Consider the following 55,984-nt stretch of genomic DNA (forward strand, 5'->3'; position numbering starts at 1 on the left):
GTGTCGACCGCCGTCACCGGCCTGTCGCCCGAGATCATGGGCCTCGGCCCGGTCGAGGCGATCCCCGCCGCGCTGAAGCACGCCGGCATGGGCATCGACGACATCGACCTGTACGAGATCAACGAGGCCTTCGCGGTCCAGGCCTGGGGCTCGGCCCGCGAGCTCGGCATCCCGATGGACAAGCTCAACGTCAACGGCGGCGCCATCGCGGTCGGCCACCCGTTCGGCATGACCGGCGCGCGCATCACCTCCACGCTGATCAACTCGCTGCAGTGGCACGACAAGCAGTTCGGCGTCGAGTCCATGTGCGTCGGCGGCGGCATGGGCATGGCCATGGTGCTGGAGCGCCTCTCGTGACGGAAGGTCGTTTCGCCGGCAAGGTCGCGATCGTCACGGGCGCGTCGCGGGGCATCGGTCTCGGTGTCGCGCAGCGCCTCGTCGACGACGGCGCGAAGGTGGTCATCACGGCGCGCAAGACCGAGGCCCTCGAGGCTGCGGTGGCCGAGCTCGGCCCGGACAACGCCGCGTACGTGGCGGGTCCGGCCGACGACGCCGCCCACCAGGACGAGACGGTCGCGAAGGCCGTCGAGCACTTCGGCGGGTTGGACTTGCTGGTGAACAACACCGGGATCAACCCGACGTACGGCCCGATGATCGAGATGGACCTGAACGCGGGCCGCAAGATCTTCGAGGTCAACGTGCTGGCCGCGGTGTCGTGGGCGCAGAAGGCCTACAACGCCTCGCTCAAGGACAACGGCGGTGCGATCGTGAACATCGCGTCGGTCGCCGGTCTCAAGCCGGCCCCGATGATCGGCATGTACGGCGCGTCGAAGGCCGCGGTCATCCACATCACGAAGGAGCTCTCGCTCGAGCTGGCTCCCTCGGTGCGCGTGAACGCCGTGGCCCCGGCCGTCGTGAAGACCCGGTTCGCCGGTGCGCTGTACGAGGGACGCGAGGAGGAGGTCGCCTCGGCCTACCCGCTGAAGCGTCTCGGCGAGCCCGAGGACATCGCGGGCGTCACCACCTTCCTGCTCTCGCAGGACGCGGCCTGGATGACCGGCCAGTGCCTCACCGTCGACGGTGGGCTGCTGCTGACCGGCGGCGTCTGACCACTCACTGCGACGAAGGGCCCCGGGACCTCGGTCCCGGGGCCTTCGCCATTCTTCTGCTGAATCGTGCACAGAAGTCCCGTGAGATGACGAACTGGGGGAAAGGTTGTCCCCACATGTGAACAATCCTGTGTGCAACTATCAGTTACAACTTGAGCGGCGCCCCACCAGTCACACCTGCCACGACGCGCCGGCTCGGTGTGATCCAAAACATGAGGAAAACCTCAGTCCAAAGATGAGGAAAGCCTCACGTTTGTGTCACGATGGATGACATGACGACGCTCGACACCTCTGTGTTCCACGCCCCGACCTCCCGCGACCGCCGCACCGACAGCCTGCTCGACGACCTGCGCTCAGGCACGCCGTGGGCCCTGGTCTTCGGCGGACAGGGCGGGGACTGGCTCGGCCCGCTGGCCGACCTCGTCCGCGACTTCGCGCTGGACGCCGACGTCGCCGACCTCGTGCGCCGCTCGGACCGCATGCTGGCGCCCGTGGCCACCGAGCTCGCCCGCGCGGGCGTCGCCTTCGACCCCGTGGCGTGGGTGGACGTGCTCGCCGTCGGCGAGTCCGCCGAGGACGACGACGCCCCGGGCCTGCCTGCCGGTGCCGACGTCACGGCCCCGGCCGCCTCGGTCCCCGGCATCACCCTCGCGCAGCTCGCCGGTCTGCGCGCACTGACGCGCCAGGGTCTCGACGTCGCCGCCCACCCGCCCGTCGCCGTGGCCGGCCACTCGCAGGGCGTCCTGGTCGCCGAGGCGCTCGCCGGCGTCCCGGACGTCGAGGTGCTCGCGCTCGCCCGCCTGGTCGGTGCCGCCGCGCAGGTCGTCGGCCGTCGCCGCGGGCTGCTCGGACAGACGATGCTGGCCGTCTCGGGAGTCGTCCCCGAGCGCGTCGCCGCCATCGTCGAGGGCACCGGCGCCGTCTGCCACATCCGCAACGGGCGCCGCTCCGTGGTGCTGTCCGGTCCGTCCGCGGCCCTCGCCGCCGCCACCGCCCGCCTCGAGCAGGTGGCCGCCGACGAGAAGGACGAGCGTGAGCGCAAGGTCACCGGCGGTGCGCCGTTCGCCCCGGTGATCGAGCCGGTCGAGTCCGCCCTCGCGTTCCACCACCCCGACCTCGCCGAGACGGCCGACCTCGTGGCCGAGTGGGCGGTCCGCATCGGCATCGACGCCGAGCACGCCCGCCACGCGACGCAGCGCGCCATCATCGACCCGGTCGACTGGGTCGTCGACGTCACCGCCGCACTCGACGCCGGAGCCGAGTGGGTCCTCGACCTCGGGCCCGGCGACCTCGCCTCGCGCCTCACCGCCGCCGAGACCCGCTCGCGCGGCGTCGGCCTGGTGGCCCCCACGACGCGTCGTGGCCACCGCGAGCTGACGATCACCGGCGCCCGCCCCGCCGTCCCGGTCGCGTGGTCCACCTTCGCGCCGCGCCTCGTGACGCTGCCCGACGGCTCCACCTCGGTCGAGACCGCGTTCACGCGCGCCACCGGCAAGTCGCCGATCCTGCTCGCGGGCATGACGCCCACCACCGTAGACGCGCCGATCGTGGCCGCCGCGGCCAACGCCGGCTTCTGGTCCGAGCTCGCCGGTGGCGGCCAGGTGACCGAGGAGATCTTCGACGCCCGCATCGCCGAGCTGGACTCGCTGCTCGACGAGGGCGCGACCTACCAGTTCAACTCGCTCTTCCTCGATCCCTACCTGTGGCGCCTGCAGCTGGGCCAGAACCGTCTCGTCCAGCGTGCCCGCGCCGCCGGCGCCCCGATCGACGCCGTCATCGTGACGGCCGGCATCCCCGAGCTCGACGAGGCCGTCGCCCTCGTCGACGAGCTGACCGAGGCCGGCATCGAGCACGTCGTGTTCAAGCCCGGCACGGTGCGCCAGATCCGCGAGGTCCTCGCGATCGCCAAGAAGGTCGACCGCACCGTCATCGTGCAGGTCGAGGGAGGCCGCGCCGGTGGCCACCACTCGTGGGAGGACCTGGACGACCTGATCCTGGCCACCTACGGCGAGCTGCGCGCCCAGTCGAACGTCGTGCTGTGCGTCGGCGGCGGCATCGGCACCTCCGACGCCGCGGCCGCGTGGCTGACCGGCACGTGGGCCCAGCGCCACGGCTTCCCCGACATGCCCGTCGACGGCATCCTCGTCGGCACCGCCGCCATGGCGACGCTCGAGGCCACGACGGCCCCCGAGGTCAAGCAGATGCTCGTCGAGACCCGCGGCACCGGTGCCTGGGTCGGCGCCGGCACCGCCAAGAACGGCATGGCCTCCGGCCGCAGCCAGCTCGGCGCCGACATCCACGAGATCGACAACACCGCGTCGCGCACCGGCCGACTCCTCGACGAGGTCGCCGGCGACGCCGACGCGGTCGCCCGCCGCCGCGACGAGATCGTCGAGGCCCTCGACCGCACCGCCAAGCCGTACTTCGGCGACGTCGCCGCGATGACCTACGCCCGCTGGCTCGGCCGCTTCGTCGAGCTCTCCGGCACCGCCGCCGACGGCTCGGCCCAGTGGCTCGACGTGTCGCTGCGCGACCGGTTCCACGCCCTGGCGCAGCGCGCCGAGGCCCGCCTCGCCGAGCAGGACCGTGGCGAGATCGCGACGCTCTTCGCCGAGCCGACCGACGTCGAGGACGGCCCGGCCGCCCTCGACCGCCTGATCGCGGCGTACCCCGACGCCGCCGCCGTGACCCTGCACCCGGCGGACGAGGCGTTCTTCGTCGAGGTCTGCCGCCGGGCCGGCAAGCCCGTGAACTTCGTGCCGGTCGTCGACGCCGACGTGCGTCGCTGGTGGCGCTCGGACTCCCTGTGGCAGGCGCACGACCCGCGCTACGGCGCCGACGAGGTCTGCATCATCCCCGGCACGGCCAGCGTCGCGGGCATCACGCGCGTCGACGAGCCCGTCGCCGAGCTGCTGCAGCGCTTCGAGGACGCCGCGGTCGACGCCCTGCTCGCCTCGGGCCGCGCCCCGCAGCGCGTGCCGGCGCGTCGCCGTGAGGGCGACAGCCGCCTCGCCGCCCCGCTCGCCGTGGTCCTCGCCGCCCCCGACGTGGTCTGGGCGGGCCGCACCGTCACCAACCCCGTGCACCGCCTCGGTGCCGAGTGGGTGCTGACCGACACCGACTCCGCCGAGCAGGCCGCCACCGGCGCCCGTCTCGTCGCCTCGGGCGACTCCGCCGCCGACCTCACCGTGCCGCTCGGTCACGGCCGCGAGCTGACGCTGCGCATCGAGGTGCCGTCCGGCGCCGCGCGCGGCCACGCCCCGGTGGTCACCACCGACGCCGCCGTGTCCGCCATGGCCCAGATCGTCAGCGGTGCCGTCGCCGGCAGCCTTCCTGAGGTCTCCAACGGCGTCGCGCACCTCGACGTCGACTGGGACCCGGACCTGGCCGCCGACCACGCCGCCGTCAGCGCCGGGCCGCTCGTGCTCGGCCGCCACCGCGTGCCGGACGTGCTCGTCGGACTGGCCTGGCCCGCGGTCTTCGCCGTGATCGGCGACGCCCGGAACGCCGAGGGCGTCCCCGTCGTCGAGGGCATGCTCGACCTGGTCCACCTCGACCACGCGATCACCGCCCAGCCGCTGCCGACCGAGCGCGCCTCGCTCGGGATCCGCGCCGCCCTCAGTGGCGTGGAGGAGTCGCAGTACGGCCGCGTCGTCACCGTCGACGTCACGGTCGGCGACGTCGCCACGATGCGCGAGCGGTTCGCGATCCGCGGCCGCACGGGCGCCGCCTCGCTGGCCGACCCCGCTCGTGCGGGTGACGTCCTGGGCGACGACGAGGTCAAGGACACCCCGCGCCGGACCCGCGCCCGCGTGACCGTGACCGCCCCGTCCGACCTCGGCGCGTTCGCCTCGGTCACCGGCGACCACAACCCGATCCACACCAGCGTCGCCGCCGCCCGCCTGGCCGGGCTCGGCGCGCCCATCGTGCACGGCATGTGGACCTCCGCCGCCGCGCAGCACGCGGTCTCCGACGAGACCGGACGCCGCATCGCCGGCTGGACCACGCGCTTCATGGCCCCGGTCGCTCCGGGTGCCGAGGTGGAGGTCCGCGCCGACCGCGTGGGCCTGTCCCACGGCCGCGAGGTGCTGGACGTCACCGTGCGCGCCGAGGGCGAGATCGTCATGGCCGCCTCGGCCGTGCTGGACGCGCCCCGCACCGCCTACGCCTTCCCCGGCCAGGGCATCCAGAGCCCCGGCATGGGCATGGCCGGCTACCAGCGCTGCCCCGCCGCGCGCGAGGTCTGGGACCGTGCCGACAGGCACACCCGCTCCGCGCTCGGCTTCTCGATCCTGACGGTCGTCCGCGACAACCCGACCGATCTCACCGTCCGCGGCGTCACGCACCACCACCCCGACGGCGTGCTCTACCTGACGCAGTTCACCCAGGTCGCGATGGCCGTGCTGGGTGCCGCCCAGATGGCCGAGCTCCGTGAGGGCGGTGCCTTCGTGGACGGCGCGGTCCTGGCCGGCCACTCCGTCGGCGAGTACAACGCGCTCGCCGCGGTCTCGGGCGTCATCAGCCTCGAGGCCGTCGTCGAGGTCGTGTTCCAGCGCGGCTCGGTCATGCACACGCTCGTGCCCCGTGACGAGAAGGGCCGCAGCGACTACCGCCTAGCGGCGATCCGCCCCTCGCAGATCGGCCTGGCCGACGACGAGGTGAAGGACTACGTCGAGGGCCTCGGGGAGGCTTCGGGCGAGTTCCTGCAGATCGTCAACTACAACATGCGGGGCTCGCAGTACGCGATCGCCGGCACCGTCCGGGGCCTCGAGGTCCTGGAGAAGGACGTGGCCGAGCGCCGCGACCGGTTCGGCGGCAAGGCCGCGTTCATCCTCGTGCCCGGCATCGACGTGCCGTTCCACAGCCGCGTGCTGCACGGTGGCGTACCGGACTTCCGCCACAAGCTGCAGGACCTGCTGCCGCCCACGATCGACCCGTCGATCCTCGAGGGCCGCTACGTCCCCAACCTCGTGCCGAAGCCGTTCAGCCTGGACGAGGACTTCATCCGCGAGGTCGAGGAGTACGTCGGCACCACCGTCCCGCGGTCGGAGGACCCGGGCATGCTGTGCCGCGACCTGCTGATCGAGCTGCTGGCCTGGCAGTTCGCCAGCCCCGTGCGCTGGATCGAGACGCAGGACCTCATGTTCATCCCCGTCGAGGAGGGTGGCCTGGGCGTCGAGCGCTTCGTCGAGGTCGGCGTCGGCTCGGCCCCGACCGTGGCCAACCTGGCGTCCGGCACGCTGAAGCTGCCCGGCTACCCGAGCGTCGAGGTGCTGAACGTCGAGCGCGACGCCGCCGCCGTGTACGGGACCGACGAGGACCCGGCCCCGGTGGAGGACGAGGCCCCCGAGGCGACCGTCGAGGCCAGCGCGCCGCAGCAGGCCGCCGCCCCCGCGGCCGCTCCGGCCGGCGGACCCGCCACGCAGACGGCCGCCGACCTGCCCTTCTCGGCAGCCGATGCCACGAAGGTCCTCATCGCGTGGTGGACGAAGCTGCGCCTGGACCAGCTCGGTGCGGCCGACACGATCGAGTCGCTGACCGACGGCGCGTCCAGCCGCCGCAACCAGCTGCTGATCGACCTCGGCGGCGAGCTGTCGCTGGGCGCGATCGACGGCGCCGCGGAGGCGGACATCGTCACGCTGGGCGGTCAGGTCGACGCCCTCGCGCGCACCTACAAGCCGTTCGGCCCGGTCCTGGCCGAGGCCTTCGGCGACCACCTCAAGAAGGTGCTCGGCCCGACGGGTCGCAAGCAGTCGGCCGTCGCCGAGCGCGTCACGGGTGCGTGGCAGCTCGGCTCGGGCTGGGCCTCGCACGTCCTGGCCGAGCTGGCCATGGTGACCCGCGAGGGCCAGAGCGTCCGCGGCGGCGCGTTCGGCGAGGCGTCGATCGCCTCGGCGGGCGACGTCGACGCGGCCATCGACGCCGCGGTCCAGGCGGTCGCCTCGCGCCACGGCGTGACGGTGCAGATGCCGTCCGCGGGCGGTGGCGACGGCGCCACGATCGACGCGGAGGCGCTCGGCGAGTTCACGGCGGCCATCACCGGCCGCGACGGCGTGCTCGCCTCGGCGGCGCGACTCGTGCTGGAGCACCTCGACCTGGTCGACGTGCCCGCGACGGCCGAGCCCGACGAGCAGGCGGCCGCGGTCGTCGCGCGGGTCGAGGCCGAGCTGGGCACCGACTGGATCAAGGCCACCGAGGGCGTCTTCGACGCCGAGCACGCGGTCGTCCTGGACGACCGCTGGGCGTCGGCACGCGAGGACCTCGCACGCCTGGCGCACGGCGACGAGGTCGTCGGCTCCTTCACCGGGACCGGCGAGGTCGTGGCGAAGCAGGCCGAGCACTGGCTCGCCCGGACCGGCGACGAGCGGTTCGCCCGCATCGCCGGGGAAGCGCGCGACACGTCCGCCGGCACCTTCGCCGGCGAGGTCGCGGTCGTGACCGGTGCGGCCGACGGCTCGATCGCCGGCTCCGTCGTGGGCGAGCTGCTCGCGGGCGGTGCCACGGTCGTGGCCACCACGTCCTCGCTGGCGCCGAAGAAGCTGCGCTTCTTCAAGGACCTGTACCGGCGCAACGCCCGCGCCGGCGCGGTCCTGTGGGTCGTGCCCGCGAACCTGGCGTCGTTCGCCGACGTGGACGCGCTGGTCGAGTGGATCGGGGCCGAGCAGTCCCGCACCGCCGCCGGCGTCACGACGGTGTCGAAGCCCTCGCTGACCCCGACGCTGCTGGTGCCGTTCGCGGCCGGCCGGGTCATGGGCGACGCGACCGAGGCCGGCCCTCGCGCCGAGCTCGAGATGCGCATCCTGCTGTGGTCGGTCGAGCGGCTCGTCGGCGCCCTGTCGTCGTCGGTCACCGACCGCAACCTCGACGCCCGCCTGCACGTGCTGCTGCCGGGCTCGCCCAACCGCGGCATGTTCGGCGGCGACGGCGCGTACGGCGAGGCCAAGGCCGCGCTCGACGCCCTCGTCACCAAGTGGGGCTCGGAGAAGCGCTGGGCCGACAAGGTCACGCTGGCCCACGCCATCATCGGCTGGGTCCGCGGCACGGGCCTCATGGGCGCCAACGACCCGCTCGTCGAGGCCGTCGAGGCCGCCGGCGTGCGCACCTGGTCGCCCGACGAGATGGCCGCCGCGCTGCTCGAGGCCTGCACCCCGCAGGCCCGTCAGCAGGCGACCGAGGGTCCGCTGACCCTCGACCTCACGGGAGGCCTCGGCGAGGCCGACCTCGACATGAAGGCCCTCGGTGATCGAGTAGCACGCGAGCGCAGCGAGCGGCGTATCGAGATCACGGACGAGAACTCGACGATCCCGGCGCTCCCCGCGCCGCCGTCGCGCCTCGACCGCGTCGAGACGCCCGAGTGGGCCGGCGTCACCGCCCGTCCCGAGGACCTCGTGGTCATCGTGGGCGCCGGCGAGCTGGGCCCGTACGGCTCGTCGCGCACGCGCTTCGAGATGGAGGTCGAGGACCGCCTGTCCGCGGCCGGCGTGCTCGAGCTGGCGTGGTCCACCGGGCTGCTCAGCTGGGACGCGACCAACCGCGGCTGGTTCGACACCGAGTCCGGCGAGGTCGTCGCCGAGCACGAGATCGCCGACCGGTACGAGGACGCGGTCCGCGAGCGCATCGGCGTCCGCCGGTACGCCGACGACGGCGACATGGTCGACAACACCGCGCCGCTGCTGGCGTCGGTGTACCTCGACCAGGACCTGACCTTCACGGTCTCGGGGCAGGCGGAGGCGCAGGCGATGCGCGACGCCGACCCCGAGCACACGGTGATCAGCCAGGACGGCGAGGGCGAGTGGACGGTGACCCGCAAGGCGGGCACGCAGGTCCGCGTGCCGCGCAAGATGAAGCTGACCCGCACGGTGGGCGGCCAGATCCCGACGGGCTTCGACCCGACGGTCTGGGGCGTCCCGGCCGAGATGGTCGAGGCGGTCGACCGCGTGGCGCTGTGGAACCTCATCTGCACCGTGGACGCGTTCCTGTCCTCGGGCTTCACCCCGTCCGAGCTGATGCGCTGGACCCACCCGACCCTGGTGGCGAACACGCAGGGCACCGGCATGGGCGGCATGACGTCGATGCACTCGCTGTACATCGACACCCTGCTGGGCGAGGCGAAGCCGAACGACATCCTGCAGGAGGCGCTGCCGAACGTCATCGCCGCGCACGTGGTCCAGTCCTACGTGGGCAGCTACGGCGCGATGGTGCACCCGGTGGCCGCGTGCGCCACGACCGCGGTGTCGGTCGAGGAGGGCGTGGACAAGATCCGCCTCAACAAGGCCGAGTTCGTCGTGGCCGGCGGCTTCGACGACCTCTCGGTGGAGGGCATCGTGGGCTTCGGCGACATGTCGGCCACCGCGGACTCCGCGGCGATGGCCGCCAAGGGCCTCGAGGACCGCTACTTCAGCCGGGCCAACGACCGTCGCTACGGCGGGTTCGTCGAGTCGCAGGGCGGCGGCACGATCCTGCTGGCCCGCGGTGACCTGGCGGCGCGGATGGGCCTGCCGGTGCTCGGTGTCGTGGCCTACGCGGCCTCGTTCGCCGACGGCGTTCACACGTCGATCCCGGCGCCGGGCCTCGGTGCCCTGGCGGCAGGCCGTGGTGGACGCGAGTCGCAGCTGGCCCGCTCCCTCTCGGCCCTCGGCGTGGGCGCGGACGACATCGGCGTGCTGTCCAAGCACGACACGTCGACCGGCGTCAACGAGCGCAACGAGTCCGAGCTGCACGAGCGGCTGGCGGCGGCCCTGGGTCGCAGCGAGGGCAACCCGCTGTACGTCATGAGCCAGAAGGCGCTGACCGGTCACAGCAAGGGCGGCGCGGCCGCCTTCCAGCTGATCGGGCTGTGCCAGGTGCTGGAGGGCGGCGTCCTGCCGCCGAACCGGAGCCTGGACTGCGTCATGGACGACCTGGCCGAGCACGAGCACCTCGTGTGGCTGCGCGAGCCGCTGGCGACCGGGCCGCTCAAGGCGGGCCTGCTGACCAGCCTCGGCTTCGGTCACGTGGCCGGTCTGATCGCCGTGGTGCACTCGCAGGCGTTCGTGGAGTCGCTCCCCGCCGACGAGCGCGACGCGTACCTCGAGGCGGCGGAGCGTCGCCGGATCGACGGTCGCATGCGCCTCGTGGACGCCATGTACGGCGGCGACGCGCTTTACCGGCGTCCGGCCGACCGTCGCCTGGGCGACTCGGGCGTGCGCGAGCGCGAGGCGGCCCTGCTGCTCGACGCGAGCGGCCGCCTGGGCGAGGACGGGGTCTACGCGTGCCGGTGATCGGCACCGGGATCGACCTGGTGGACGTGCCCGGATTCGCCGAGCAGCATCGGCGACCGGGCACCCGCGCCGGCAGTGCCTTCACAGCTGCCGAGCGCCGCGACGCCCGGAGTTCTCCTTCTGGCTCCGGGCGTCGCACCCCCGATCAGGAGATGGCGTCCCTCGCCGCCCGCTGGGCGGTCAAGGAGGCGTTCATCAAGGCCTGGTCGGAGTCGCTGTGGGGGACCCCGCCGCCCCTCGGCGAGCACGTGCACGACCAGATCGAGGTCATCCGCGACGCGTGGGGCCGCCCCCGCATCCGCCTGCACGGTGACGTCGCGAAGCACCTCGAGGACGTCACGGTGCACGTCAGCCTCAGTCACGACGGTCCCGCCGCCATCGCGATGGTGACCCTCTCCGCCTGACCCGAGATCTTCCGCCCTCGGTGACTTGCGCCCTCCGCGAACACGGCTTCCCTCGAGGCGGTGGCGGCGGTTGGCTGGGGCGATGGAGCTCCTCGTCCTCGGCGGCACCGCCTTCCTCGGCCACGAGATCGCCCGGTCGGCGCTCACGCGGGGGCACCGCGTGACGTGTGCCGCGCGCGGGTCGGCCGAGCCGCCCGCCGGGGCCGCCTTCGTGCGGATCGACCGCGACGAGGACGACGGCCTCGCGCCTCTCACGGGCGGGCGGTGGGACGTCGTCATCGACGTCGCGCGGCATCCGGGCCACGTGAGACGCGCCGTGCGCGACCTGACCGCGGATCACCGGGTCTTCGTCTCCAGCGGCAACGCGTACGCCGACTTCTCCTCGCTCGAGCAGGCCGAGGACGCCGCCACCCTGGCGCCGCTCGCGGCCGACGCGATGTCCTCGGACGACGACTACGGCGCCGCCAAGGTGGCCTGCGAGCAGGCGGTGCTGGCCGCCGGGCCGGCCGCCGTGGTGAGGTCCGGGCTCATCGCCGGGCCGGGGGACTGGTCGGGCCGCAGCGGCTACTGGCCCTGGCGTTTCGCGCACCCTTTGGGCCCGGAGGTGGTGGTCCCGGACGACCTCCGTTTCCCGTGCGCCATGGTCGACGTCCGCGACCTCGCGGCCTGGATCGTCGGCCTCGCCGAGCGACGGGTCGAGGGAACGTTCAACGCCACCGGCCCCACGACCGACCTCCAGAGCGTGCTGCAGGTGGCCGCCCGGGTCGCGGCGTCGACGGCGCGACCACGGCCCGTGCCGATCGAGCGCCTGCGTGACTTGGGCGTCGGCGACTGGATGGGTCCGGCCACGCTGCCGCTGTGGATCGACGACCCCGAGTGGCGCGGCTTCGCCACGATGGACACCGGCCGCGCGCGGGCGCAGGGCCTGACGACGCGCCCCCTCGAGGAGACGCTGGCCGACGTCCTGGTCTGGGAGGAGACCCGCACCCAGCCCCGCCGCTGCGGCCTCACCGACGACGAGGAGCGCCGCGTCCTGGCCGCGCTCTGACGCGGCTCAGGTGGCTCCGGCCTCGGCGGCCAGCAGGTAGGTGCCGAGCAGGCGCTTGAGCTCGATGATGGCCTCGTCGTGCTCCTGCAGGTCGCGCACCGAGAAGTTGAGCATCGAGTACGACATGTGCACCAGGACCTCGGCCATGATCTTGCGCCGGTCGCGCGGGGTCCCCGGCGTGAGGGGCGCCAGCACGTGCGCCACCCGGGCGGCCAGCTGCTGCTCGGTGACCTCGGCCGTGGCGCGGGTGATCGGCGTGGACTGCACGGCGTACCAGACGGCGCTGCGGGAGGGATCGTTGATCCACAGCTGGCTCATGTGGTCGACGAGCCGGTCCAGCAGCACGAGCCAGTCGAGCGTGGGCAGCTCGGCGGCCAGCTTGTCGAGCTCGGACTGGATCGCCACGGCGTTCAGCCGGTCCAGCTCGCACACGATGACGTACTTGTTCGCGAAGAACTGGTAGAGGGTGCCGATGGGTAGTCCGGCGCGCTGCGCGACCTCCTCGCACGTGAACGACTCGAAGCCCACGTCGAGGAGCACGTCGCGCGACGCCTGGAGCAGGCTGTCGAACTTGACCTTGCTGCGCTCCTGCGTAGGGCGTCGGCGAGGTTCGAGGATCTGGGCGGCCATCACGCGCGCCAGACTACCCGTGAATTACTTGGAAGTAGCGTGAAGTCCGTGCTGGACGAGGGGATCGATCATGGCGCCGATCCCGTCGAAGCCCGAACCCACCGTCTGACCGGCCGCGTGGCGGAAGTAGATGCCCTCCAGGATGACCGCCAGCTTGAAGTACGCCAGCCCCAGGTGGAAGCCCAGCTCGCTGACGTCACGTCCCGATCGCGCGGCGTAGCGCTCGACGACCTCGTCGGGGGAGAGGTACCCGGGCGCCTGCGGCGCGTCGGTGACCTGACCGCTCGACGGCCCGGCGCTCAGGGCCAGGTGCTGGTACGCCAGCATGACGGCCACGTCGGTGAGCGGGTCGCCGAGCGTGCTCATCTCCCAGTCCAGGACGGTGGTGATGCGGTCGCCGTCCTCGGTGTCGACGAGCACGTTGTCGAGGCGGTAGTCGCCGTGCACGATCGTGCTCTCGCTCGTCGCGGGCACCGAGCTCGTCAGCCGCTCGGCCAGCTCGTCGATGCCCTCGATCTCGCGCGAGCGCGAGGAGTCCAGCTGCTTCTTCCAGCGGGCGACCTGGCGCGTGAGGTAGCCGTCGGGGCGACCGAAGTCGCCCAGGCCGACGGCCTCGTAGTCCACGGCGTGCAGGTCGGCGAGGGTGTCCACGAGGCGCTCGGTGACGGCGCGCGTGCGCTCCGCCCCGATGACCTCGAGGTCCTTGGCGCGCTGGAAGGCGGTGCCCGACATGCGCTCCATGACGTAGAACTTCGCGCCGATGACCGACTCGTCGGTGCACTCGGCGATCATGCGCGGCACGGGGACGGCGGTGCCGGCCAGCGCCGCCATCACGCGGTGCTCACGACCCATGTCGTGGGCGGTGGCCAGCACATGTCCCAGCGGCGGGCGGCGCACGATGACGTCGCGCTCGCCGTTGGTGACGGCGTACGTCAGGTTGGACTTGCCACCGGTGATGAGCGACGCGCTGAGCGCCCCCGGGATCTCCCCGGGGGCCTCAGCGTCGAGCCACGTGCGCAGGGCCTCGAGGTCGAGTCCCTGGACGACGTCAGGAGCGGTCACGTCAGTCCTTCGGTCCGCCGGCGACGTAGATGACCTGGCCGGAGACGAAGCCGGCACCCTCGCTGCACAGGAAGGCGGCGGTGTGCGCGATGTCCTCGGGCTGGCCGACGCGCTGCACGGGGATCTCCTTCGAGGCGTACTCGATGAAGTCGTCGAACGGCACGCCGATGCGCTCGGCCGTCGCGGCGGTCATGTCGGTCTGGATGAAGCCCGGGGCGATCGCGTTGGCGGTGACGCCGTACTTGCCCAGCTCGATCGCGAGGGTCTTGGTGAAGCCCTGCAGACCGGCCTTGGCGGCGGAGTAGTTGGCCTGGCCGCGGTTGCCCAGCGCCGAGGTGCTGGAGAGGTTCACGACGCGGCCGTACTTGGCCTCGGTCATGTGCTTCTGGACGGCCTTGGTCATGAGGAACGAGCCCTTGAGGTGCACGTCCATGACCAGGTCCCAGTCGTCGGTGGTCATCTTGAACAGCAGGTTGTCGCGGATCACGCCGGCGTTGTTGACCAGCACGGTCGGCGCGCCGAGCTCGTCGGCGACCTTCGACACGGCCGCCTCGACGGCGTCGGCGTCGGCGACGTTGGCGCCGACGGCGAGGGCCTGGCCGCCGGCCGCGACGATCTCGTCGACGACGGTCTGGCAGGCGGACTCGTCGAGGTCGAGGACGGCGACCTTGAAGCCGTCGGCGGCGAATCGCTTGGCGATTCCGGCGCCGATGCCACGGGCGGCTCCGGTGATGATGGCGGTACGGGGTTCGGACACGTGCGGTCTCCTTGGGTGTCTAAGCGCTTGCTTAGTCACCGTATCGCACCCGCCTCAGGTGCGAAAGGTCACATCGAAAACACCGTGGATGAATATGAGGGAATCCTCACGTTTCGGCTATAGTCGAGGAATGCCTCATGTTTCTGACGACCGGCTGACGACGCAGACGACCACCGCGGGAGCGGTCCCGCGCGCGGGACTGGAGTCCCGTCGACGGGAGCGGTTCGCTCGCGTCGAGCCGCGCGGCGCCCGGGTGCACACCGCCCGCGAGCGCGCCGAGCTGCTCATGGACGAAGGCACCTTCGTCGAGCTCGCCCCGCTCCGCGCGGCCACCCCCGGCGCGGGCAGCGGCGTCATCACCGGCTGGGGCCTGGTGGACGGCCGTCCCGTCGTCGTGGCCTGCCACGACGCCGCCATCGCCTCCGGCGCGATCGGTGCGGTCATGGCCGAGGCCATCTGCCGCGCCCAGCGCTTCGCGATCGAGCGCGGCTTCCCGATCGTCTACGTCAACGACTCCGGCGGAGCCCGGGTGCCCGACGGCATCCTCGCCCTGCACGGCTGCGGCGAGATCTTCGCGCTCAACGTGGAGGCACAGCAGCGCATCCCGCAGATCTCGGTGATCCTCGGCCCGTGCGCCGGCGCCGCGGCCTACTCGCCCGCGCTGACGGACTGGACCATCATGGTCAAGGGTCACGGCCACATGTTCCTGACCGGCCCCGACATCGTGCGCGCCGCCACCGGCGAGGACGCCACGGCCGACGAGATCGGCGGCTCCGGCATGCACACCCGCACGAGCGGCGTGGCGCACCTCGAGGTCGAGACCGAGCTCGACGCGCTGCAGTCGGTCCGCCACCTGCTGTCGTACCTGCCCTCGAACGCCGACGGCGTGCTGCCCGTGACCGCCCCCGTGCCGGTCAACCAGACCGCCGCCGAGGCGCTGCCCGAGGTCGTGCCCGAGAAGGCCAGCGTCATCTTCGACATGCACCAGGTCATCGACGGCGTGCTCGACAACGGCGCCCGCCTCGAGCTCTCGCCCGAGTACGCCGGCAGCGCCCTGACGCTGTTCGGCCGCGTGGAGGGGCGCCCCGTGGGCGTCGTCGCCAACCAGCCCGCCGTCCGCGGCGGCATCCTCGACTCCAAGAACTCGGTCAAGATCGCCCGCTTCGTGGAGTTCTGCGGCCGCTTCGGCATCCCGATCATCACCCTCGTCGACGTGCCCGGCTTCCTGCCCGGCACGGTCGAGGAGGGCCGCGGCATCATCACGCAGGGCGCCAAGGTGCTCAAGGCGTACGTCGAGGCCAAGAAGTCGATGCGCCTGACCGTGGTGGTCCGCAAGGCCTACGGCGGTGCCTACATCGCGATGGGCTCCACCTCGCTGGGCGCCGACCACGCGTGGGCCTGGTCCAACGCCGAGATCGCCGTGATGGGCCCCGGCGGAGCCGTGGGCCTGCTGCACCGTCGCGCGCTGGCCGCCGCCGAGGACCCCGCCGCGCTGCGCGACGAGCTCGCCGCGGAGTACCGCGAGAACGTCGCCCGCCCCTACGTGGCGGCCGAGGCCGGGATCATCGAGGACGTCATCCACCCCGAGGAGACGCGCGACCGCCTCGTCGCCTCGCTGCGTCTGCTGGAGCACCGATGATCGACGCGAAGGCCGAGATCGTCGGCAACGTGTGGAAGATCCTCGCTCGCGAGGGCGACCAGGTGGGTCCCGGCGACCCGCTGGTCATCCTCGAGTCGATGAAGATGGAAATTCCCGTCATCTCACCTGTCCATGGTCATGTCGCCGGCATTCTCGTGGCCGAGGGCCAGATCGTCCAGGAGGGCGACTCGGTCGTCGAGATCGACGACACCCTCGGCGCGTGACGGTTCTCGGTCACCACGGCCCGGCCGCGCGGACGCCGCGTGGCAGGATGCCGGAGTGACCGAGTACCGCCACGAGATCCCGATGCGCTGGGCCGACCTGGACTCGTTGAACCACGTCAACAACGTCGTGTACCTCAAGTACGCGGAGAACGCGCGGGCCGCGATCCCGCGCCTGCCCGAGGGCCCGATCGGCGAGATGTCCATCCAGTTCAAGCGCCCGTTGCTGCTGGGCCGGCGTCCCGTCGTGGTCACCAGCAGCATCGAGGAGAACCGGGTCCTGCAGTCGATCGGCCTGGCCGACTCGGACGCCGTGTTCGCCACCGTCGAGGTCACCTACGGCGGCCTGGCCGCCGGGGGGCCGCTCCACGAGGCGGCCCAGCCGGGGGCGATCGCGCTGCGTCACACCGACCTCGACGCCACCGGCGTCGTCAACGAGGCGCAGGTGTTCGAGCTCTTCCAGGAGACGCGCGTCCCGTTCATCAACGGCGTGCTGACGCGGGCCACCCCCGGCAACTTCGTCGTCGCGAGCGTGGAGGCGCGCTACCACCGCCCCATCACGCCGCAGGACCGGCTCGAGTCCACGGCGCGGGTCGGGCGGGTCGGCAACGCGTCCTTCACCATCGAGGCCCAGCTGGGCGCCGACGGGCAGGCGTTCGCCTCGTCCCTCGCGGTGCTGGTGGGCTTCGACGCCGCCACGCAGTCCTCGCGGACGTTCACCGACGCCGAGCGCGAGACGCTCGCCGCGGCGATGGGCTGATCAGCTCGGCGAGTTGATCATGAAGTTCGCGGCGTGCTGCGCGTACGCCCAGAACTGGGCGTCGTGCTCGGGGTCGAGCTTCGCCGCGTCGAGGCCCTCGCGGAAGTGCTTGAGCCAGCGGTCGCGCCCGTCCTCGGTGACGGCGTAGGGCGCGTGCCGCATCCGCAGACGCGGGTGACCGCGGCGCTGCGAGTACTCCGTCGGGCCGCCCCAGTACTGCTCGAGGAACATCGTCAGGCGCTCGGCCGCGGGCCCGAGGTCCTCCTCGGGGTACATCGGCCGGAGCACCTCGTCCTGCGCGACGCCCTGGTAGAAGACGTCGACGATCAGCTCGATCGTCGCGCGTCCGCCGATCGCCTCGTAGAACGTCTCCTGCTGCGGCTGTTCGGTCATGCGGTGCCTCCCGAGGGCGGAAGTGTGGTGGAGGGGATGCGGACGCCGGCTTCGTCGAACCGGCGCAGCACGCGGCTGCGCAGGGCGCGGCCGACGTCGGCCTGGTGCAGGGGAGCGGTCTTGAGCACGGTGCGCACGACGGCGCCGTCCTTGTCGAAGCGCTCGACGCCCCACACCTCGGGCTCCTCGATGATGACGGCCGAGAGCGTGGAGTCGGTGGCGAGCGCGTGGGCCTCCTCGCGCAGGATCCGCTGGACCAGCTCGAGGTCGGAGTCGTAGGCGACGGTCACGTCGAGCACGGTGCGCGCCCACTCCTGGCTGTGGTTGCCGACGCGCAGGATCTCGCCGTTGCGGACGTACCAGACGGTGCCGTTGACGTCGCGCAGCCGCGTGACGCGCAGGCCGACGGCCTCGACGGTGCCGACGGCCTCGCCGACGTCGACGGCGTCGCCCACGCCGTACTGGTCCTCGAGGATCATGAAGATCCCCGAGAGGAAGTCCTTCACGAGGGTCTGGGCACCGAAGCCCAGCGCGACGCCGGCCACTCCGGCACCGGTCAGCAGCGGGGCGATCGGCAGCCCGAAGACGCCGAGCACCATGACGAACGCGATGCTCCAGATGACGCCCGAAGCGATGCTGCGCAGCAGCGATCCCATCGTCTCGGCGCGCTGGCGGCGGCGCTCGCTCGAGCCGTTGCGCAGGTCAGCGAGGAACACACCGGCCTTGGACTGGGCGAGGATCCCCGGGACCGCTCCCTTCGCGGCGCGCCCCGTGAGGCGGTTGATGAACCGGTGGGCGAGCCAGCGCAGCACGATCGCGATGAGCACGATGAGCAGGGCCCGTCCGGGCACGTCCAGCAGCCAGCCGGCGAGGTCCTCCGGCGTCCATGTCCAATCCACCCCTCAACCCTACGGGTGAGGGTTCACGCCCAGATGCCGGTGGATACGATGGACCCATGAGCCCCGCCCGAGTGATCACCGCCGTCACCGCCGCCCTGCTCGCCGTCGTCGCTGCCGCGACCCCGGCCTCGGCCAGCACCGCCCCCGAGTCCTGGCCCGTGGACGAGGCGGCCCTGTCCACCATCGAGTGGATCGGCCTGTTCATCGGCGGCACGGCGCTCGTCTACGTCGTCATCTGGGTCCTCGCCGCCGCGGTCAACGCCAAGAGCACGCACTTCGTCCCGGAGATCCCGCCCGCGACCCCCAAGGCGGATCACGACATCGAGGCCACGCAGCGCATGCCGCTGCCCGCCGCCGAGGGCACCCCGAAGCACTGATCCATGGTTGAGGACGCCCGGAACCGGTTCGCCGAGGACGTCTTCACCCACCGCGTGACGAAGGACGGCAAGGTCCTCGTCTCGTGGCAGGGCCGCACGGTCACCACGGTGTCCGGCCAGGCCGCCGAGCGGCTCATCTCGCGCCTCGAAGCCGCTGACCGCCGCGAGGTGCAGCACCTCCTCGCCCGCGCCACGGGCCATTTCAAGCACTAGCCGCCCTCGCGCTTGTCAGTCGCCCGCTCCGGGTCGCATGCTGGAGCGACAGGTGGAACTGCCACGGTCGGGGGCGACATGGCGAGGCGGCGCAGGAGTCGGTCGGGCCGAGCACCGTCGCGCTCCGACGAGGAGGCCGGATCCTCGCTCGGCCTCACGCGCCGGGTGAAGGTGATCGCGGCCGGGCTCGCCTCGATCGTCGCCGCGTGGGCGGTGTCCTACTTCGGTCCCGGGATCTGGTCGCAGGCCCAGGAGGTCGCCGGCCGCGATCCGCTGCAGGTCACCGTGTTGCAGTCCGACGAGTTCGACTCGATGGTCGAGGCCGACCACCGCGGCGAGCACGTCTGGCCCCCCGAAGCCCCGGAGGTGAAGACGCACGCGGCGGCCCACATCGCGGCGCGCGGCGGTGAGGCGGCGATGGAGGCGGTCGGCGCGCCAGTCGTCTATGACGCGGCCACCACGCTGTTCCGCCTCCAGCTGCGCGCAGCCACCGACGAGCCGGTGACCATCCACCAGTTCGCGGTGAAGATGCAGGACCGACAGCCGCCGCTCGCCGGCTACTGGTTCACCGGGGACAAGGGTGGGGCGGCTGACGTCTCCTACCTCGCGGTGTCGCTCGACGACGAGAAGGTCGTCTGGCTCGATCCCGTGACGGGCCGGGAGAGCCAGCCGAAGTCGCTCGAGGTGACCCGGTCGGACCTGGAGTTCGTCGACGTGCTCGCGCGGGCCACCGCGTGTGCGTGCTCGTGGAGGCTCGAGCTCACCTACAGCACGGCGGACGGAGAGCGTGGCCGCATCGAGGTCGCGCCGGGCCCGGGCGAGGACGACGTCTTCCGCACCACCGGGCTCGATGCCGCCGCGGTGGTGCACCTGCCGTACGGCTGCACGCCGCCGGCGGGATCGCCCGACCTCTGCGAGGGCCTGCCGCAGAGCGAATCGGGATGACTTCTTTCGCTTTTCCGAATCCTTGCCTTTGTTTAGTCCGCAAAGAAGAAGGGTGATCTCGCTAAGGTGAATTGATGACGAGTGGGCGATATTCGCCTTTCGTCGAAGAATTCATGCCGAAAAGGGAGAAATCATGGCGCAGCGCGTGATCACCATTCTTTCCAGCGACATCTCGGGCGAGGAGATCCAGGACGGCAAGGGAGAGACCGTCTCGTTCGCCCTCGATGGCACCAGCTATGAGATCGACCTGACGAAGAAGGAGGCCGATGCCCTCCGCGCCTCGCTCGAGACCTACGTCAAGGCCGCGCGCAAGGCACCGTCGCGCGGTACCTCCGCGCGCCGCAGCGGCAGCGCCGGATCCGGATCGGGTCGCAGCCCGGAGGAGCTCGCCCACGTGCGGACGTGGGCGAAGGAGAACGGCTACGAGGTGAGTGAGCGCGGCCGGATCAAGAAGGAGGTCCTGGACGCCTTCGACGCCGCGCCGTGATCGTCGGGGCTCAGCGGATGATCCGCATGGCGCGGAACTTGCCGGTCAGGACGGGCGCGAGCGTCTCGGCATAGGTCACCGTGATGTGCGTGTGGTCGCGGTACACGTTGGCGCCGCCGATCACCGCGGGGCAGAAGCCCTTCTTGCAGAAGCGGGGCCGCAGGTCGAGGGCCGTGGCGCCGCGGGTCTTCTTCGCGGTCAGCAGGAACGGGTCGCGCGAGAGGCCCGCCTTCGTCGAGACGCCGCACTTCCTCGCGCCGCGGATGGCGCCGTACTTCACGAGGCACTTCTGCGGCTCGCCCTTGAGGCGCGGGTTGTCGCTGATGGCCACGATCCGCACGCCCTTGCGGATCACCGGCCGCCAGAGCGCGCGCATCTTGATGACCTGCGACTTCGCGCTGCCCGACACCTGACGCGCGTACCCGGTCGTCACGACCACGTCGGTGCGCGGCGCCTGCTTCAGCAGCCAGCGCTGGAGGTTCTTGCGGTAGAGGGTGCACGGCCGGACGCGGGACTTGTCGGGGTGGTTCACCCGCGACGTCGTCCAGGAGCACGAGCCGCGCACCTGCACCTCCAGCGAGATGCGCCCGGCCCGGGCCATCTCGACGAAGGCGGGCATGATCGCGCGGGCATGGGAGTCGCCCACGAGGATCACGTGCGGACGGCCGGCGGCCCGGGTGCCGAAGGTGCAGCCCCGGTTGAGGCGGATCTGCTGGACGCCGCTCTGGTAGCACTGCTTGCCGGGGTACTGGGCCGTCTCGCGCTTGGCGATGCCCGGGCGCTGGATCAGCTTGCCCTTGAGCGCGGGGTTGTGGCACCGCCTCTTGGCCATCGACGCGGCACCGAAGCAGCGGGGCCGCGCAGTGGCAGCGGCCTGGACGACCTGCGGAGCGACGACCGCGCTGGCGAGCGGGGCCACGGCTGCGGGCTTCCTCGCTGGCTCGTGGGTCGGTGCGGAGGCTGAGACCAGCACGCCGGCGCCCACCACGGACGCCGCGACCAGCGCGATCCTCGTTCGGAGGTGCCCCCACACCATGACTCCACGATCACCCCGATCGCGCGCCGTGGCAAGTGGGGATCAGTCGCTGCTGTCCAGCTTCCAGCGGCCGTCCTCGCGGATGAACGTGTAGGTCTCGGAGCTGGAGAAGTCGTCGTAGTCATCGACGTCGTCAGCGCCGGTCTCCTCGACCACGAGAATCCCGATCGGCCCGAACCGCAGGCCCCACATCGGGTCTCCCTCGCGAGAGACCGGGGGACGGGCGGCCAGGGAGGCGCACGTGAACGGCTCGTCGTACAGGTCGTCGCGGAAGCTCTGCGTCGTGACGGCCACGAGTGCCGCACAGTCCTGGCTCGCCTCCGCCCGGGTGAAGTCGGCGTACGTGCGCTCGAGGGGCTCGGAGTCGAATGCGCCCGAGCTCCACAGCGCGATCGCCGGCAGGGCGCCGACGAGGGCGGCCACCACGAACACGATCGGCAGGATCCAGACCAGCTTCGAGCGCTTCACGGGGACGAGGTCCTCGGTTCGCACCTGGGCGCGCGGCTGGACCGCGGGCCGCGCCGGGGACTGGGGCGCCGCGGGCCGGCTCAGGGGAGCGGTGTGCTGCGTCCACTCCGATCCGTCGAACCAGCGCAGCTGGCCATGCCCGTCGTCGTACCAACCGGGCGGGGTGATCGGCCTGGGAGCGTCCATGGCCACCATCATGCCCCCCGGCGGGCCCGCGGCCGACGACCGATGTCCGTGCGTTCGTCGATCCTCGTTGGCGAGGGGTTCACCTGCGTCGGTTGCGCTGGAGACATGAACCGATACACGTGGCAGCAGATCCGGCGCACCGCGCTCGTGCTCTCGTGCGCGGCGTACTTCACGACCCTCGCGGTCATCGGGCAGGTCGCCGACGGCGACCCGGCCCCCGAGCTCCCCACCCGCCTCGTGGAGGCCGCGCGCTAGGCGGCGTGCCCGAAGTGGACCGCCCGACTTCGGCCGCGGTTCACCCGGGCGTCACCCGGCCACGGTGGGCTGACGGCATGAACCTACGCACCAGCACCCGCAGCGTGGTCGTCCTCGGCACCGCCTCACTGCTCCTCGGGGGAGCAGTGGTCGGCTCCGTGGCCACCGCCGAGCGCGACCTCAGCCGCCACGGCGGCGCCGCCCGCCTCTCGGGCGACCAGACCAAGGCCGTCAAGAAGGCCATCGACGGAAGTCGCCCCGAGAACGTCATCCTCATCATCGGTGACGGGATGGGCGACTCCGAGATCACGAGCGCGCGCAACTACGTCCACGGCGCGGCGGGCACGTTCCCCGGCCTGGACCGCCTCCCACTGACGGGCCAGTACACGACGTACTCGCTCACGAAGGAGGGCAAGCCGGACTACGTCCCCGACTCCGCGGCCACCGGCTCGGCCTGGGCCACCGGCACGAAGACCTACGACAACGCGGTCAGCGTCGACATCGCCGGGAAGCCGCAGAAGACGCTGCTCGAACTGGCGAAGCGGGCCGGTTACAAGACCGGCAACGTCTCCACGGCCGAGATCCAGGACGCGACGCCGGCCGTGCAGGTCGCGCACGTGACGGCCCGCAGCTGCTACGGACCCACGGCGACCACGAAGACCTGTCCCACGAACGCCAAGGAGAACGGCGGCGCCGGCAGCATCACGGAGCAGCTCCTCGACACGCGTCCCGACGTCACCCTCGGCGGTGGCGCGGCCACGTTCGCCGAGACCGCGACGGCCGGTCGCTGGCAGGGCAGGACACTGCGCGAGCAGGCGCAGCAGCGGGGCTACCGCCTCGTCGACGACCTCGCGTCGCTGTCGAAGGTGAAGAGGGCCGACCAGGACCAGCCGCTGCTGGGCCTGTTCGCACCGGGCAACTTCCCGGTGCGCTGGACCGGTCCCGCGGCCACCGCCGACGGTGGGAAGAAGACGCCCGTCGCGTGCACCGAGAACCCGGCCCGCACCGACTCCCTGCCCGGCCTGGCCGACCTGACGAAGAAGTCGATCGAGCTGCTGGACCAGCGGAGCCGCAAGGGCTTCTTCCTCCAGGTCGAGGGAGCCAGCATCGACAAGCGGAACCACTCCTCGGACGCCTGCGGCCAGATCGGCGAGACGCTCGACCTCGACGAGTCCGTGAAGGTCGCGCTCGACTACGCGAAGAAGGACAAGAACACGACGGTCATCGTGACCGCCGACCACGCGCACACCAGCCAGATCGTCGAGGCGGGGTCGGTCACCCCCGGCGCCACGGTGAACCTGCTGACGCAGGACGGCCAGCCGATGACGATCAACTACGCCACCAGCGCCGCGGCCGGCTCGCAGCAGCACACCGGCTCGCAACTGCGGATCGCGGCGTACGGGCCGCGGGCCGCGAACGTCGTGGGTCTGACCGACCAGACGGACGTCTTCTTCACCATCCGCGATGCGTTGCGGCTGGGGAAGTAGCCCGGCGGATGACCGACAACGGCGGGCCGTCTCCCTCGAGACGGCCCGCCGTTGGCATGTCAGGCGGACAGCTCGCTCAGCGACAGGTCCCAGGCCGGGTCCAGGCCGAGGTCGCGCCACGGGTCGTCCGCCCCGAACCGGGCGATGACGACGCGGGCGGTCACGGCCACCACGAGGGTGGACGCGACGGCCAGGGCGAACGTGAGTGCGGTCCCCAGCGCTGCCGCATGCGGCACGAGCAGGAACACCAGGAGGCCCAGCTCGACGCCGGCAGCGGTGGCGGCGATGCGTTCGTTCGTCATGTCGACTCCGGTTCGATGATCGATCCCCCGCAGGGATCATGCCGAACGGGCGGGGCTGATGTGGCGTGAATCACTCCAGATACCGAGGGTTTCTGAATCGGCCGTCCCGCCGGGCGGTCGACAGCACCCGGCAAGGCCCGCAGCGGTAACCTCGACAGGTGGCCACCACGGACCTGAACGACCGGATCAAACAGCTCGACACGACCCTGACGTCGATCGAGCGCGTGCTCGACGTGCCGAAGATGCAGGTCGAGATCGCCGACCTCCAGGAGCAGGTCGGCGCGCCGGACCTGTGGGACGACCAGGCGAACGCCCAGCGCGTCACCGGGCGGCTCTCGGTGCTCCAGGCCGAGACCGAGCGGGTGGCCAACCTGCGCCAGCGCCTCGAGGACGTGGGCGTCCTGCTCGAGCTCAGTGCCGAGGAGGGCGACGCCGACTCCCTGGCCGAGGCCGAGTCCGAGATCAACCGCCTGGCGAACTCCATCGACAGCCTCGAGGTGCGCACCCTGCTCTCGGGCGAGTACGACGAGCGCGAGGCCCTCGTGACGATCCGCTCCGGCGCCGGTGGCGTCGACGCCGCCGACTTCGCCCAGATGCTCCAGCGCATGTACATCCGCTGGTCCGAGCGCCACAAGTACCCCGTCGAGATCTACGACACCAGCTACGCCGAGGAGGCGGGGCTGAAGTCCACCACCTTCGCGATCCGCGCGCCCTACGCCTACGGCACCCTGTCGGTCGAGGCCGGCACCCACCGCCTCGTGCGGATCAGCCCCTTCGACAACCAGGGCCGCCGTCAGACCTCGTTCGCCGCGGTCGAGGTGGTGCCGGTGCTGGAGGAGACCGACAACATCGACATCCCCGAGGACGAGGTGCGCGTCGACGTCTACCGCTCCAGCGGTCCGGGCGGCCAGAGCGTCAACACCACCGACTCGGCCGTGCGCCTGACCCACATCCCCACCGGCGTGGTCGTCAGCTGCCAGAACGAGAAGAGCCAGCTGCAGAACAAGGCCAGCGCGATGGTGATCCTCAAGGCCAAGCTGCTCGCCCTGAAGAAGGCCGAGGAGCGCGCCCACCTCGACGAGCTGCGCGGCGACGTCCAGGCCTCCTGGGGCGACCAGATGCGCAACTACGTGCTGAACCCGTACCAGCTGGTCAAGGACCTGCGCACCGAGTTCGAGACCGGCAACACGCAGGCGGTCCTCGACGGCGAGATCGACGAGTTCATCGAGGCCGGCATCCGCTGGCGCCGGAACCAGACCGACGCGGCCTGACCCACCGATGCTGACCCTTCTCGGGATCGCCGGCCTGCCCGAGATCCGTCCCGGGGACGACCTCGCCGTGCTGATCCGCGCGCACGCCTCGCTGGCCGACGGCGACATCGTCGTGGTGACCTCGAAGATCGTCAGCAAGGCCGAGGGCCGGTTCGTCCCGGCGGCCGAGCGCGAGGCGGCGATCGAGGCCGAGACCGTGCGCGTCGTGGCCGAGCGTGGTGCGGTCCGCATCGTGCAGAACCGTCTCGGCATCGTGGCTGCGGCCGCCGGGATCGACGCGAGCAACGTGCCCGAGGGCCAGGTCCTGCTGCTGCCCGAGGACCCCGACGCCTCGGCCCGCCGGATCGCCGAGGCCCTCCGCGAGGTCGCCCACGTGGGTGTCCTCGTCTCCGACACCCTGGGTCGCCCGTGGCGACTCGGCCAGACCGACGTCGCGATCGGCGCGGCCGGGGTGCGCCTGTTCGAGCAGCCCGGGCGTGACGCCGACGGGCGCCCGCTCGCCGTGACGATGCCGTGCGTGGCCGACGAGCTGTGCGGCGCCGCCGAGCTGGTCAAGCCCAAGGACGGTCACGTGCCCGTCGCCGTCGTGCGCGGCCGTGGCGACCTCGTGGGCGACCTCGCGCTCCCTGGAGCGCGCAGCATCATCCGCCCGCTCGAGGACGACCTCTTCCGGACGGGCGGCTGATGCGCGTCACGGTGCTCGCCGGCGGCGTCGGCGGAGCACGATTCGTCACGGGCCTCCGGGGTGCGCTCGGCGCCGACGACGAGATCACCGTGGTCGTCAACACCGGCGACGACCTGTGGCTCTCGGGCGTGCGGCTGCAGCCGGACATCGACTCGATCCTGTACGCGCTGGCGGGGGTCAACGACACCGAGCGCGGCTGGGGCCGCGCCGGCGAGACCGAGCGCGTCAGCGCCGAGCTGCAGGCGTGGGGCGCGGGCTGGCCGTGGTTCACCCTCGGCGACCTCGACCTCGGCACGCACCTGGCACGCACGGGCTGGCTGCGCGAGGGGCTGACCCCGTCGCAAGTGGCCGAGCGGCTGGGCGCCCGCTGGCCGATCGGTGCGCGCCTGCTGCCGATGACCGATGCCGAGGTCGACACCCACGTCGTCGTCGAGGGTGGCGACCGCCTGCACTTCCAGGAGTGGTGGACGCGCCACCGCGCCTCGCTGCGCGCCGTGGCGTTCGAGAACCCCGGGATCGGCGAGGCCACGCCGGGAGCCGGCGTCGTCGAGGCGATCACCGGCGCCGATGTCGTCGTGATGGCGCCGTCGAACCCCGTCGTGTCGATCGGCCCGATCCTGCAGGTGCCCGGCATCCGCGAGGCCCTGGGCGGCGCACGACGGGTCGTGGGGATCTCGCCGATCATCGGCGGGAAGGTGGTGCGCGGCATGGCCGACGCGTGCCTGGCCGCGATCGGGGTCGAGACGGCGGCCGACGCCGTCGCCCGCCTCTACGGACGTCGCGCCGCGGGCGGCGTGCTCGACACGTGGCTCGTCGCCGAGGAGGACGCCGCGCTGGCTCCCTCCCTCGCGGCCGAGGGCTGGGACGTGCGCGTCCAGCCGCTCTGGATGAGCGACCCCGAGACGTCTGCGGCCCTGGCCCGCGCCGCCATCACCCCCTGACTCCGGTCTCGATACACCGCTCGTTCCTCGCGGCACTCGACCACCGGTGATCGAGCGCAGCGCGACGGCGTATCGCCACCGGTGATCGAGTGGCGGCGAGACGGCGTACGCCACCGGTGATCGAGTGGCGGCGAGCGCAGCGAGACGCTGTATCGAGATCAGGTGCTGGTGCCACGGAGCACGGGACGGCGGTTAGCGTGGGCGCATGCGCCTCCTCGCCGCCCTGCTGCTGGCCCTGACCCTGCTGACCGGGTGCGCGGACGACAGCGATCCGCTCGCCACCACGGAGACGTCCGAGGTCGAGGAGCCCGAGGACACGTTGCCGGTGCTGGGCCTGTGGGAGTCCGAGCCGCTGGAGTCCGGGCGGACCGTCATGCTCACGCTGTCCGACGACAACACCTACGTCGCGGAGAACGAGTGCCTCGAGCTGACGGGCCGGTGGGAGCTGGCCGGCGGTCAGGTCGTGCTGACTCCCGACCAGGGCGCAGGTCAGCAGTGCGGCGGTGACGCGGCCGTTGAGCTGCCGCCCGCGCTCACGGTCGATGGGGACACGCTGGTGCCCGAGGGCGCCGGGCCCACGTTCACCCGGGCCTGAGGTGCCGCTGCGACTGGTGTTAAAGTTGCTCGCATTCCAGTGAAAAAGATGGTCCGTTCGAGCCGCTGACCGTGACTCGTTCCGGCCGTTAACTTGGGGCCCATGCGCTCCCTCGCGGTCCTCGTCCTGGTGGGAGCGTTGCTGGCCGGATGCGGGCTCCAGTCACCTGAGCCCTACCCGGGTCAGACAGGCTCCACCGGGGTCGGCGAACCGGGGGACACGCTGCCCGTGCTCGGTGCCTGGGTCTCCGAGCCGGTCCCGGAGACGGGCCGCCGACTGATCCTGACGCTCACGGACGACAACAGGTACGTCGTCACCGACACGTGCTCACAGGCTCCGGGCCGCTGGGACCTGCGTGGCGACCAGGTGCTGCTCACGCCCGACGAAAGCGGTGTCGTGCTGTGCGGGGGCGACGAGGACCCGCCGCTGGAGCTGGCCGATGCCCTGACGGTGGAGCGTGGTCTGCTCGTCCCGACCGGGACGGGCCCGGTCTTCAGCCGGAAGTGAGCTTCACAGCACGCGGCCGAGCACGGCCGTCGTGCGCGGACCGAGCGTGCCGACGAGGTGGTCGGCGTGGTCGACGTCGCGACGCAGCGTGGACGACACCGGCACGGGCAGCTCGACGAAGCCGGCCGCCCGGTGGAGCTGCCACGATTCCGGCCCGAAGGCCGAGGGCAGGTCGCCCTCGCGTGCCGTGACCAAAGTGGTGCCCTGACGCTCCTCGTCGGGCACGGCCCCGAGCCGGGTGTCCTCGGCCAGCTCGAGCGCCTCCGCGAGGTCGCCGGGCCTCAGGCCGGGCAGGTCGCCCAGCAGCACGGCGCGATGGCCAGCCGGCGCGACGTGGAGTCCGTCGGAGATCGCGGCGGCGATGCCCCGCGGCTCGGGCTCCAGCACGACCTCCACGTCGGGCGCCCCGAGGTGGGGATCGGCGGTGACCACCACGACGCGGGCCACAGCCGCGGCCGCCTCGATCGTGTCGAGCGCGATGGCGCGCGCCAGGGCGATCCGGTCGACACCCGGCAGGTCGAGGCGCGACTTGCCCAGGTGGGCGGGCTTGACTGGGACGACGACGGTCCAGGCCCGGCGACGCCGGTCACGCACCGGCGGACTCCGAGGACTCCGGGTGGGCGATGCCGAAGGGTGCGGGATCGAACCAGCCGAACCGGTCGCGGAACTCCTGCGCCTTGCCGGGCCACAGCAGCACCTGCCGCCCGGAGCGCTCGTCGACGTACCAGTTGCTGCAGCCCGAGGTCCACACGCCGCTGCGCTCCTGGATCTCGTCGATGTAGTCCTGCTCGGCGTCGACCGAGACCTCCAGCGGGCCGTGGCTGGTCCAGGGGAGCGCGGAGGCGGCGTAGTCGGCCTGCGCCTCGATCATCAGCACGGCCGAGTTGTGGGCGAGCGTCGCGTTCGGGCCGTCGAGGACGAACAGGTTCGGGAAGCCGTGCACCACGGTGGACGCGTACGCGCGCATGCCCTGGGACCAGTACTGGTCGAGCGAGATCCCGTCGCGCCCCGTGACGAGCTCGGCGTAGGGCTGGCGCGTGGAGTGGAAGCCGGTGGCCGCCACGACCACGTCGACCTCGTGGCGCGACCCGTCGGCCGCCACGACCGCGCCCGGCTCGTAGGCCGTGAGCGCGCTCGGGACGAGCCTCACGTGGGGCAGCCGCAGGGTGGTGAAGTAGTCGTCGCTGAACAGGACCCGCTTGCAGCCGAACTCGTGGTCGGGCGTCAGCGCGTCGCGCAGGACCGGGTCGGGGACCTGGCCGGCGAGGTGGTCGAGCGCGCGGGCGCGGGCCTGCGCGCGACCGTCGCCGGCGCGCTGGTCGAAGACCTCCTCGGTCTCGCGCATGAGGTCGCCGCGCAGGTCGGCGAGCCGTTCGGGCTGCTGCTCGAACAGCGCGATCTCGGCGTCGGCGTAGGCACGGTCGCCCTTGGGCAGGATGTAGGGCGCGCTGCGCTGGAGCACCACGACGGACTCGGCCTGCCGGGCCAGCTCCGGGATCACCTGGATGCCCGAGGCGCCGGTGCCGACGACGGCGACCCGCTTGCCCTCGAGGTCGAGGTCGTCGTCCCAGCGAGCGGTGTGGACGATCGGCCCGTCGAACGTGCCCGGCACCTCGGGCAGCCGCGGCTCGGTGAGCCGGCCCGCCGCCATGACCAGCACCTCGGCCTGCACCGGGCCGCGTGAGGTGGTGAGCCGCCAGCCCTCGCCGTCCCACGCGGCGGACTCCAGGCGGGTGGACAGCATGATGCGGTCGCCGACGGGGGCGGCGGCCTCCTCGAGGTATTCGCGAATCTCGGCGCCAGGGGCGAAGACGCGGCTGAAGCCCGGATGCGCGATGTCGGAGTATCCGTAGAGGTGCGCGGGGACGTCGCAGGCCACGCCGGGGTAGCGGTTGTCGTGCCACGTGCCGCCGATCCCGGGGCGTCGCTCGAGCACGACGAAGGACTCACCCGCCGCCGCGAGCCGGCGGGCCATCGCGACCCCGGCGAAGCCGGCGCCGACGACCGCGACGCGCACGCGCGTCATGACGCCACGCCGTACGTCGTGGTGCGCAGCCGCAGCTGACGTCCGAGGCTGCGGGCGATGCGCTCCGCCGCCGGCACCGTGAGCTCCTGGCCGTCCTCGACGCCGGCCTCGGGGGCGACGCGTCCGTCGTACAGCGTGCCGCCGAGGTCGTCCGCGCCCGAGCGCAGCACCTCGGTGGCGCCCTCGACGCCCAGGCGGGTCCAGGCGGCCTGCACGTGGCCGATGCTGCCGTGCAGCACGAGGCGGGCGACGGCGTGCACGGCGCGGTGCTGGTCGGGGGAGTGGTCGCCGTCCGGGAACGCCATCGGCACGAGCTCGTTGAACCCGCCCGTGTCGGCCTGGATCTCCCGCAGGCGGCGCAAGTGGCGCACGCGCTGCAGCGGCGTCTCGCCGTGTCCGTAGAACAGCACCGACGTGGAGTGCAGGCCCAGGCCGTGGGCGGCGCGGATCGCCTGCTCCCACTCGTCGACCGGGAGGTCGGCAGCGAAGTGCTGGGCGCGATGGGCCTCGTCGAGCACCTTGACGCCCGTGCCGGGCACCGTGTCGGCCCCGGCCGCGGCGAGCGCGGCGTACTGCTCGGTGACGGTGCGCCCGGTGCGGCGCGCTCCGTCGATGACGTCGGCGGGCCGGAACGTGTGCAGGTGCAGGCCCGGCGCGGCGGCGCGCGCGGCCCGCAGCAGCTGCTCGTAGACGTCGGCGGGAGCGTCGGCCGGCGCCGTGCCCTGGATGCACAGCTCGGTGGCGCCGAGGTCGACCGCGTCGGCGGCCACCCGCGCCACGAGGTCGGGGTCGGTCACCCGGTCGGACCCGAGGTTGCGGTTCTGCACGAGCGACACGGTGGCCCCGGCCACCGAGCGCCGCAACTCGTCGGCGAGGCCGGCGAGCCGGTCGAGGTCGCCGCCCGTGGAGGTCATGAGGCGGACGTACTCGTCGTCGCTCAGCCCCGACGGGTCGTTCGCGGCGCGCGCCAGCAGGGAGCGGCGATCGAGTGCCCCCGAGGAACGAGGGGGTGTATCGAGATCACGAGAATGTGCCGGGCCGCGCCCTGCCGCCATGCCGTCGGCGTCGGCGAGCGCGAGCACGGAGGAGTGGAGTGCCGGGTCGATCCAGGTGTCGCGGTCGCGGATGTAGTGCGGGTGCACCGTGAGCCGCTCGCGCAGGTCGTAGCCGGCGGCGCGGGTCAGGTCGGCCAGCTGGTCCACCTGGGGCCAGGGGCGCTCGGGGTTCACGTGGTCGGCCGTGAGCGGGCTGACGCCGCCCCAGTCGTCGATGCCCGCCGCGACGAGCCGCGCGAGCTCGCGGGGATCGGACAGGTTCGGCGGCGCCTGGATGCGGGCGTCGGGCCCGAGCACGATGCGGGCGGTGGCCACGGCGGCGATGTAGGCGTCGGTCTCGGCGTCGGCGACGCCCTGCATCGCGGTGGCGGGCTTGGCGCGGAAGTTCTGGACGATCACCTCCTGCACGTTGCCGTGCCGCTCCGACAGATCGCGCAGCGCGAGGATCGTGTCGAAGCGCTCCTCCAGGGTCTCGCCGATGCCCACCAGCAGGCCCGTGGTGAAGGGGATCCGCTGACGTCCGGCATCCTCCAGCACCTGCAGTCGCAGGGCCGGGTCCTTGTCGGGCGACCCGAAGTGAGCCTGCCCGGGCTCGGCGAACAGCCGGTGGCTGGTGGTCTCGAGCATCATGCCCATCGACGGGGCGGTCGGTCGGAGGGCGCGCAGCTCGTCGGCCGTCATCACCCCGGGGTTGAGGTGCGCCAGCAGGCCGGTCTCGGCGGTGATCCGCCGGGCGAGGTGCCCGATGTACTCCAGCGTGGAGGCGAAGCCATGGTCGTCGAGCCACTCGCGGGCGACGTCCCAGCGGTCCTCGGGCCGGTCGCCGAGGGTCAGCAGCGCCTCCTTGCAGCCCAGTGCGGCGCCCTGGTGGGCGACGGCCAGCACGTGCTCCTCGGACATGTACGGCGCGATGCCCTTGCGCTCGAGCTTGCCGGGGGTGTCGACGAAGACGCAGTAGTGGCAGCGGTCGCGGCACAGGGTGGTGACGGGCACGAACACCTTGCGCGACCACGTGATGACGCCCGGCCGACCGGCCCTCGCGAGCCCTTCGTCGCGGACGCGGCCGGCTTCGCGGACGAGGTCGTCGAGGTCGGTGCCACGAGCCGCGAGCATCGAGGCGGCGGCCTCGATCGCATGCAGACTCATCTGAACTCCCGGCGTGCTGACTGGCTTTCACCCTAACCGCCGGAGCCACGGCCCCGCCGCTCGGCGGGGGCGCCCCGGTGAGGCGTCCTTCACAGCGAACCGGCGCGGCGGGTTCCCCGAATCCTCAGGTGCCACACCTACACTCGGTCGGGTGATTCGCTTCGACAAGGTCACCAAGACCTACCCCGGCCAGAAGCGCGCAGCCCTCGACCGACTCGACCTGGAGATCACCAAGGGCGAGTTCGTCTTCCTCGTCGGCGCGTCCGGCTCGGGCAAGTCGACCTTCCTGCGCCTGATCCTGCGTGAGGCGCGGCCCACGTCGGGCCACGTGTACGTCGCGGGCAAGGAGATCAACAAGCTGTCCAGCTGGAAGGTGCCCAAGCTGCGCCGCCAGCTCGGCACGGTGTTCCAGGACTTCCGCCTGCTGCCGAACAAGACCGTCTTCGAGAACGTGGCCTACGCCCTCGAGGTCATCGGCAAGCCGCGCGACGAGATCAAGAAGCTCGTGCCCGAGACGCTCGACCTGGTCGGCCTCGACGGCAAGGGCCACCGACGTCCCGACGAGCTGTCCGGCGGTGAGCAGCAGCGCGTCGCGATCGCGCGCGCCTACGTCAACCGGCCGATGATCCTCATCGCCGACGAGCCCACCGGCAACCTCGATCCGAGCACCAGTGTCGGCATCATGAAGCTGCTCGACCGGATCAACCGCGAGGACACCACGGTCCTGATGGCCACCCACGACTCCTCGATCGTCGACCAGATGCGCAAGCGCGTCATCGAGCTCGACGAGGGGCGCGTCGTGCGCGACGAGGCCCGCGGCATCTACGGCTACGAGAACTGAGACCCATGCGAGCGATCCTCAACGAGCTGCGCGCCAGCCTGACCCGGAACACGTCCATGACGATCTCCCTGATCGTCACGATGAGCGTGTCGCTGCTGCTGGCCTCCCTCGGCCTGCTGATCCAGGCCCAGGCCGAGCGCACCGAGCAGTACTTCGGCGACCGGCTGCAGCTGCAGGTCAACCTGTGCACCAAGAACTCCCCGGCGGCCACGTGCGTCGGCGGCGCGGCCACGGACGAGCAGAAGCAGGCCGTCCAGACCGCGCTGACCGACAACCCCGAGGTCCGCGACTACACGGTCCGCAGCCCCCAGGAGAACTACGCCCAGGCGCGTGAGCTCCTCGGTCAGACCGACACGGGCCGCAAGCAGCTGGAGACCCTCGGCGTCGACTCGTTCCCCGAGTCGTACTTCGTCACCCTGAAGGACCCGCAGCAGTTCGACGGCGTGGTCAGCGAGGTCTCGGGCATGGACGGCGTGGGCAACGTCAACTCCCTGCGCGACCTGCTGGGCCCGCTGTTCGAGATGCTCGACAAGATGCAGTGGGCGGCGCTGGCCACGGCCGGCCTGCTCATCATCGCGGCGATCCTGCAGGTCTCGAACACGATCCGCATGACGGCGTTCGCCCGCCGCCGCGAGATCGGGATCATGCGCCTGGTGGGCGCCTCCAGCTGGCACATCCAGGCTCCGTTCGTGCTCGAGTCGCTCGTGGCGGCGTTCATCTCGGCCGCCCTCGCGGCCGCCGGGCTGGCGGCGTTCATGCACTTCGTCGTTTACGGCTACCTGCGCGACACGCTCGGGAGGATCACCACGTGGGTCCGTTGGGAGGACGCCTTCCTCGTCATGGGCATGACCACGGTCCTCGCCCTGCTGCTGGCGCTCGTGCCGACCTTCGTCATGACGCGCAAGTACCTCGACGTCTGACGCGCGGTGACACGCGCGAGCCTCGGGCTCACGCCAAACCCTCAACCTGAGGCGTAGAGTCACTCGCGTCACATCGCACGATTCCGTCCTGACGGACACTTCCCCGGATTCGAGGCACATGACGAGATTGCGCAAGCCGCTGCTCGCCCTCGCCCTCAGCGCCATGCTGGTGGCCGGCTTCAGCGCGCCCACCTTCGGTGACGAGAAGGACGACATCAAGCGCGAGCAGCGCCAGAACAACAAGAAGCTGAAGGACGCCAAGGACGAGGTCCAGGAGTCCACGAAGGCCGCGCGTGACGCGAAGCTCGCCCTCATCAACGCCAACACGAAGCTGTCGGCCGCCGAGTCCGAGCTCGGCCGGACCCGCGGAAAGCTCGCGGTCGCCCAGGCCGAGGACGCCCGGCTGCGCGCCGAGCTCGACAAGGCCGAGGCCCAGCTGTCGGCCGCCGAGGCTCGCCTGGAGAAGGCCGAGCGCGAGCTCAAGCAGTCCCGCGGAGCGGTGGAGTCGTTCGCCGTGGAGTCCGTCATGGCCGGCGACGCCGGGCTGAAGGCCTTCGGCGACCTGCTGCGCGGCAACGACCCCGGCCTGTTCTCCGAGCAGATGAGCGCCAAGACGTCGATCGGCGACGCCCAGGTCGCGGTCATGCAGGAGCTGGCCGCGTCCGAGGTCATGCTCGGCATCGAGCGTGACAAGGTCGAGCGCCTCCGCGACCAGGTCGCCGACCAGAAGCAGCAGGCCGAGGCCGTCGTGGTGCAGATGGAGGCACTGACGGCACAGGCCCAGGCCCAGGCCGCGTCCGTCGCGAAGCTCGTGTCGGCCCGCGCCGGCGCCAAGCGCAACGCCGACGCCACGCTCGCGGAGGACCTGCGGCTCCAGCAGGAGCTCGAGGCCGACCGCGTCCGCCTGGAGAGCCAGATGGCCGAGATCGTCCGCAAGGAGCTCGAGGCCGCCGAGCGCGCCCGCAAGAAGCGCCGCGGCGGCGGTGGCGGCGGTGGCGGTGACAACGGCGGCGGCACCACCGGTGACTCCGGTGGCACCCTGAGCCGCCCGGTCAACGGCCCGATCACCTCGCCCTACGGGATGCGTCGCCACCCGATCACCGGCGTCTACAAGCTGCACGACGGGACCGACTTCGGCGTGGGCTGCGGTGTCCCGATCCGCGCGCCCGCGGGCGGCACGATCGTGTCGCAGTACTACAACAGCGCCTACGGCAACCGCGTCATCCTCAACAACGGCGTGAAGCGTGGCAAGAGCGTCATCACGACCTACAACCACCTGTCGCGGTTCGCCCGCAGCAGCGGCTCGAAGGTCAGGCGTGGCGAGGTCATCGGCTACGTGGGCACCACCGGCTACTCCACGGGGTGCCACCTGCACTTCATGGTGCTGGCCAATGGCTCGACCACGAACCCGATGAACTGGTTCTGACGTGTCACCGGCGCTGACCTGACACTCGCCCCGACCTGACACTCGCCCCACCTGACACAATGATCAGATGGCCAAGGAAACCGGTCGCAAGATGATCGCGCAGAACAAGAAGGCGCGGCACGACTATCACATCGAGGACACCTTCGAGGCCGGTCTGGTCCTGACCGGCACGGAGGTGAAGTCGTTGCGCCAGGGCCGTGCCTCGCTCGTCGACGGCTTCGGTGAGATCGACCGGGGCGAGGCTTGGCTGCTGCAGGTGCACATCCCGCAGTACGACAACGGCACGTGGACCAACCACGAGACCCGCCGCCGCCGCAAGATGCTGCTCAACCGCCACGAGATCGAGAAGATCGATCACCGCACGCAGTCCAAGGGCCTCACGATCATCCCGCTGAGCCTGTACTTCAAGGACGGCCGGGCGAAGGTCGAGATCGCGCTGGCCCGCGGCAAGAAGTCGTTCGACAAGCGCCACGCCATCGCCGAGCGTCAGGCGTCGCGCGACGCCGAGCGCGAGGTGGGTCGCCGCCTCAAGGGCATATGACCTGGCAGGACGCCGACCTCACCGCGTACTTGGAGCGGCTGGGGGTGCCGGGGATCGTCGACGTGCACGTGCACTTCATGGCCCCGCCGGTGCTGGCGAAGGTGTGGGCGTACTTCGACGCCGCCGGGCCGAAGCTCGGCCGGCCGTGGCCGATCCACTACCGCACCAGCGACGAGGAGCGCGTCGAGACGCTGCGGGCGCTCGGCGTGAAGCGGTTCACCGCGCTGTCGTACGCGCACAAGCCGGGCATCGCGGGCTTCATGAACGACTGGCTCGCGGGCTTCGCGGAGCGGGTCCCTGACTCGGTGCGGTCCGCCACCTTCTTCCCCGAGCCCGAGGCGGCCGAGTACGTGCCCGCGGTGATCGCCGAGGGTGTCGGCGTGTTCAAGGCCCACCTGCAGGTGGGGGAGTTCGCCGCCGACGACCCGCTGCTCGACCCGGTCTGGGCGGCGATCGAGCAGGCACAGGTGCCGGTGGTCCTGCACGCCGGATCGGGTCCCATGCCCGGCCCCCACACGGGTCCGCGAGGGGTGGCCGCCGTGCTGGAGCGCTTCCCGCGGCTGCCGCTGGTGATCGCGCACCTGGGGATGCCCGAGGTCGACGCGTTCTGCGACCTGGCCGAGCGCTTCGAGAACGTGCGCCTCGACACCACCATGACGTTCGTCGATTTCTTCCCCGACCCGCCGCCGGCCGACCCGCAGCGCCTGCTGGCCCTGCAGGACAGGATCGTCTTCGGCAGCGACTTCCCGAACATCCCGTACCCGTACGCCCACCAGGTCGAGGCCCTCGACCGGCTCGGCCTCGGCGACGACTGGATGCGCGCCGTCCTCTGGCACAACGGCGCCGACCTGTTCGGCACCGGCTCGGCCTGACCCGCCCGCCACTCGCGACCCCCGTCTGTGCCACCCGGCGGAAGGGTCAGTCGCCGGGGCGGGCGGACAGCTGCGCGACCGACCGCTGGACGAGGCGCGCCCGTGCCGCGGGCGTCCTGGCCTTGAGCACCGGCAGCACGATGGCGTAGCGCGCGGTGAGTCCCAGTCGCTCGAACGCCTCCGCCGCGAGAGGAGCCGCGGCCAGCGCGGCGGCCAGGTCTGGTGGCACCTGCGCCTCGGCCTGGCGCACGTAGGCCGCGTCCCACCGGCCGTCCGCCCGTGCGGCGGCCACCTGCGCGAGGCCACCCGGGCGCATCCGGCCGGCCGCCTCGAGCGCCTCGACCTTGGCGACGTTCACCTGCGACCACGGACTCCGGGCCCGCCGCGGCGAGTAGCGCTGCAGGAACGAGACCGCGTCGAGCGACCGCCGCAGGCCGTCGATCCAGCCGTGGCACAGGGCACCGTCGAGTGCGTCGCCGATGGTCAGCAGGGCGACGTCGGCGTTCTTGCGCCGGATCCTCAGCCACGCCTCGGGCGCGGTGGCGTCGTGCTGCTCCAACCAGTCGTCCCACGCACCGGCATCGGCGAACTCCAGCACGTCCATCGGCACTCCTCGAGGATGTCTCGGGTCCACGCTAGGCCGCTCAGGACCGAGGCGGAACAAATCGCGCAGTGGGGCGGTTAGTATGGGTGTATTGACAATTTCAGAGGGGCTGATCGGTTTCGACTGTGGTCGTTCGAATCCAGGAGAAGCGGGTAGAGAAGGCAACGTCATCTCTTTAACGTTCGTTGCAAACCCATAAGTGCCGATTCCAAGCGCACTGACTTCGCCCTCGCTGCCTGACAGCGACTTGCGGAGGGTGGACCCGGGAGCGTCCTCGTCCCGGATCGTCCATCTCATCTAGAGGACTTGCTGATCTGATCGTGTAGCGCGGCCAGATCGGGACTTTTTCGCTACTGAGCCTGTCGGTGACGCGTTCGTCCGAGCGCCGGGGCTGAGAAAAGCGTCAGACGAACTGCACCCGGAGAAGACCTGTTTCAGCGCCAGAGGACCCGGGTTCGATTCCCGGCAGCTCCACCCTTGCTCCTCGTGAGTGTCATGCAGACTGAGGCCGCCCCCATCGGGGGCGGCCTCAGTGCGTTGTCGGGCCCTCAGGCGACGAAGTCGTCCCAGCCCTCGGCGAGGTAGTCGATGAACGTCGGGCTGAGGTGCTCCTGCCGCAGGCGGTCGCGGCTGAACGGCTGCGGATCGCTCACGAAGTCCGGCGACTGCGCCACGAGCCGCGGCAGGTCGTGGTGGACGATCGCGGCCGTGCCCACCGTGACGAAGTCGGCTCCCCGCGCGAGGCACCAGTCGGCATCCTGCGCCGAGAGGATCTTCCCGGCGACGCCGAGACGGGTGCCGTGGCGCGGCAGGTCGACGTACTGGTCGATGAGCAGGCCGTCCACGTCGGGCTCGCGGGGCGCCTTCGCCACGTCCCAGAGCGAGAGGTCGACGTAGTCGGCGTCACCCGAGGCGAGCAGCTGCTCGACCAGGGCACGCGAGTCGGCCACCGTGATCCCGTAGCCCTCGGGCGACACGCGCACGCCCACCTGGAAGTCGGGCCCGGTCGCGGCGCGGATCCCGCTCAGCACCTCGCGCAGCGGCCGGCTCCGTCCGTCGAGCGATCCGCCGTACCCGTCGGTGCGGTGGTTCTTGCGCGCGTCGAGGAACTGGCACAGCACGTAGCCGTGGGCGCCGTGGATCTCCACCCCGTCGAAGCCGGCGTCCTCGGCCCGCACCGCCGCGCGCACGAAGTCGTCGATCACCCGCTGCACGTCGCTCGTCGAGAGCGCCTCGACTCCGCGCTCGGGATCGGCCCACGGTGCGACCGTGGGGCGTCCCGTCACCGTCGCGTCGGCGCGCATCCCGCCGTGGTGCAGCTGGATCGACGAGACGGCCCCGAGCTCGCGGATCCCGTCGGCCAGTCGCCGCAGGCCCGCGTCGTGCCGGTCGTCGCTGATGCCGAGCTGTCCCCTCCAGGCCTGTCCCTCGGGCGACACGTACGCCGCGCAGGTCATCACGAGGCCGAACCCGCCGCGCGCCCGCGCGACCAGCCACGCGTACTCGTCGTCGGACAGCGTCCCGTCGACGTGGCTCTGCTTGTTCGTGAGGGGAGCCAGCGTCCAGCGGTTCGGCCACGCGGGGCCGTGAGGCAGGGGCAAGGTCGCGGCAGGGGAGACGGGAGAGATCGACACGCCCTTCAGCCTACGATCCGGCACCCGGGCCGAGCGGCCGAGGCGGGCCCGCGATGATGGAGCCCATGACCGACGTCTGGCTGCCCGAGGGTGACTTCCTGACCGACCGCCACCTGGCGACCCTGTCGACGATCGGACCGGGTGGCCGCATCCACGTGGTCGCGGTCGGCTTCACGGTGCACGAGGGGATCGTGCGGATCACGACGATGGACGGCAGCCAGAAGGTCCGCAACGTCGAGCGCGACCCGCGCGCCACGGTGGCCCAGGTGGCCGGACCCCAGTGGCTCAGCATCGCCGGCACGGCCGAGATCCTGCGCGACCGCGAGTCGATCACGCTGGCCGAGAACCTCTACGCCCAGCGCTACCGCCAGCCCAAGGAGAACCCGCGTCGCGTCGTCATCGCGATCACGCCCGAGAAGGTCATGTGCTCGCCGGGGCTGCGCGGCGAGGCGCCGGCGCACGACTGAGCGGGCATCGTGGACGTACTGCTGCTGGGGACGGGCTCGGCCGACGGGTGGCCGTCGCCGTTCTGCCGGTGCGACTCGTGCACGACGATGCGCGAGCGCGGTGAGCTGCGGACCCCCACCAGCGTGCTGGTCGACGGACGGGTGTGGATCGACCCGGGACCGGAGGCCGCGCGCCAGGCCCTGCGCGCGGGAGTCGACCTCCTCGACGTGCACACGGTGCTCGTCTCGCACGCCCACTCCGACCACCTCGATCCGGCGTTCCTGCTGCACCGTGCCTGGGTGACCGACCGGCCGCTGACCGTGTACGGACCGGCACCCGCGATCGAGCGGTGCCGCGACTGGCTCGCGCCGGACCAGACCGCGGTGCGGCTCGTCGAGGTGACGGCGGGCGACGGGTTCGCCGCGGGGGAGTACCGGATCAAGGTCGTCCCGGCGGCTCACGAGGCGCTCGGCGAGGCGGTGCTCTACCGGATCGACGCGGAGCGGTCCCTGTTGTACGCGTGCGACACCGGCCCGTGGGCCGAGGGCGCCCTCGAGGCGATGGGCGCCGAGCGGCTCGACATCGTGCTGATGGAGCAGACGTTCGGCGACCGGCTCGACCTTGCGGGACAACGGCACCTCGGCCTCGAGACCTTCGCCGGGTCGGTGGGGGAACTGCGTGCGGAAGGGCTGGTGGACGATGCGACCCGCGTGGTGGCCGTCCACCTCAGCCACCACAACGCTCCTGAGGTGGAGGACCAGCTGCGTGCCATCGGCGCCGAGGCCGGCCGCGACGGACAGCGCCTCGGCGCTGGAGACCGGTAACGCTGACCCCCGGTCCAGCGTCCCGGAAAAGAGGAAAGCCCCCGCCGAAGCGGGGGCTTTCCGTGGAGTTCTCGCGTTGCGAAAGCTCAGATCGCGCGGATCTTGGCGGCCTGCAGGCCCTTCTGGCCCTGCGTCACCTCGAACTCGACCTTCTGGTTGTCCTCGAGCGAACGGTAGCCCGAGCCCTGGATCTCGCTGAAGTGCGCGAACAGGTCCTCGCCGCCGTCGTCGGGCGCGATGAAGCCGAAGCCCTTTTCAGAGTTGAACCACTTCACAGTTCCGGTAGCCATGTTGTCTCCTTGGGAGGTTGTGCGCACTCGTGAATCGCGTACGTCTTGTTGTCACGCGTCACTTCGAACCAAAGAGAAAACCGAAAAGCCTCAACGAGGCTCGACCATCAATCTGCCGAGTCATGCCATGCAACTGACTCCAGCCTAGTGCATGGACCCCCGCCGGGCCAATCAGTGCCCCGGACGAAGTCGCACCTTGCGCCGTTGGTTGGCCTCGTCGACCTCCACGACGGAGTTCCGCGACTTCAGGAAGTCGGTGAATGTCTTGAAGCCGAGGTCCTTCTCGTTGAAGGACGAGTCCATCCGCTTCATCTGGCTCTTGACCGTGCCCGAGTGGATCCACTCGTCCTCGGAGTCCTTCTCGCCCAGCAGGCGCAGGGCGCGCAGCAGCAACCGCGTGGCCTGGCGGGTCAGCGCGAGCTCGTCGTCCTCGTCGTCGACCGCGCCGCCCGCGGGGACGAACACGGGCTTCAGCACGGGCGCGGTGTCCGCCGGGGTCTCCGACGCCTCGGCCTCCTGCTCGGGCTCGGCGGTGGACTTCCCCCCGGACGACCGGCGCGAGGACTTCTTCGCCGTCTTGCGCGGCGGGGGAGAGGCCTTCTCGACCTCGGCCTCGTCACCGCGATCGGCCAGGCCCGGGAGGTTGTCGTACGTGAGGAGCTCGTCGCACGCGGCGGCGAGGGAGCGGCTGGTGGCTCCGGCCACACCCACCGCCACGACGTAGCGGCCCATGCGCTTCAGCCGCTGGGCCAGCGGGATGTAGTCGGAGTCGCCGGCGGCCAGCACGACCGTCCCGACCTGCGGCATGCGGCCCATGTCCTCGAGGGCGTCGACGGCCAGCCGGATGTCGGCACCATTCTTGGAGCCCGAGGCCGGGAACAGCTGCACGAGGTCGATGGCGCGGTCGACCAGCTGCTTCTTGTAGCGGACGTTGAACGGCATCGACCAGTCGGCGTACGCCCGCGTCAGGGCGAGCCGGCCGAAGGAGGAGGCGTAGTCGAGGATCGCGTGGACGTCGACCTCGGCGGCCTGGAGCTTCGCCTCGTCGAAGCCGGCGTCGCGGTCACGCCAGAAGGACTGCTTGCCGTGCACCTGGTCGTAGCGCGAGATGACGATGTTGTCGAAGTCCAGGTAGACGGCGACGGCGGAGTCGCTCGGGGAGGTCATGGGTCCAGTCTGCCCGTCGCGTCGTCCTCCACCCCGGTCGCGGTGGGTGGCGAGGGCAGGAAGCGCGCCGCGACGGACACCGCGGCGACGGTGATCAGCGCCCCGAGGATGAGTGCCGCGGGCAGTCCTCCCTCGAGCTCGCCCGTCTGGGTGCCGATGGTGGCGGCCGCGACGGGGACGCCGACCTGCCCCCCGGTGAGCACGGCCAAGGACACGGGCAGCCCGGTCAGGCGGACGACGAGGTGGGTCACGATCGCGCCGAGCCCCAGGCACACGCCGAGCGCGATGAGCCGGGGCTCGTCGACGAGGGCGGTCAGGTCGAGCGAGGCGCCGAGCCACACGAAGAACACGGGACCGAGGAAGCCGTCGGCGAGGGCGAACAGCTGGCGCGCGAGCCGGCGGGGCGGGCCGACGGCCGCGATGGCCAGTCCGCACACGAATCCTGCGAGCATCACCGTCACGTGGGTCGCGACCGCGAGGGCGGCCACCGCCGTGAGCACGATCAGGCTCGTTCGCAGCTCGATGGCGAACCGTCGCTCCTTGCTCTCCTCGTGCACGGCCTCCCAGATCCCGCGGGCCTCCAGCGCGCGCAGGACCAGGAACAGCACGACGCCCGCGGCCACGACGATGGCCGAGCCCAGCGCCGCCTCGGCCGCTCGGTCCGGTGCGATCGCCAGGGGCAGGACCAGGATGCACACGACGTCGGCGACCGCGATCTGCGTCAGCAGGGGCACCAGGTGGGGGCCGTCGAACCCCTCGTCCTCGAGCACCGGCATCGCCAGCGCGGCCGAGGAACTGGCCATCAGGACGGCGAAGACGGCCGGGTGTGACGCATCGAACACCGCCGCCAGAACCGTCCCGGCCACGGCGGCGGCCACCCCCACGAGCGCCGCGCGCCCGGCTCCGACGGCCAGCGCCGACTTCAGTCCGTGCTCGGGGATCGGCACCCGCGTGCCGACGACGAACATCGTCATCGCGAAGCCCAGCTCGGCCAGGAAGCTGAAGGTCTCGTCGCCCGGGTCGAGCCACCCGGCGCCGCTCGCCCCGACGGCGAGCCCACCCAGCAGCTCGCCCACGACCACCGGGATCCGCCAGGTCGACGGCACCGCGAGCAGCGGGCCGAGCAGCCCGATCGCGCAGATCAGCGCGAGGGTCTCGAAGGTCATCCTTCGATTGTCTGCCCGTTCCGCCGCGGGCGCGGCCGAAAAGTCGCGGCATTCTTGGGCGAACGGCCTCGGAGCGGTCCGCGCGTGCACTACCTTCAGCCCCAAGCGTCACATGGTCCCGTCTCGGGGGCGGGCTGACGACACGGCCCCCAGGAGAAGACATGGACCAGCAGCAGCCCGCCTTCGGCGGAGAGCGTGGAGCGAGCGCCACCGAGTACGCCCTGTTGATCTCCGGCGTCGCCGTGGTCCTCGTGGGCGTCATCGTCATGTTCGGCGATTCGCTGGCGGCGAGCCTGGGCGGCTTCTCCGCCATCTTCTGAGCCTCGCGGCGGACCGCGCTGGGCCCCCCGGGGTCCAGCGCTTTCGTGTGCCGGACATCACATCCCATCAGTCACATGAGTCCCACTAGTACCTAAGAGCTATTTTTCTCGCTTGGGCGTGTTTGTTTCACAGAAAGCGACACCCGTGCGATACAGCCCCATTAGCGTTCGTTTCGGGACTTCGCAGTATGCGAGTTCACCACGACACACAGAGGAGAAAACCCATGCTGCAGATCTTGAACTTCCTGGCCGCCTTCACCGCCGAGCGTGACGAGAAGGGCGCCACCGCGACCGAGTACGCGCTCATCATCGCCGGCATCGCCGTCGCGATCGTCGGCGCCATCGCCGTCTTCGGTGGCGAGCTCACCGGCTTCTGGAACGGCCTCGGCGGCCAGCTCGGTCTCTGATCCGAGCGGTTCGCACGAACCGACCCTGGGTGTGCCGCGTCGCGTATCGCGGCGCGGCACACCCGTCCCGGGGCAGCGACGCCCCACCCACGAGTCCTTGAGGGAGGAGACGTGATGCTGCACTTCACGACCTGGACACGACGTTCGCGCCGCGAGCGCGAGCGCGGTGTTGCGGCCGTGGAGTTCGCACTCGTCGTTCCCATCCTGATGACGATCATCATCGGGATCGTCGAGTTCGGCATGGCCTTCAACTACCGGACCCAGCTGAACAACGCGACCCAGATCGCCGCCAGGAACTACGCGATCGACCGCAACTGGGGACAGGCCCGCGCCCACGTGACGGGTCTGGCCCCCACGGCGAACGTCACGCGATCGGGCGACTGCACGCCGACCACGGTCGGCTCCGCCGTCACGGTGACCTCCACCGTGGTGCGCCCCACGTACACCGGCCTCTTCGGGGCCAGCTTCACCTACCGCGGAAGGGGGGTGGCCCAGTGCAACTGACCCACCTGCGGCGCCGCTTCGGCCTCCGCAAGAAGGAGAAGGGCGCCACGATCGTCCTGGTGACCCTGTCCATGGTCGCCCTCCTCGGCATGGCCGCGGTGTCGGTGGACTTCGCGGTCGCCTCCAGCGAGAAGGCCACGGTGCAGGGCGCCGCAGACCAGGCCGTGCTCGCGCTGGCCACGGACTGCTCCCTCAAGAAGTCGACCTGCCTGCCGAGCACCGCGACCTGGTACGCGCAGCAGAACGCCGGCACCACCGCCTCCGCCCAGACGCTGAAGGACGGCGTCGTCAAGAACCCCACCTTCGACGACGGCAAGGTGACGGTGCGGGTCTCCAAGAACGTCAACCACACGTTCGCCAAGGTCCTGGGCGACGCCTCGAGCACCGTGCGCTCCGAGGCGACCGCGACGTGGAACACCGTGCCGCTGGTCGGCACGAAGCTGATCCCGATGGGCCTGCCCTACTGCGACTGGCTGGCCGCGCAGCCCGGTTCGGCCACGTCCCCGGGCGCGATGCGGACCTACCTGTGGGCCCGCTACAGCACCGGCGAGGCCAGCTGCCCCGGCACCGGCGCGACGGCTGCGACGGTGTACTCCAAGCGGGGGACGGCCTCCGGCTACGGAGCGGTCGGTCAGGCCATGTACTTCACGCGATCGTTCTTCCCGGGCGTGAACACCAACTGCGACTTCAGCGCCAACCTGTGGGACGTCTACCGCAACATGCTGGACGACTGGTCCCTCATCACGGCCGACACCTGCATGGAGGCCAAGCTCGCCGGCGTCGGCAACGGCAGCGTCGTCATGATGCCGATCTACGCGGTGGAGAAGAAGTCGGTCTTCTGGGGGTCGGTCTCCTACCCCAGCCGGTTGGTCATCCTGGGCTTCGCGCCGTTCAAGGTCGACAAGTGGGTCAACTACCCCTTCCTCTACTTCGGTGTGCAGCCCAGCTTCTCCGCCCTGAGCTACACGAACAACTGCGACATGAAGTTCAACTTCGCGACCATCGGCGGCGGTTGCGCCGGTGTCCGTGGGCAGTTCGTCCGCTCCTCCGAGGGCGCGCTGTTCAACGGCTTCACCCAGTACGGGTCGTTCTACAACAACACCGGCTCGGGGCTGAGCGGCGACGCTCCCAACCTCGGTCTCACCAACGTCAAGCTCGTCAAGTAACACCTCCCTGATCTACCCGAAGGACTTCGCACATGAACTCTCGCGTCATCGCCGCCATCGCCGCCGCCGTGCTGGCGATCGTGGGCATCGGTGCCGTCGTCGCGTACGCGGCCAGCGCCAAGAACCGCGCGTTCGAGGGTGCGGAGCTGGTGAAGGTCTACCGGGTGGTCAACGACCTGTCGGCCAACGCGGACTCCGCGACCGTGGGCGACAACGTCGAGCTCGTCAGCCTGCCGAACGCCTCGGTCGCCAAGGGCGCGGTCAGCGACCTGAAGACCATCGAGGGTCTCAAGACCACCGTGCCGCTCGTCCAGGGTGAGCAGCTGCTGGACTCGCGCTTCGCCAAGGAGGGCGCGAAGGCCGCCGCGAAGGCCAACGTGCCTGACGGCCTGCAGGAGATGTCCGTGTCGCTCGATGCGGCCGCCGGTGTCGGCGAGCGCATCGACGAAGGGGTTCGGGTGGGCGTCATCGCCACCGTGGAGCAGGACAAGGACAAGCGCAGTCGCATGATCGCGCAGAACGTCCTGGTCACGAACGTCAAGTCCAACGAGGACAACACCATGGTGGTCACGCTCGCCGTGAACACCTCGCAGGCCACAGAGGTGGCCGCCGCTGCGCAGTTCGGACAGGTTCGCCTGACGGTCCAGAATGACAAGACCAACCGTGACGGTGCCTCGGCCGTGGATGTGGGGACACTCGTCAAGTGAGCATCATCGTCATCACCGAGTCCAGCCCGTTCGCGGGACGGTTGCGCCGCGTCGCCGACCGGCAGGTGGTGGGTCTGCGACCCACCTTCTCCGAGCACGCGCTCAACTCGATGCTGGGCACGATGCGGGCCATCGACCTCGTGGTGATCTGCGAGGACGTTGATGACGAGCAGTCCATGGAGATGGCCGACATCGTCCACGACCACCAGCTCGACGTGCCGGTCGTCCTGGTGCGCGAGTCGCCCGAGCCGCTCTCGGCCGAGCAGCGTCAGTTCGGCGTGGTCGAGTCGGTGCCGGCGATCTCCTCCGACCTCGAGATCGAGCGCCTGCTCGCCCGGCACGCCGGCGCGACGATGCCCGGCGCCGCCCCCGAGCGAGATCGCCAACGCGAGGCGCCGGCCGTGCCCGCCGCCCCGGTCGTGAAGATCGACCCCGAGGAGCACCGCGTGGTCGTGGTGCTGTCGCCCAAGGGCGGCGTCGGCAAGACCACCATCTCGACCAACCTCGCCATCGCCCTGTCGCGCCGCGCCCCGCTGGACACGGTGATCGTCGACTTCGACTCGCAGTTCGGCGACGTCGGCAGCGTCCTGAACATCAACGCGCAGCACACGCTGGAGAACGCGTTCACGCAGGACGGCGTCCAGCCGCCGCTCGTGGTCAAGGGCCTGCTCAACGCGTTCGACGAGAAGCTGCTCGTCCTCGCCGCCTCGGAGTCGCCCGCCGCGCTCGAGAAGTTCACCCCGCAGCAGGAGAGCGACCTGCTCCGCCAGCTGTCGAAGGACTACGCCTACGTCGTCATCGACACCGGCTCGGGTCTGACCGACGAGACGCTGGCGGCGCTCGAGGTCGCGACCGACGTGATCATGGTGACGACGATGGACGTCTCGAGCGTCAAGGCCCTGCGCCGGGCCGTCGACCTGCTCGACACCATCGACCTGCTGCCGCGGAACCGTCACCTGGTCGTGAACATGACCGAGTCGGGCACCGGCCTCGAGCTCGACGACATCTCGGCCGCGCTGAAGATGCCCGTCGACGTCTCCGTCGCCCGCTCGGTCGACATCGCGCTCTCGGTCAACACCGGCAAGCCGCTGGCCCAGGCGAAGCGCTCGGCCGAGCTCTCCGGCGCGGTCGACGCCATGGTGGCCAAGCTTCGCGGCGAGACCGCTCGCCGCCGGGGCGGACTGTTCAGGAGGGACGAATGAGCATCACCGACCGGCTGCTGGCAGCCGAGAAGCACATCGAGACCGGCAGTCGTCCCACCACCGTCCTGCAGCGCTCCGCGGTGCTCGACGAGCTCAAGCGCCGCTCCGTCGAGTCGCTGTTCCGTCGCATCGGCACCCGCATCAACGACGCCTCGCTGACCGACCTGCAGCTGCGCGACTTCGTCCGCTCCGAGCTCGAGCTCATCCTGCAGGAGGAGCACGTCCAGCTCGGCAGCGCCGAGCGCGCCCAGCTCATGCGCGAGATCGAGGACGACGCGCTCGGCCTCGGACCGATCCAGCGCCTGCTCGACGACGACGACATCAGCGAGATCATGGTCAACCACCCCTCGCAGATCTTCGTCGAGCGCAAGGGCAAGCTCACGCTCGCCGACGAGTCGTTCAGCTCCGAGGACCAGCTGCGCCGCGTCATCGAGCGCATCGTCGGCAAGGTCGGCCGTCGCATCGACGAGTCGTCCCCGCTGGTCGACGCGCGCCTCACCGACGGATCGCGCGTCAACGCCGTCATCCCGCCGCTCGCGGTGCGCGGCTCCTCACTGACGATCCGCAAGTTCGCCAAGAAGGCGCTCAGCATCCAGGACCTCATCAACTACGGCTCGATGAGTCCCGACCTCGCCGAGCTGCTCGAGCTGTGCGTCCGGGGTCGCCTCAACATCCTCGTCTCGGGTGGTACGGGCACCGGCAAGACCACGCTGCTGAACGTGCTGTCGTCGTTCATCCCCGAGGACGAGCGCATCGTCACGATCGAGGACGCGATCGAGCTCAAGCTGCAGCAGGCCCACGTCGTGCAGCTGGAGGCACGCCCGGCCAACATCGAGGGCCGTGGCGAGGTCACGATCCGCGACCTGGTCAAGAACTCGCTGCGCATGCGCCCCGACCGCGTCGTCATCGGTGAGTGCCGCTCGGGCGAGGCGCTCGACATGCTGCAGGCCATGAACACCGGCCACGACGGCTCGATCTCGACCCTGCACGCCAACTCGCCGCGCGACTGCATCGCCCGTCTGGAGACGCTCGTGCTGATGGCCGGCATGGACCTGCCGCTGCGCGCGATCCGCGAGCAGATCGGCTCGGCCGTCGACATGATCGTGCAGATCTCGCGCCTGCGCGACGGCTCCCGTCGCATCACCTACGTCACCGAGCTCACCGGGATCAAGGACGACGAGCCCGTGCTCAACGACCTCTACCGCTTCGACTTCGGAGCCGGCTACGACGAGGACGGCCACCCCCGCGGCACGGTCAAGGCCGTGGGCGACGGCGCCCACCTGGTCGACCTGCTCGAGGAGCGAGGCATCCACGTGCCGCCCCACCTGCTCAACGCCCGCAAGGAGTCCGCTTCGTGACCAGTCTGTTGGCGATCGGCGTCGTGTCGATCCTCGTCTCCGTGGCGGCCCTGGGCTATGCGCTTCTGCAGCCCGACATGGCCAACCTGCGCTCGGAGCAGATGAAGGCCGAGGCCTCGGGCGAGGGCGGCCGGGCCAAGGAGTCCACGCCGGTCTATGACCTCATCGACAAGGTGCTGTCGACCATCGGCCTCAAGCCGTTCACCGAGGAGGAGCTGTCGCTCGCGGGCATCAAGTCCAGCGTCACCTCGGTCGTCGCCACGACCCTGCTGATCGCGTTCGTGGCGTTCGCCGCCGGCCTGGCCCTGACCAGCTCGTTCTTCTTCGCGATGATCCTGCTGCTGGCGGCGCCGTTCCTGGTGAAGATGTACGTCGGTGTCAAGACGTCGAAGCGGCGGGCCAAGTTCGGCCTCCAGATGTCCGAGACGATGAGTCAGTTCAGCTCCGCCCTGAAGTCAGGCATGAACGTCCCGAACGCGCTCGGCAGCGTCGCCTCCGAGATGGAGGAGCCGATGGGCGAGGAGCTCGCCCGGATCGTGAACGAGACCCGCCTGGGGCGCGACCTGATCGAGGGCATGAAGGACACGGCCGAGCGCATGGAGAGCGCCGACTTCATGTGGGTGACCGAGGCGGTCGCCATCCAGCGCGAGTCGGGCGGCCGGCTGAGCGAGATCCTCGACCGCGTCACCGAGACCATCTCCCAGCGCAACGAGCTGCGCATGAAGGTCGAGTCGCTGGCGGCCGAGGGCAAGGCGTCGGCGCTCATCCTGATGAGCCTGCCGGTCGCGGTCGGCGTGCTGTTCCTGCTGGTCAACCGCGCCTACATGATGCCCCTGTTCAACACGGGCGCAGGCAAGATCCTGCTCATCATCAGCCTGGTCTTCTACACGCTCGGCGGTCTGTGGCTGCGTTCGATCACGAAGGTGAAACTGTAATGCTCCTCATCGGCATCGTCGCGATCTTCGCCTCGCTGTTCCTGCTGTTCAAGGCGCTGGGCATCTTCGGCAAGCAGGAGTCGGCGGCCGCCGCGCGCCTGCGCGAGCTGACCGAGTCCGAGGTCGTCGTCGGCGGCTCGGCGAAGGACCTGCACTCGGGCACCGCCAAGGGCGGCCTGGGCTACCGGCTCACGCCGCGCGCGATCGTGGACAAGGCCGAGCGCAACTACATGCTCGCCGGGCGTCCCGACGGCTCGAGCGTCGCCAAGATCCTCATGCAGAAGGTCATCTTCGGAGCCTTCGGCGTGGGCGTCGGCATCATGATCTACACGGGCCAGGGCGGCCTGCTGGGCTGGATGCTGCTGATCGGCGCCCCGGTGCTGGGCTACTTCGCGCCCGACATCATCCTCAACGGCAAGGCCGTGCGCCGCCAAGAGGAGATCCAGTACGCGCTGCCTGACCTGCTCGACCAGATCACCATCTCCATCGAGTCGGGCACGAGCTTCGAGAACGCGCTCGCCCGCACCGGCCAGACCGGCAAGGGCCCGCTGGCCGACGAGATCGTGCGCACCGTGCAGGACATCAGCCTGGGCCTGCCCCGTCGCGAAGCCTACGAGTCGCTCGTGGCGCGCACCGACGTGGACGAGCTGCGCAAGTTCGTGCGCTCGATCCTGCAGGGCGAGGAGTTCGGCGTGCCCGTCTCCGACATCGTGCGCGAGCAGGCCAACGAGATGCGCGTCGGCCGACGCCTGCGCGCCGAGGGCGTGGCCAACCAGATTCCCGTCAAGATGCTGCTGCCGCTCATGGGCACGATCCTGCCGGTGCTGTTCATCATCGTCATCGGTCCCGCGATCATCGCGGCGATGGCGCAGTTCAAGGGTGCGTGACCTGGTGCCGGGACGTTCCGGCGTCGGCTTCGGAAACAGAGGGGAATTCCATGCGTAGGTTCATCAGTCCGGTCGTCGCCGGCGCCGTCATGGGTGGTCTGCTGGCCGCCACGACGGCGTCCGTCGCCCATGCCGAAGCCACGAACGAGGCCCTGGCCACGGCACTCGACCTGCCGGCCGGCATCACGGTGGCGCAGGCGGGAGATGCCCGAGGCTTCGGCGTCGAGACGCGTGCCTTCAACGACTTCCCGCGTCGCGGCGGCAACGGCTCGTACGCCGTCATGTCCACGGGCAAGGCGTCCGACCTGTTCAACATGAGCGTGCCGGGCCTGCAGCCCTCCACGCCCTTCGACCCCGAGAGCGAGGACCCCGACCAGGTGTCCCTGACGTTCGAGGTCGGCGCCGCGGCCACGGGCTCGTGCCTTCTGGTGGACTTGGCGATGGGCACCGAGGAGCGAGTGCACACGTATGCCAAGACGGTCCCTTCGGACACGATCTCGCTCAAGCGGGCAGGTGATCCCGTCGAGTACGCCCAGCACGCCGGCGTTCGGTACTTCGGGCAGCTCGCGGAGCGGGAGACCGATTCGCGGTACCCCGAGCCGCAGCCGATGAGCGTGAACGCGATCGACTACTGGCACGGGATCAACCAGGAGTTCGAGCGCCAGCCCGACGACCAGTCCGTGCCGTTGCTCGCGGACGTCACGCCGTTCAACCACTTCAGCTCCGTGGACACCCTCGAGGTGCCGATCACGGCAGGATCCTCGGCCACGCTCTCGATCGCGGACGCGGGGAACAACTCGCTGGACTCGGTGGCGATGGTTGACCGGGTGCGGACCGCGTCCAGGTGCTCCACCGCGACGTCGGCGGCGACCGGTCTCATGCCGCTCCAGCCGTCCGTCGTCATCGGTCACCGTGGTGTGCAGAACATCCTGACCGTCGACCTCAAGCCCGACACCCCGCAGATCGAGCGATACGACGCCGCGGACAACGGCTGGCACCCGGGTGGGGTCGAGCTGCGCTTCCGCTGGTACCGGTACTGGCTCGAGACGCCGAACTGCAACGACGGCCAGATGAAGAACTGGCTCCTGATCCCCGACGCCGACCGACAGTCCTATGCGCCGACACTCAACGAGAAGGGCAGCTGCCTGATGGCGGTGGTGACGGGCAAGAAGGACGGCTACCGGTCCGAGTCGTTCCCGAGCCCCGCCGGCGCGCAGTGGACGCCCACGCTTCCGATCCAGGACGGCGTCTTCGTGAACTCGGCCGTGCCGACGATCACGTCGCCGCACTCGAGCATCCAGGTCAACGACACGCTGAGCGCGTCGAACGGCAGCTTCTCGCCCCGTCCGGACTCGTTCTCCTACCAGTGGTGGGCGGACAACCAGCCGATCTCGGGCGAGACCGGTGAGACGTTCAAGGTGACGACCGCCCAGGCGGGCAAGATCATCAGGGTGCGCGTCACGGCGCGCCGCCTGAACTTCGACCCGATGACCATCGAGAGCACCCCCACGGTGGCGGTCACGAACCTCGACTTCGCGTCCACCCCGACGCCGCGGATCGAAGGGTCGGGCATCCAGGGCAAGCCGCTCACCGCAGTCCCCGGCACGTGGTCGCCTCTGACCGACAAGTTCGAGTACGAGTGGTTCGCCGACGGGGAGAAGATCCCCAGCCAGACCCGCAACACGTTCACCCCGTCCTCGGGCCTGATCGGCTCGGACGTGCACGCGGTGGTCAAGGGCATCAAGGCCGGCTACAACCCGAAGTCGTTCTCGACGCCGACCGTGAGGATCACCGGCGCTGCCTTCACGGGCGGCAAGGTCGTGGTCACCGGCACCGTGCGGGTGGGCCAGCGCCTGACCGCCAGCGCGTCGGGCTGGACCCCGGTCTCGCCGGCCACGCGCCGCTTTACGTGGCTTGTCGGTGGACGGGTCGTCCAGGAGGGCACGTCGACGCTGTTCACCGTGCCGCCGTCGGCCGTGGGCCGGTCGATCGTGGTCCAGGTGCGCGGTGAGCGCACCGGCTACGCCCCGGTCACCATCACCAGCCCCGCGACCCGCGCGGTGGCCCGGGGCGTCATCACGACGAACACCCCCCGCGTCTACGGCTCCGCCCGCTACAAGGGCACGCTGCGCGCCTCGGTCTCGTGGCGTCCGGCGCCCGTCACCTACCGCTACCAGTGGTACGTGGGCTCGAAGAAGATCTCGCGCGCGACGAAGTCGAGCTACAAGATCCCCAAGAAGTACCGCGGCAAGAAGATCAAGGTGCGGATCACCGGCTACAAGTCCGGCTACACCACGGTGGCCCGGTACTCCGGCTACACGAAGATCTCCAAGAAGTAGCACCGATGACGAAGGCCCGGCTGGTTCTCCAGCCGGGCCTTCGTCGATGTCGTTTTGGGGGAGGGGCTCACGCCCAGAGCGTCTCGCCGAACTCGAACCAGATGGTCGCCACGATCGCGATGATCCACAGGGCCGAGATCAGGACGGTCCAGTTCTTGAGGAACCGGCTGCCGGTGACGCGCGCGGTGACCGCGACGAACATCGGGATCATCATCGCCCAGACCACCATGCACCAGGGGCAGAGCTTCCCGATCTCCCAGATCGCCTGGTACTGCAGCCACGTCACGAAGCCGATGCCGAACAGGGTGCCGAGTCCGAGACCGACCCAGATCCAGCGGGGGAACACGACCCCGGAGGCCAGCAGGACCCCCAGCGTGACCACCACGCTGAAGCCCACGACGCCCATGAAGGTGTTCGGGAAGCCGAACGCCTCGGACTGGTCGGACGAGACGACGCTGCTGCAGCTGACGAACGCCGAGAGGTCGCAGCCCAGCTCCTTCGCGCTGCCCGAGGCCTCGGCCTTCAGCAGCGAGATCTTGTCGTAGGTCAGGATCAGGGACGACCAGAGCGCGATCGCTCCGGAGACGACCAGGAAGATCCCCAGCCCGCGGTCGGAGCGGTGGGCGTCGTCATCGGCAGGTGCCGGCGCTGGAGCGTCGGAGGCAACGGCGGTCATGGTCCAGATCCTAGACGGGCGGCGGTCACCGGTCCCCCTCGTCGCAGGACGAGCGGTTCAAGACCGTGACGAGGACCACAAGTGCTGTTAATGTGACATCACCAATGTCACATAGGAGTGTGCAAATGACCGATCACGTCGACGTCCTCATCGTCGGTGCCGGCCTGTCGGGCATCGGCGCGGCGTACCGCCTCCAGGAGCGGGCACCCGGCCGGACCTACGCCGTCCTCGAGCAGCGCGACGCGATCGGCGGCACGTGGGACCTCTTCCGGTACCCCGGCGTGCGCTCCGACTCCGACATGTACACGCTCAGCTTCCCCTTCGAGCCGTGGACTCACCCCAAGGCCATCGCCGACGGCGACGACATCCGCCACTACCTCGAGACGACCGCCGCCAAGCACGGCATCACCGACCGCATCCGGTTCGGGCGACGCGTCACCACCGCGGAGTGGTCGAGCGAGGACGCCACGTGGACCGTCACCAGTACGGTCAAGGACGGCTCCACCGAGGTCGTCACCGCCTCGTTCCTCTACCTGTGCAGCGGCTACTACAGCTACGACGAGGGCTACACGCCCGACTTCCCCGGCCTGGAGGACTTCGAGGGCCAGGTCGTCCACCCCCAGTTCTGGCCCGAGGACCTCGACCACGCCGGCAAGCAGGTCGTCGTGATCGGCTCGGGCGCCACCGCGGTCACGCTGCTGCCGTCGATGGCCAAGGACGCGGCCAAGGTGACGATGCTGCAGCGCACCCCCACCTACGTGCTCAGCCAGCCCGGCAGCGACCCCGTGGCGAACTTCGCCCGCAAGGTGCTGCCCGCCTCGCTCGTGCACAAGGTCGCACGCCTGCGCTACGCGGTGATGACCGTCGGCTTCTACATGTTTTGCCGCGCCTTCCCGAAGGCCTCCCGCTCGATCCTGCTCGGGCTGACGGGCAAGTCCATGCCCGGCGTCGACCGCGCCAGCCTCACGCCGCCGTACAAGCCGTGGGACCAGCGGCTGTGCGTCGTCCCCGGGGGCGACCTCTACAAGGCGGTGCGCGACGGCAGCGCCGCGATCCTCACCGACGTGATCACCGAGTTCACCCCGAAGGGCGTGGCCCTCGCCTCGGGCGAGCACCTGGACGCTGACATCGTGGTGACCGCCACGGGCCTCAAGCTCGTGGCGCTGGGCCAGATCGACGTCAGCATCGACGGCGTGAAGGTGGACCCGCACGAGCTCTACACCTACAAGGGCCAGATGTTCAGCGGCGTGCCCAACCTCGCCTGGTGCGTCGGGTACACCAACGCGTCCTGGACGCTGCGTGCCGACCTCACGTGGAAGTACGTCGCCGACTACCTCAACCACCTCGACGCGAACGGCTACGCCTACGGCATCCCTGACCCGGACTCCGACTTCGGGCACGACGCGCGGCTGCTCGACCTGTCGTCGGGCTACATCGCCCGCGCCGACGAGCTGCTGCCGCGGTCGGGTGCCCGGACGCCGTGGAAGGTGCGCCAGAACTGGTTCCTCGACAGCTGGGACGCGCGGCACACCGACCTCGACGAGGACATGATCTGGGTGCGCCGCGAGGACCTTCCGGCGGCGAAACCCGAGGTGGCCTGAGGCGTTCCTCGGTCTTCCCCGGAAGTCTCGGCCATGATGGGTCGATGGACGTCATCGTCATCGGCGGTGGGATCTCCGGGGTCGCCATCGCCTACGAGCTGGCCGCCGACCGTGAGGTCCTCGTGCTCGAGGCAGAGAAGTCGCTGGCCGTGCACACGACCGGCCGCTCCGCCGCCACGTGGATCGGCAGCTACGGCCCGCCCGTCGTGCGCGAGCTCACGACGGCCAGCCGCGACTTCCTGGTCGACCCGCCCTTCGACGTCGACGGACCTGTCGCCTCACCGATGTCGTGCCTGTGGCTCGGCGTCAACGGGCGCGACGCCGACGTGCACCGGTTGGCCGAGGACACGCACGCCCAGCTGATCGACGGTGCCGAGGCCGAACGGCTCTGTCCGGTCCTTCGCCCGGGCGAGATCGCGGTGGCGGCGTGGGACGAGACGGCTCTCGACCTCGACGTGATGGGCCTGCACCACGCGTACGCCCGAGCCTTCCGTGCCCGCGGCGGCACGATCGCCACCTCGTCGCGCGTGGCCTCGGCGCTGCGCGACGGATCGGAGTGGGTCGTCACGACCACCTCCGGGGACGTCTTCCGTGCCGACGTGGTCGTCAACGCGTCCGGCGCCTGGGGCGACGTGGTGGGGGCGCTCTTCGGGGCCGAGCGCCTGCGCCTCGAGCCGCGCCGTCGCACGATCTTCCAGTCGTCCACGACGGTCTCGCTCGCGGGCGTGCCCTTCACTGCCGGCATCGACGACGGCTTCTACTTCAAGTCCGAGGGCGGTGCGGTCCTGTGCTCGCCCCAGGACGCCTCGCTGCACGAGCCCGGCGACCCGAAGCCCGACGAGCTCGAGATCGCCCGCGCCATCGAGGCGGTCAACGCCGTCACGACGTTGGGACTGCGCAGCGTGCGCACCGCCTGGGCCGGGCTGCGCACCTTCGCCCCCGACGGCAACCCCGTCGCTCGCTGGGACGCCAAGGCGGAGGGGTAC

The 55,984-nt window shown here is 70.9% G+C and carries 55 protein-coding genes and 1 other RNA gene (2 of these 56 cut by a window edge); 39 read left to right on the forward strand and 17 right to left on the reverse strand.

Annotation, left to right across the window (positions count from 1 at the left end):
* From B2363_RS15890 to B2363_RS15910, 5 genes are all read left to right on the forward strand, one after another.
* Positions 1–357 carry the end of an acetyl-CoA C-acetyltransferase gene (locus B2363_RS15890; protein WP_286931422.1) on the forward strand. Its footprint begins 861 nt before the window's first position, so the window shows 357 of its 1,218 coding nt (coding positions 862–1,218); its start codon lies off the left edge, out of view; it ends in the stop codon at positions 355–357.
* Positions 354–1,109, forward strand: a complete 756-nt coding sequence (locus tag B2363_RS15895; RefSeq protein ID WP_286931423.1) for an SDR family oxidoreductase — start codon at positions 354–356, stop codon at positions 1,107–1,109. Before B2363_RS15890 ends, B2363_RS15895 begins: the two co-directional genes overlap by 4 nt.
* A 272-nt stretch (positions 1,110–1,381) precedes the next feature.
* On the forward strand, positions 1,382–10,369 hold the full coding sequence (locus B2363_RS15900; protein WP_286931424.1) for a type I polyketide synthase: 8,988 nt from the start codon (positions 1,382–1,384) through the stop codon (positions 10,367–10,369).
* Positions 10,360–10,773 carry a holo-ACP synthase gene (locus tag B2363_RS15905; protein ID WP_181752601.1) on the forward strand — a complete coding sequence of 138 codons (414 nt, stop codon included), beginning with the start codon at positions 10,360–10,362 and terminating at the stop codon, positions 10,771–10,773. The genes B2363_RS15900 and B2363_RS15905 overlap by 10 nt, the downstream gene beginning before the upstream one ends.
* Positions 10,774–10,855: 82 nt before the next feature.
* The gene (locus B2363_RS15910; RefSeq protein ID WP_286931425.1) at positions 10,856–11,821 is read left to right on the forward strand and encodes an NAD-dependent epimerase/dehydratase family protein; all 966 of its coding nucleotides are present in this window, start codon (positions 10,856–10,858) and stop codon (positions 11,819–11,821) included.
* A 6-nt stretch (positions 11,822–11,827) separates the two neighbouring features.
* Here the strand turns inward: B2363_RS15910 and B2363_RS15915 are convergent, their stop codons facing one another.
* Genes B2363_RS15915 through fabG form a run of 3 tightly spaced genes read right to left on the reverse strand, consistent with a single transcriptional unit; the run spans position 11,828 to position 14,270 of the window.
* Positions 11,828–12,451 (reverse strand): TetR family transcriptional regulator, encoded by a 624-nt coding sequence (locus B2363_RS15915; RefSeq protein ID WP_181752597.1) that lies wholly within the window; start codon positions 12,449–12,451, stop codon positions 11,828–11,830.
* A gap of 24 nt (positions 12,452–12,475) precedes the next feature.
* A complete protein-coding gene (locus B2363_RS15920) occupies positions 12,476–13,513 on the reverse strand; it encodes a phosphotransferase family protein (RefSeq protein ID WP_286931426.1) in 1,038 nt (345 codons plus the stop codon).
* A 1-nt stretch (position 13,514) separates the two neighbouring features.
* Positions 13,515–14,270 carry a 3-oxoacyl-ACP reductase FabG gene (gene fabG, locus B2363_RS15925; protein WP_286931427.1) on the reverse strand — a complete coding sequence of 252 codons (756 nt, stop codon included), beginning with the start codon at positions 14,268–14,270 and terminating at the stop codon, positions 13,515–13,517.
* Positions 14,271–14,400: 130 nt separating this feature from the next.
* Here fabG and B2363_RS15930 point away from each other — a divergent pair, with 130 nt between their 5' ends.
* From B2363_RS15930 to B2363_RS15940, 3 genes are read left to right on the forward strand one after another with little or no spacing between them, the layout of a single operon-like run.
* The gene (locus B2363_RS15930; protein WP_286931428.1) at positions 14,401–15,909 is read left to right on the forward strand and encodes an acyl-CoA carboxylase subunit beta; all 1,509 of its coding nucleotides are present in this window, start codon (positions 14,401–14,403) and stop codon (positions 15,907–15,909) included.
* Positions 15,906–16,133: a biotin/lipoyl-binding carrier protein gene (locus B2363_RS15935; RefSeq protein ID WP_286931429.1), complete on the forward strand. Its 228-nt coding sequence runs from the start codon at positions 15,906–15,908 to the stop codon at positions 16,131–16,133. Before B2363_RS15930 ends, B2363_RS15935 begins: the two co-directional genes overlap by 4 nt.
* Before the next feature lie 55 nt (positions 16,134–16,188).
* Positions 16,189–16,890 carry a thioesterase family protein gene (locus B2363_RS15940; protein ID WP_286931430.1) on the forward strand — a complete coding sequence of 234 codons (702 nt, stop codon included), beginning with the start codon at positions 16,189–16,191 and terminating at the stop codon, positions 16,888–16,890.
* On the opposite strand, the gene B2363_RS15945 is transcribed toward B2363_RS15940, so the two are convergent.
* Together B2363_RS15945 and B2363_RS15950 are read right to left on the reverse strand one after the other, a co-directional pair.
* Entirely contained in the window at positions 16,891–17,283 is a 393-nt protein-coding gene (locus B2363_RS15945; RefSeq protein WP_181752587.1) for a globin, read from the reverse strand. It lies immediately after the preceding gene.
* Complete coding sequence (locus tag B2363_RS15950; protein ID WP_286931431.1) at positions 17,280–18,182, reverse strand: mechanosensitive ion channel family protein; 903 nt, start codon at positions 18,180–18,182, stop codon at positions 17,280–17,282. The genes B2363_RS15945 and B2363_RS15950 overlap by 4 nt, the downstream gene beginning before the upstream one ends.
* A 56-nt stretch (positions 18,183–18,238) precedes the next feature.
* On the opposite strand from B2363_RS15950, the gene B2363_RS15955 reads away from it, so the two are divergent.
* The 4 genes from B2363_RS15955 (at position 18,239) to B2363_RS15970 (ending at position 20,204) form a co-directional block, all read left to right on the forward strand.
* Positions 18,239–18,559: a hypothetical protein gene (locus tag B2363_RS15955; RefSeq protein ID WP_286931432.1), complete on the forward strand. Its 321-nt coding sequence runs from the start codon at positions 18,239–18,241 to the stop codon at positions 18,557–18,559.
* A 3-nt stretch (positions 18,560–18,562) separates the two neighbouring features.
* Positions 18,563–18,772, forward strand: a complete 210-nt coding sequence (locus B2363_RS15960; protein WP_286931433.1) for a hypothetical protein — start codon at positions 18,563–18,565, stop codon at positions 18,770–18,772.
* 78 nt (positions 18,773–18,850) lie between these two features.
* Positions 18,851–19,717, forward strand: a complete 867-nt coding sequence (locus B2363_RS15965) for a hypothetical protein (RefSeq protein WP_286931435.1) — start codon at positions 18,851–18,853, stop codon at positions 19,715–19,717.
* A gap of 133 nt (positions 19,718–19,850) precedes the next feature.
* Positions 19,851–20,204, forward strand: coding sequence for a histone-like nucleoid-structuring protein Lsr2 (locus tag B2363_RS15970; protein ID WP_181752577.1), 354 nt, complete (start codon positions 19,851–19,853; stop codon positions 20,202–20,204).
* A gap of 10 nt (positions 20,205–20,214) precedes the next feature.
* Here the strand turns inward: B2363_RS15970 and B2363_RS15975 are convergent, their stop codons facing one another.
* Entirely contained in the window at positions 20,215–21,240 is a 1,026-nt protein-coding gene (locus tag B2363_RS15975; protein WP_286931437.1) for an SGNH hydrolase domain-containing protein, read from the reverse strand.
* A gap of 42 nt (positions 21,241–21,282) precedes the next feature.
* A complete protein-coding gene (locus B2363_RS15980; protein ID WP_286931440.1) occupies positions 21,283–21,894 on the reverse strand; it encodes a DUF2510 domain-containing protein in 612 nt (203 codons plus the stop codon).
* 105 nt (positions 21,895–21,999) lie between these two features.
* Here B2363_RS15980 and B2363_RS15985 point away from each other — a divergent pair, with 105 nt between their 5' ends.
* Positions 22,000–22,149, forward strand: a complete 150-nt coding sequence (locus tag B2363_RS15985) for a hypothetical protein (protein WP_181752573.1) — start codon at positions 22,000–22,002, stop codon at positions 22,147–22,149.
* A 77-nt stretch (positions 22,150–22,226) separates the two neighbouring features.
* Positions 22,227–23,636 carry an alkaline phosphatase gene (gene phoA, locus B2363_RS15990; RefSeq protein WP_286931443.1) on the forward strand — a complete coding sequence of 470 codons (1,410 nt, stop codon included), beginning with the start codon at positions 22,227–22,229 and terminating at the stop codon, positions 23,634–23,636.
* 59 nt (positions 23,637–23,695) lie between these two features.
* On the opposite strand, the gene B2363_RS15995 is transcribed toward phoA, so the two are convergent.
* Positions 23,696–23,938 carry a hypothetical protein gene (locus B2363_RS15995; protein WP_286931445.1) on the reverse strand — a complete coding sequence of 81 codons (243 nt, stop codon included), beginning with the start codon at positions 23,936–23,938 and terminating at the stop codon, positions 23,696–23,698.
* A gap of 158 nt (positions 23,939–24,096) precedes the next feature.
* Between B2363_RS15995 and prfB the strand changes: the two genes are divergently transcribed.
* The 5 genes from prfB (at position 24,097) to B2363_RS16020 (ending at position 27,937) form a co-directional block, all read left to right on the forward strand.
* Entirely contained in the window at positions 24,097–25,209 is a 1,113-nt protein-coding gene (prfB, locus tag B2363_RS16000; RefSeq protein ID WP_181752569.1) for a peptide chain release factor 2, read from the forward strand.
* A gap of 7 nt (positions 25,210–25,216) precedes the next feature.
* Positions 25,217–25,894 carry a coenzyme F420-0:L-glutamate ligase gene (gene cofE, locus B2363_RS16005; protein ID WP_286931447.1) on the forward strand — a complete coding sequence of 226 codons (678 nt, stop codon included), beginning with the start codon at positions 25,217–25,219 and terminating at the stop codon, positions 25,892–25,894.
* A complete protein-coding gene (gene cofD / locus B2363_RS16010) occupies positions 25,894–26,835 on the forward strand; it encodes a 2-phospho-L-lactate transferase (protein WP_286931450.1) in 942 nt (313 codons plus the stop codon). The genes cofE and cofD overlap by 1 nt, the downstream gene beginning before the upstream one ends.
* 205 nt (positions 26,836–27,040) lie before the next feature.
* Entirely contained in the window at positions 27,041–27,430 is a 390-nt protein-coding gene (locus B2363_RS16015; RefSeq protein WP_286931452.1) for a hypothetical protein, read from the forward strand.
* Positions 27,431–27,532: 102 nt separating this feature from the next.
* The gene (locus tag B2363_RS16020) at positions 27,533–27,937 is read left to right on the forward strand and encodes a hypothetical protein (protein ID WP_286931454.1); all 405 of its coding nucleotides are present in this window, start codon (positions 27,533–27,535) and stop codon (positions 27,935–27,937) included.
* A 3-nt stretch (positions 27,938–27,940) separates the two neighbouring features.
* Here the strand turns inward: B2363_RS16020 and B2363_RS16025 are convergent, their stop codons facing one another.
* The 3 genes from B2363_RS16025 to cofG are packed head-to-tail and all read right to left on the reverse strand — an operon-like array spanning position 27,941 to position 32,164.
* A complete protein-coding gene (locus tag B2363_RS16025) occupies positions 27,941–28,531 on the reverse strand; it encodes an NTP transferase domain-containing protein (RefSeq protein WP_286931456.1) in 591 nt (196 codons plus the stop codon).
* Positions 28,524–29,963: a flavin-containing monooxygenase gene (locus tag B2363_RS16030; RefSeq protein ID WP_286931458.1), complete on the reverse strand. Its 1,440-nt coding sequence runs from the start codon at positions 29,961–29,963 to the stop codon at positions 28,524–28,526. Before B2363_RS16030 ends, B2363_RS16025 begins: the two co-directional genes overlap by 8 nt.
* A complete protein-coding gene (gene cofG / locus B2363_RS16035) occupies positions 29,960–32,164 on the reverse strand; it encodes a 7,8-didemethyl-8-hydroxy-5-deazariboflavin synthase CofG (RefSeq protein WP_286931460.1) in 2,205 nt (734 codons plus the stop codon). Before cofG ends, B2363_RS16030 begins: the two co-directional genes overlap by 4 nt.
* 151 nt (positions 32,165–32,315) lie before the next feature.
* Between cofG and ftsE the strand changes: the two genes are divergently transcribed.
* The 5 genes from ftsE to B2363_RS16060 all read left to right on the forward strand — a co-directional run bounded on the left by ftsE (position 32,316) and on the right by B2363_RS16060 (position 36,764).
* Positions 32,316–33,005 carry a cell division ATP-binding protein FtsE gene (gene ftsE / locus B2363_RS16040; protein WP_286931462.1) on the forward strand — a complete coding sequence of 230 codons (690 nt, stop codon included), beginning with the start codon at positions 32,316–32,318 and terminating at the stop codon, positions 33,003–33,005.
* A gap of 5 nt (positions 33,006–33,010) precedes the next feature.
* The gene (gene ftsX, locus B2363_RS16045) at positions 33,011–33,925 is read left to right on the forward strand and encodes a permease-like cell division protein FtsX (protein ID WP_181752554.1); all 915 of its coding nucleotides are present in this window, start codon (positions 33,011–33,013) and stop codon (positions 33,923–33,925) included.
* A 118-nt stretch (positions 33,926–34,043) separates the two neighbouring features.
* A complete protein-coding gene (locus tag B2363_RS16050) occupies positions 34,044–35,351 on the forward strand; it encodes a M23 family metallopeptidase (protein ID WP_286931466.1) in 1,308 nt (435 codons plus the stop codon).
* Positions 35,352–35,418: 67 nt separating this feature from the next.
* The gene (gene smpB, locus B2363_RS16055; protein ID WP_181752550.1) at positions 35,419–35,892 is read left to right on the forward strand and encodes an SsrA-binding protein SmpB; all 474 of its coding nucleotides are present in this window, start codon (positions 35,419–35,421) and stop codon (positions 35,890–35,892) included.
* Positions 35,889–36,764, forward strand: a complete 876-nt coding sequence (locus tag B2363_RS16060; RefSeq protein ID WP_286931469.1) for an amidohydrolase family protein — start codon at positions 35,889–35,891, stop codon at positions 36,762–36,764. Before smpB ends, B2363_RS16060 begins: the two co-directional genes overlap by 4 nt.
* A 46-nt stretch (positions 36,765–36,810) precedes the next feature.
* On the opposite strand, the gene B2363_RS16065 is transcribed toward B2363_RS16060, so the two are convergent.
* Positions 36,811–37,368, reverse strand: coding sequence for a YdeI/OmpD-associated family protein (locus B2363_RS16065; protein ID WP_286931471.1), 558 nt, complete (start codon positions 37,366–37,368; stop codon positions 36,811–36,813).
* A 105-nt stretch (positions 37,369–37,473) separates the two neighbouring features.
* On the opposite strand from B2363_RS16065, the gene ssrA reads away from it, so the two are divergent.
* Positions 37,474–37,845, forward strand: a transfer-messenger RNA (tmRNA) gene (gene ssrA / locus B2363_RS16070).
* A 71-nt stretch (positions 37,846–37,916) separates the two neighbouring features.
* Here ssrA and B2363_RS16075 read toward each other — a convergent pair.
* Complete coding sequence (locus B2363_RS16075; RefSeq protein ID WP_286931473.1) at positions 37,917–39,002, reverse strand: NADH:flavin oxidoreductase; 1,086 nt, start codon at positions 39,000–39,002, stop codon at positions 37,917–37,919.
* Between the two features lie 65 nt (positions 39,003–39,067).
* Here B2363_RS16075 and B2363_RS16080 point away from each other — a divergent pair, with 65 nt between their 5' ends.
* Positions 39,068–39,469, forward strand: a complete 402-nt coding sequence (locus tag B2363_RS16080) for a pyridoxamine 5'-phosphate oxidase family protein (RefSeq protein ID WP_286931475.1) — start codon at positions 39,068–39,070, stop codon at positions 39,467–39,469.
* Between the two features lie 9 nt (positions 39,470–39,478).
* On the forward strand, positions 39,479–40,273 hold the full coding sequence (locus B2363_RS16085) for an MBL fold metallo-hydrolase (protein WP_286931477.1): 795 nt from the start codon (positions 39,479–39,481) through the stop codon (positions 40,271–40,273).
* Between the two features lie 86 nt (positions 40,274–40,359).
* Here B2363_RS16085 and B2363_RS16090 read toward each other — a convergent pair whose 3' ends face one another.
* The 3 genes from B2363_RS16090 to B2363_RS16100 form a co-directional block, all read right to left on the reverse strand.
* Positions 40,360–40,563 (reverse strand): cold-shock protein, encoded by a 204-nt coding sequence (locus tag B2363_RS16090; protein ID WP_078700207.1) that lies wholly within the window; start codon positions 40,561–40,563, stop codon positions 40,360–40,362.
* Positions 40,564–40,734: 171 nt separating this feature from the next.
* On the reverse strand, positions 40,735–41,730 hold the full coding sequence (locus B2363_RS16095) for an NYN domain-containing protein (protein ID WP_286931480.1): 996 nt from the start codon (positions 41,728–41,730) through the stop codon (positions 40,735–40,737).
* Complete coding sequence (locus B2363_RS16100) at positions 41,727–42,896, reverse strand: cation:proton antiporter (RefSeq protein WP_286931482.1); 1,170 nt, start codon at positions 42,894–42,896, stop codon at positions 41,727–41,729. Before B2363_RS16100 ends, B2363_RS16095 begins: the two co-directional genes overlap by 4 nt.
* 161 nt (positions 42,897–43,057) lie before the next feature.
* Here B2363_RS16100 and B2363_RS16105 point away from each other — a divergent pair, with 161 nt between their 5' ends.
* The 10 genes from B2363_RS16105 to B2363_RS16150 all read left to right on the forward strand — a co-directional run bounded on the left by B2363_RS16105 (position 43,058) and on the right by B2363_RS16150 (position 52,721).
* Entirely contained in the window at positions 43,058–43,216 is a 159-nt protein-coding gene (locus tag B2363_RS16105; RefSeq protein WP_286931484.1) for a hypothetical protein, read from the forward strand.
* Positions 43,217–43,440: 224 nt separating this feature from the next.
* The gene (locus B2363_RS16110) at positions 43,441–43,623 is read left to right on the forward strand and encodes a Flp family type IVb pilin (RefSeq protein WP_286931486.1); all 183 of its coding nucleotides are present in this window, start codon (positions 43,441–43,443) and stop codon (positions 43,621–43,623) included.
* 114 nt (positions 43,624–43,737) lie between these two features.
* Complete coding sequence (locus B2363_RS16115) at positions 43,738–44,127, forward strand: TadE family protein (RefSeq protein ID WP_286931488.1); 390 nt, start codon at positions 43,738–43,740, stop codon at positions 44,125–44,127.
* The gene (locus B2363_RS16120; RefSeq protein WP_286931490.1) at positions 44,118–45,293 is read left to right on the forward strand and encodes a TadE/TadG family type IV pilus assembly protein; all 1,176 of its coding nucleotides are present in this window, start codon (positions 44,118–44,120) and stop codon (positions 45,291–45,293) included. Before B2363_RS16115 ends, B2363_RS16120 begins: the two co-directional genes overlap by 10 nt.
* Before the next feature lie 32 nt (positions 45,294–45,325).
* Positions 45,326–46,000: a Flp pilus assembly protein CpaB gene (gene cpaB / locus B2363_RS16125; RefSeq protein WP_181752531.1), complete on the forward strand. Its 675-nt coding sequence runs from the start codon at positions 45,326–45,328 to the stop codon at positions 45,998–46,000.
* On the forward strand, positions 45,997–47,202 hold the full coding sequence (locus B2363_RS16130) for an AAA family ATPase (RefSeq protein ID WP_181752529.1): 1,206 nt from the start codon (positions 45,997–45,999) through the stop codon (positions 47,200–47,202). The genes cpaB and B2363_RS16130 overlap by 4 nt, the downstream gene beginning before the upstream one ends.
* Entirely contained in the window at positions 47,199–48,560 is a 1,362-nt protein-coding gene (locus B2363_RS16135) for a CpaF family protein (protein WP_181752528.1), read from the forward strand. The genes B2363_RS16130 and B2363_RS16135 overlap by 4 nt, the downstream gene beginning before the upstream one ends.
* Positions 48,557–49,495, forward strand: a complete 939-nt coding sequence (locus tag B2363_RS16140) for a type II secretion system F family protein (protein ID WP_286931494.1) — start codon at positions 48,557–48,559, stop codon at positions 49,493–49,495. Before B2363_RS16135 ends, B2363_RS16140 begins: the two co-directional genes overlap by 4 nt.
* Positions 49,495–50,382, forward strand: coding sequence for a type II secretion system F family protein (locus B2363_RS16145; protein ID WP_286931496.1), 888 nt, complete (start codon positions 49,495–49,497; stop codon positions 50,380–50,382). The genes B2363_RS16140 and B2363_RS16145 overlap by 1 nt, the downstream gene beginning before the upstream one ends.
* Positions 50,383–50,432: 50 nt before the next feature.
* The gene (locus B2363_RS16150) at positions 50,433–52,721 is read left to right on the forward strand and encodes a hypothetical protein (protein WP_286931498.1); all 2,289 of its coding nucleotides are present in this window, start codon (positions 50,433–50,435) and stop codon (positions 52,719–52,721) included.
* 67 nt (positions 52,722–52,788) lie between these two features.
* Here B2363_RS16150 and B2363_RS16155 read toward each other — a convergent pair whose 3' ends face one another.
* Positions 52,789–53,397 (reverse strand): vitamin K epoxide reductase family protein, encoded by a 609-nt coding sequence (locus B2363_RS16155; protein ID WP_286931500.1) that lies wholly within the window; start codon positions 53,395–53,397, stop codon positions 52,789–52,791.
* A gap of 125 nt (positions 53,398–53,522) precedes the next feature.
* Here B2363_RS16155 and B2363_RS16160 point away from each other — a divergent pair, with 125 nt between their 5' ends.
* Both B2363_RS16160 and B2363_RS16165 read left to right on the forward strand, forming a co-directional pair.
* Complete coding sequence (locus tag B2363_RS16160) at positions 53,523–54,998, forward strand: flavin-containing monooxygenase (protein ID WP_286931502.1); 1,476 nt, start codon at positions 53,523–53,525, stop codon at positions 54,996–54,998.
* Positions 54,999–55,042: 44 nt separating this feature from the next.
* On the forward strand, positions 55,043–55,984 hold the 5' portion of the coding sequence (locus B2363_RS16165; RefSeq protein WP_181752518.1) for an NAD(P)/FAD-dependent oxidoreductase. The gene runs 87 nt beyond the window's last position; 942 of the gene's 1,029 nt are visible here — the first part of the coding sequence; the start codon lies at positions 55,043–55,045; the stop codon falls past the right edge of the window.

Source organism: Aeromicrobium sp. UBA7512 (genome assembly GCF_002476985.1).
Lineage (GTDB): Bacteria > Actinomycetota > Actinomycetes > Propionibacteriales > Nocardioidaceae > Aeromicrobium > Aeromicrobium phoceense.

Bases quoted from the DNA above. Each gene is read 5' to 3' on its own strand.
- cofE (WP_286931447.1), top strand. From the start codon at position 25,217: ATGCTGACCCTTCTCGGGATCGCCGGCCTGCCCGAGATCCGTCCCGGG.
- B2363_RS16150 (WP_286931498.1), top strand. From the start codon at position 50,433: ATGCGTAGGTTCATCAGTCCGGTCGTCGCCGGCGCCGTCATGGGTGGT.
- B2363_RS15915 (WP_181752597.1), bottom strand. From the start codon at position 12,451: ATGGCCGCCCAGATCCTCGAACCTCGCCGACGCCCTACGCAGGAGCGC.
- B2363_RS16095 (WP_286931480.1), bottom strand. From the start codon at position 41,730: ATGACCTCCCCGAGCGACTCCGCCGTCGCCGTCTACCTGGACTTCGAC.
- B2363_RS16030 (WP_286931458.1), bottom strand. From the start codon at position 29,963: ATGACGCGCGTGCGCGTCGCGGTCGTCGGCGCCGGCTTCGCCGGGGTC.
- phoA (WP_286931443.1), top strand. From the start codon at position 22,227: ATGAACCTACGCACCAGCACCCGCAGCGTGGTCGTCCTCGGCACCGCC.
- B2363_RS15980 (WP_286931440.1), bottom strand. From the start codon at position 21,894: ATGGACGCTCCCAGGCCGATCACCCCGCCCGGTTGGTACGACGACGGG.
- smpB (WP_181752550.1), top strand. From the start codon at position 35,419: ATGGCCAAGGAAACCGGTCGCAAGATGATCGCGCAGAACAAGAAGGCG.
- B2363_RS16100 (WP_286931482.1), bottom strand. From the start codon at position 42,896: ATGACCTTCGAGACCCTCGCGCTGATCTGCGCGATCGGGCTGCTCGGC.
- B2363_RS16110 (WP_286931486.1), top strand. From the start codon at position 43,441: ATGCTGCAGATCTTGAACTTCCTGGCCGCCTTCACCGCCGAGCGTGAC.
- B2363_RS16090 (WP_078700207.1), bottom strand. From the start codon at position 40,563: ATGGCTACCGGAACTGTGAAGTGGTTCAACTCTGAAAAGGGCTTCGGC.
- B2363_RS15970 (WP_181752577.1), top strand. From the start codon at position 19,851: ATGGCGCAGCGCGTGATCACCATTCTTTCCAGCGACATCTCGGGCGAG.
- B2363_RS15935 (WP_286931429.1), top strand. From the start codon at position 15,906: ATGATCGACGCGAAGGCCGAGATCGTCGGCAACGTGTGGAAGATCCTC.
- cofG (WP_286931460.1), bottom strand. From the start codon at position 32,164: ATGAGTCTGCATGCGATCGAGGCCGCCGCCTCGATGCTCGCGGCTCGT.
- B2363_RS15945 (WP_181752587.1), bottom strand. From the start codon at position 17,283: ATGACCGAACAGCCGCAGCAGGAGACGTTCTACGAGGCGATCGGCGGA.
- B2363_RS15900 (WP_286931424.1), top strand. From the start codon at position 1,382: ATGACGACGCTCGACACCTCTGTGTTCCACGCCCCGACCTCCCGCGAC.
- B2363_RS15930 (WP_286931428.1), top strand. From the start codon at position 14,401: ATGCCTCATGTTTCTGACGACCGGCTGACGACGCAGACGACCACCGCG.
- B2363_RS15955 (WP_286931432.1), top strand. From the start codon at position 18,239: ATGAGCCCCGCCCGAGTGATCACCGCCGTCACCGCCGCCCTGCTCGCC.
- B2363_RS16060 (WP_286931469.1), top strand. From the start codon at position 35,889: ATGACCTGGCAGGACGCCGACCTCACCGCGTACTTGGAGCGGCTGGGG.
- cpaB (WP_181752531.1), top strand. From the start codon at position 45,326: ATGAACTCTCGCGTCATCGCCGCCATCGCCGCCGCCGTGCTGGCGATC.
- B2363_RS16135 (WP_181752528.1), top strand. From the start codon at position 47,199: ATGAGCATCACCGACCGGCTGCTGGCAGCCGAGAAGCACATCGAGACC.
- B2363_RS15985 (WP_181752573.1), top strand. From the start codon at position 22,000: ATGAACCGATACACGTGGCAGCAGATCCGGCGCACCGCGCTCGTGCTC.
- B2363_RS16155 (WP_286931500.1), bottom strand. From the start codon at position 53,397: ATGACCGCCGTTGCCTCCGACGCTCCAGCGCCGGCACCTGCCGATGAC.
- B2363_RS16065 (WP_286931471.1), bottom strand. From the start codon at position 37,368: ATGGACGTGCTGGAGTTCGCCGATGCCGGTGCGTGGGACGACTGGTTG.
- B2363_RS16020 (WP_286931454.1), top strand. From the start codon at position 27,533: ATGCGCTCCCTCGCGGTCCTCGTCCTGGTGGGAGCGTTGCTGGCCGGA.
- B2363_RS16105 (WP_286931484.1), top strand. From the start codon at position 43,058: ATGGACCAGCAGCAGCCCGCCTTCGGCGGAGAGCGTGGAGCGAGCGCC.
- B2363_RS15960 (WP_286931433.1), top strand. From the start codon at position 18,563: ATGGTTGAGGACGCCCGGAACCGGTTCGCCGAGGACGTCTTCACCCAC.
- B2363_RS16015 (WP_286931452.1), top strand. From the start codon at position 27,041: ATGCGCCTCCTCGCCGCCCTGCTGCTGGCCCTGACCCTGCTGACCGGG.
- B2363_RS16050 (WP_286931466.1), top strand. From the start codon at position 34,044: ATGACGAGATTGCGCAAGCCGCTGCTCGCCCTCGCCCTCAGCGCCATG.
- B2363_RS16115 (WP_286931488.1), top strand. From the start codon at position 43,738: ATGCTGCACTTCACGACCTGGACACGACGTTCGCGCCGCGAGCGCGAG.
- B2363_RS15965 (WP_286931435.1), top strand. From the start codon at position 18,851: ATGGCGAGGCGGCGCAGGAGTCGGTCGGGCCGAGCACCGTCGCGCTCC.
- B2363_RS16160 (WP_286931502.1), top strand. From the start codon at position 53,523: ATGACCGATCACGTCGACGTCCTCATCGTCGGTGCCGGCCTGTCGGGC.
- B2363_RS15975 (WP_286931437.1), bottom strand. From the start codon at position 21,240: ATGGTGTGGGGGCACCTCCGAACGAGGATCGCGCTGGTCGCGGCGTCC.
- B2363_RS16145 (WP_286931496.1), top strand. From the start codon at position 49,495: ATGCTCCTCATCGGCATCGTCGCGATCTTCGCCTCGCTGTTCCTGCTG.
- ftsX (WP_181752554.1), top strand. From the start codon at position 33,011: ATGCGAGCGATCCTCAACGAGCTGCGCGCCAGCCTGACCCGGAACACG.
- cofD (WP_286931450.1), top strand. From the start codon at position 25,894: ATGCGCGTCACGGTGCTCGCCGGCGGCGTCGGCGGAGCACGATTCGTC.
- B2363_RS15910 (WP_286931425.1), top strand. From the start codon at position 10,856: ATGGAGCTCCTCGTCCTCGGCGGCACCGCCTTCCTCGGCCACGAGATC.
- B2363_RS15995 (WP_286931445.1), bottom strand. From the start codon at position 23,938: ATGACGAACGAACGCATCGCCGCCACCGCTGCCGGCGTCGAGCTGGGC.
- B2363_RS16080 (WP_286931475.1), top strand. From the start codon at position 39,068: ATGACCGACGTCTGGCTGCCCGAGGGTGACTTCCTGACCGACCGCCAC.